The organism is Pseudomonas orientalis (assembly GCF_001439815.1).
Lineage (GTDB): Bacteria > Pseudomonadota > Gammaproteobacteria > Pseudomonadales > Pseudomonadaceae > Aquipseudomonas > Aquipseudomonas orientalis.
In genome coordinates this window covers 55,528-112,514 of sequence record NZ_JYLM01000008.1, presented here as the reverse complement: position 1 = coordinate 112,514, position 56,987 = coordinate 55,528, and the positions used below count along the sequence as shown (strand labels likewise).

The 56,987-nt window shown below is 60.6% G+C and carries 53 protein-coding genes and 1 pseudogene (2 of these 54 only partly in view); 31 read left to right on the top strand and 23 right to left on the bottom strand.

What is annotated here, in order from left to right; all coding sequences use genetic code 11:
* Together TU82_RS19645 and TU82_RS19640 are read right to left on the bottom strand one after the other, a co-directional pair.
* Positions 1-415: the 5' portion of an LrgB family protein gene (locus tag TU82_RS19645; RefSeq protein ID WP_057724890.1), read on the bottom strand. 302 nt of this gene lie to the left of the window's left edge; the window shows 415 of its 717 coding nt (coding positions 1-415); its start codon is at positions 413-415; its stop codon lies off the left edge, out of view.
* On the bottom strand, positions 412-765 hold the full coding sequence (locus tag TU82_RS19640) for a CidA/LrgA family protein (protein WP_057724889.1): 354 nt from the start codon (positions 763-765) through the stop codon (positions 412-414). Before TU82_RS19640 ends, TU82_RS19645 begins: the two co-directional genes overlap by 4 nt.
* Before the next feature lie 181 nt (positions 766-946).
* Here TU82_RS19640 and TU82_RS19635 point away from each other — a divergent pair, with 181 nt between their 5' ends.
* The 3 genes from TU82_RS19635 to TU82_RS19625 all read left to right on the top strand — a co-directional run bounded on the left by TU82_RS19635 (position 947) and on the right by TU82_RS19625 (position 3,897).
* Positions 947-1,402 (top strand): MaoC family dehydratase, encoded by a 456-nt coding sequence (locus TU82_RS19635; protein ID WP_057724888.1) that lies wholly within the window; start codon positions 947-949, stop codon positions 1,400-1,402.
* Positions 1,403-1,507: 105 nt separating this feature from the next.
* Complete coding sequence (locus tag TU82_RS19630) at positions 1,508-3,226, top strand: C13 family peptidase (protein ID WP_057724887.1); 1,719 nt, start codon at positions 1,508-1,510, stop codon at positions 3,224-3,226.
* A gap of 29 nt (positions 3,227-3,255) precedes the next feature.
* Entirely contained in the window at positions 3,256-3,897 is a 642-nt protein-coding gene (locus TU82_RS19625; RefSeq protein WP_057724886.1) for an oxidoreductase, read from the top strand.
* A 173-nt stretch (positions 3,898-4,070) separates the two neighbouring features.
* On the opposite strand, the gene TU82_RS19620 is transcribed toward TU82_RS19625, so the two are convergent.
* From TU82_RS19620 to TU82_RS19595, 6 genes are all read right to left on the bottom strand, one after another.
* The gene (locus TU82_RS19620; protein WP_057724885.1) at positions 4,071-4,355 is read right to left on the bottom strand and encodes a YceK/YidQ family lipoprotein; all 285 of its coding nucleotides are present in this window, start codon (positions 4,353-4,355) and stop codon (positions 4,071-4,073) included.
* Complete coding sequence (gene ubiX, locus TU82_RS19615; RefSeq protein ID WP_082632042.1) at positions 4,348-4,977, bottom strand: flavin prenyltransferase UbiX; 630 nt, start codon at positions 4,975-4,977, stop codon at positions 4,348-4,350. Before ubiX ends, TU82_RS19620 begins: the two co-directional genes overlap by 8 nt.
* Entirely contained in the window at positions 4,974-6,323 is a 1,350-nt protein-coding gene (gene mpl / locus TU82_RS19610; RefSeq protein WP_057724884.1) for a UDP-N-acetylmuramate:L-alanyl-gamma-D-glutamyl-meso-diaminopimelate ligase, read from the bottom strand. Before mpl ends, ubiX begins: the two co-directional genes overlap by 4 nt.
* Before the next feature lie 134 nt (positions 6,324-6,457).
* Positions 6,458-7,183 (bottom strand): hypothetical protein, encoded by a 726-nt coding sequence (locus TU82_RS19605; RefSeq protein ID WP_057724883.1) that lies wholly within the window; start codon positions 7,181-7,183, stop codon positions 6,458-6,460.
* A gap of 440 nt (positions 7,184-7,623) precedes the next feature.
* Positions 7,624-10,530: a hypothetical protein gene (locus tag TU82_RS19600; protein WP_156421674.1), complete on the bottom strand. Its 2,907-nt coding sequence runs from the start codon at positions 10,528-10,530 to the stop codon at positions 7,624-7,626.
* Between the two features lie 465 nt (positions 10,531-10,995).
* Entirely contained in the window at positions 10,996-12,915 is a 1,920-nt protein-coding gene (locus TU82_RS19595) for a sigma-54-dependent Fis family transcriptional regulator (protein ID WP_057724881.1), read from the bottom strand.
* Positions 12,916-13,185: 270 nt separating this feature from the next.
* Here TU82_RS19595 and exaC point away from each other — a divergent pair, with 270 nt between their 5' ends.
* The 11 genes from exaC to TU82_RS19540 all read left to right on the top strand — a co-directional run bounded on the left by exaC (position 13,186) and on the right by TU82_RS19540 (position 24,370).
* On the top strand, positions 13,186-14,706 hold the full coding sequence (gene exaC, locus TU82_RS19590; protein WP_057724880.1) for an acetaldehyde dehydrogenase ExaC: 1,521 nt from the start codon (positions 13,186-13,188) through the stop codon (positions 14,704-14,706).
* Positions 14,707-14,914: 208 nt separating this feature from the next.
* The gene (eat, locus tag TU82_RS19585) at positions 14,915-16,348 is read left to right on the top strand and encodes an ethanolamine permease (RefSeq protein ID WP_057724879.1); all 1,434 of its coding nucleotides are present in this window, start codon (positions 14,915-14,917) and stop codon (positions 16,346-16,348) included.
* 63 nt (positions 16,349-16,411) lie between these two features.
* Positions 16,412-17,806 (top strand): ethanolamine ammonia-lyase subunit EutB, encoded by a 1,395-nt coding sequence (locus TU82_RS19580; RefSeq protein WP_057724878.1) that lies wholly within the window; start codon positions 16,412-16,414, stop codon positions 17,804-17,806.
* Positions 17,803-18,636, top strand: a complete 834-nt coding sequence (eutC, locus tag TU82_RS19575) for an ethanolamine ammonia-lyase subunit EutC (protein WP_057724877.1) — start codon at positions 17,803-17,805, stop codon at positions 18,634-18,636. The genes TU82_RS19580 and eutC overlap by 4 nt, the downstream gene beginning before the upstream one ends.
* Before the next feature lie 92 nt (positions 18,637-18,728).
* Positions 18,729-19,187 (top strand): GNAT family N-acetyltransferase, encoded by a 459-nt coding sequence (locus TU82_RS19570; RefSeq protein WP_056846361.1) that lies wholly within the window; start codon positions 18,729-18,731, stop codon positions 19,185-19,187.
* A gap of 303 nt (positions 19,188-19,490) precedes the next feature.
* Positions 19,491-20,147, top strand: coding sequence for a DedA family protein (locus TU82_RS19565; protein ID WP_057724876.1), 657 nt, complete (start codon positions 19,491-19,493; stop codon positions 20,145-20,147).
* Between the two features lie 6 nt (positions 20,148-20,153).
* Complete coding sequence (locus TU82_RS19560) at positions 20,154-20,969, top strand: M90 family metallopeptidase (RefSeq protein ID WP_057724875.1); 816 nt, start codon at positions 20,154-20,156, stop codon at positions 20,967-20,969.
* Between the two features lie 109 nt (positions 20,970-21,078).
* Positions 21,079-21,606 (top strand): inorganic diphosphatase, encoded by a 528-nt coding sequence (gene ppa / locus TU82_RS19555; protein ID WP_049711351.1) that lies wholly within the window; start codon positions 21,079-21,081, stop codon positions 21,604-21,606.
* A 211-nt stretch (positions 21,607-21,817) separates the two neighbouring features.
* Positions 21,818-22,588: a LexA family transcriptional regulator gene (locus tag TU82_RS19550; protein ID WP_057725053.1), complete on the top strand. Its 771-nt coding sequence runs from the start codon at positions 21,818-21,820 to the stop codon at positions 22,586-22,588.
* A 442-nt stretch (positions 22,589-23,030) separates the two neighbouring features.
* The gene (locus TU82_RS19545; RefSeq protein ID WP_057724874.1) at positions 23,031-23,390 is read left to right on the top strand and encodes a nucleotide pyrophosphohydrolase; all 360 of its coding nucleotides are present in this window, start codon (positions 23,031-23,033) and stop codon (positions 23,388-23,390) included.
* A complete protein-coding gene (locus TU82_RS19540; RefSeq protein ID WP_057724873.1) occupies positions 23,387-24,370 on the top strand; it encodes a hypothetical protein in 984 nt (327 codons plus the stop codon). The genes TU82_RS19545 and TU82_RS19540 overlap by 4 nt, the downstream gene beginning before the upstream one ends.
* A 60-nt stretch (positions 24,371-24,430) precedes the next feature.
* Here the strand turns inward: TU82_RS19540 and TU82_RS19535 are convergent, their stop codons facing one another.
* Positions 24,431-24,667 (bottom strand): hypothetical protein, encoded by a 237-nt coding sequence (locus TU82_RS19535; RefSeq protein WP_057724872.1) that lies wholly within the window; start codon positions 24,665-24,667, stop codon positions 24,431-24,433.
* A 504-nt stretch (positions 24,668-25,171) separates the two neighbouring features.
* On the opposite strand from TU82_RS19535, the gene ycaC reads away from it, so the two are divergent.
* Positions 25,172-25,804, top strand: a complete 633-nt coding sequence (gene ycaC / locus TU82_RS19530) for an isochorismate family cysteine hydrolase YcaC (protein ID WP_057724871.1) — start codon at positions 25,172-25,174, stop codon at positions 25,802-25,804.
* A 65-nt stretch (positions 25,805-25,869) separates the two neighbouring features.
* Here the strand turns inward: ycaC and TU82_RS19525 are convergent, their stop codons facing one another.
* On the bottom strand, positions 25,870-26,430 hold the full coding sequence (locus TU82_RS19525; RefSeq protein ID WP_057724870.1) for a hypothetical protein: 561 nt from the start codon (positions 26,428-26,430) through the stop codon (positions 25,870-25,872).
* A gap of 636 nt (positions 26,431-27,066) precedes the next feature.
* Here TU82_RS19525 and TU82_RS19520 point away from each other — a divergent pair.
* The 7 genes and pseudogenes from TU82_RS19520 to TU82_RS28060 form a co-directional block, all read left to right on the top strand.
* Positions 27,067-31,701 (top strand): RHS repeat-associated core domain-containing protein, encoded by a 4,635-nt coding sequence (locus TU82_RS19520; RefSeq protein ID WP_057724869.1) that lies wholly within the window; start codon positions 27,067-27,069, stop codon positions 31,699-31,701.
* Positions 31,658-32,071, top strand: coding sequence for a hypothetical protein (locus TU82_RS19515; RefSeq protein WP_057724868.1), 414 nt, complete (start codon positions 31,658-31,660; stop codon positions 32,069-32,071). Before TU82_RS19520 ends, TU82_RS19515 begins: the two co-directional genes overlap by 44 nt.
* 136 nt (positions 32,072-32,207) lie before the next feature.
* The gene (locus tag TU82_RS19510; RefSeq protein WP_057724867.1) at positions 32,208-33,347 is read left to right on the top strand and encodes a Fic family protein; all 1,140 of its coding nucleotides are present in this window, start codon (positions 32,208-32,210) and stop codon (positions 33,345-33,347) included.
* Positions 33,348-33,422: 75 nt separating this feature from the next.
* Positions 33,423-33,665, top strand: coding sequence for an exodeoxyribonuclease VII small subunit (locus TU82_RS19505; protein WP_003176346.1), 243 nt, complete (start codon positions 33,423-33,425; stop codon positions 33,663-33,665).
* Positions 33,662-34,549 carry a polyprenyl synthetase family protein gene (locus TU82_RS19500; RefSeq protein WP_057724866.1) on the top strand — a complete coding sequence of 296 codons (888 nt, stop codon included), beginning with the start codon at positions 33,662-33,664 and terminating at the stop codon, positions 34,547-34,549. Before TU82_RS19505 ends, TU82_RS19500 begins: the two co-directional genes overlap by 4 nt.
* Before the next feature lie 110 nt (positions 34,550-34,659).
* Entirely contained in the window at positions 34,660-36,558 is a 1,899-nt protein-coding gene (dxs, locus tag TU82_RS19495) for a 1-deoxy-D-xylulose-5-phosphate synthase (RefSeq protein WP_057724865.1), read from the top strand.
* 267 nt (positions 36,559-36,825) lie between these two features.
* Positions 36,826-37,229 (top strand): annotated as a pseudogene (locus TU82_RS28060) (TonB-dependent receptor domain-containing protein); the annotation flags it as partial.
* A gap of 483 nt (positions 37,230-37,712) precedes the next feature.
* Here the strand turns inward: TU82_RS28060 and TU82_RS19485 are convergent.
* The 11 genes from TU82_RS19485 to nrdR all read right to left on the bottom strand — a co-directional run bounded on the left by TU82_RS19485 (position 37,713) and on the right by nrdR (position 45,978).
* Positions 37,713-38,498 carry a cobalamin-binding protein gene (locus TU82_RS19485; protein WP_057724863.1) on the bottom strand — a complete coding sequence of 262 codons (786 nt, stop codon included), beginning with the start codon at positions 38,496-38,498 and terminating at the stop codon, positions 37,713-37,715.
* Positions 38,495-38,914 carry a hypothetical protein gene (locus TU82_RS19480; RefSeq protein ID WP_057724862.1) on the bottom strand — a complete coding sequence of 140 codons (420 nt, stop codon included), beginning with the start codon at positions 38,912-38,914 and terminating at the stop codon, positions 38,495-38,497. The genes TU82_RS19485 and TU82_RS19480 overlap by 4 nt, the downstream gene beginning before the upstream one ends.
* Entirely contained in the window at positions 38,911-39,528 is a 618-nt protein-coding gene (gene ribA / locus TU82_RS19475; protein ID WP_057724861.1) for a GTP cyclohydrolase II, read from the bottom strand. The genes TU82_RS19480 and ribA overlap by 4 nt, the downstream gene beginning before the upstream one ends.
* A 217-nt stretch (positions 39,529-39,745) precedes the next feature.
* Positions 39,746-40,471, bottom strand: a complete 726-nt coding sequence (locus TU82_RS19470; RefSeq protein ID WP_057724860.1) for a substrate-binding periplasmic protein — start codon at positions 40,469-40,471, stop codon at positions 39,746-39,748.
* Positions 40,472-40,526: 55 nt separating this feature from the next.
* Positions 40,527-41,492, bottom strand: a complete 966-nt coding sequence (thiL, locus tag TU82_RS19465) for a thiamine-phosphate kinase (protein WP_057724859.1) — start codon at positions 41,490-41,492, stop codon at positions 40,527-40,529.
* Between the two features lie 18 nt (positions 41,493-41,510).
* On the bottom strand, positions 41,511-42,011 hold the full coding sequence (gene nusB / locus TU82_RS19460; RefSeq protein WP_057724858.1) for a transcription antitermination factor NusB: 501 nt from the start codon (positions 42,009-42,011) through the stop codon (positions 41,511-41,513).
* Positions 42,008-42,484, bottom strand: coding sequence for a 6,7-dimethyl-8-ribityllumazine synthase (gene ribH / locus TU82_RS19455; protein ID WP_003194576.1), 477 nt, complete (start codon positions 42,482-42,484; stop codon positions 42,008-42,010). Before ribH ends, nusB begins: the two co-directional genes overlap by 4 nt.
* Positions 42,485-42,572: 88 nt before the next feature.
* On the bottom strand, positions 42,573-43,664 hold the full coding sequence (ribBA, locus tag TU82_RS19450) for a bifunctional 3,4-dihydroxy-2-butanone-4-phosphate synthase/GTP cyclohydrolase II (RefSeq protein WP_057724857.1): 1,092 nt from the start codon (positions 43,662-43,664) through the stop codon (positions 42,573-42,575).
* Between the two features lie 15 nt (positions 43,665-43,679).
* Positions 43,680-44,342 (bottom strand): riboflavin synthase, encoded by a 663-nt coding sequence (locus tag TU82_RS19445; protein ID WP_057724856.1) that lies wholly within the window; start codon positions 44,340-44,342, stop codon positions 43,680-43,682.
* Between the two features lie 47 nt (positions 44,343-44,389).
* The gene (gene ribD / locus TU82_RS19440; protein ID WP_057724855.1) at positions 44,390-45,517 is read right to left on the bottom strand and encodes a bifunctional diaminohydroxyphosphoribosylaminopyrimidine deaminase/5-amino-6-(5-phosphoribosylamino)uracil reductase RibD; all 1,128 of its coding nucleotides are present in this window, start codon (positions 45,515-45,517) and stop codon (positions 44,390-44,392) included.
* The gene (gene nrdR / locus TU82_RS19435) at positions 45,514-45,978 is read right to left on the bottom strand and encodes a transcriptional regulator NrdR (RefSeq protein WP_057725052.1); all 465 of its coding nucleotides are present in this window, start codon (positions 45,976-45,978) and stop codon (positions 45,514-45,516) included. Before nrdR ends, ribD begins: the two co-directional genes overlap by 4 nt.
* A 141-nt stretch (positions 45,979-46,119) precedes the next feature.
* Between nrdR and TU82_RS19430 the strand changes: the two genes are divergently transcribed.
* From TU82_RS19430 to trxA, 3 genes are all read left to right on the top strand, one after another.
* On the top strand, positions 46,120-46,575 hold the full coding sequence (locus tag TU82_RS19430) for a YbaY family lipoprotein (protein WP_057724854.1): 456 nt from the start codon (positions 46,120-46,122) through the stop codon (positions 46,573-46,575).
* Positions 46,572-47,228: a class I SAM-dependent methyltransferase gene (locus TU82_RS19425; protein WP_057724853.1), complete on the top strand. Its 657-nt coding sequence runs from the start codon at positions 46,572-46,574 to the stop codon at positions 47,226-47,228. The genes TU82_RS19430 and TU82_RS19425 overlap by 4 nt, the downstream gene beginning before the upstream one ends.
* Before the next feature lie 150 nt (positions 47,229-47,378).
* Complete coding sequence (gene trxA / locus TU82_RS19420) at positions 47,379-48,251, top strand: thioredoxin (protein WP_057724852.1); 873 nt, start codon at positions 47,379-47,381, stop codon at positions 48,249-48,251.
* 104 nt (positions 48,252-48,355) lie between these two features.
* Here trxA and TU82_RS19415 read toward each other — a convergent pair whose 3' ends face one another.
* Positions 48,356-48,700 carry a hypothetical protein gene (locus TU82_RS19415; RefSeq protein ID WP_057724851.1) on the bottom strand — a complete coding sequence of 115 codons (345 nt, stop codon included), beginning with the start codon at positions 48,698-48,700 and terminating at the stop codon, positions 48,356-48,358.
* A 130-nt stretch (positions 48,701-48,830) separates the two neighbouring features.
* Between TU82_RS19415 and TU82_RS19410 the strand changes: the two genes are divergently transcribed.
* The 5 genes from TU82_RS19410 to TU82_RS19390 all read left to right on the top strand — a co-directional run bounded on the left by TU82_RS19410 (position 48,831) and on the right by TU82_RS19390 (position 52,888).
* Positions 48,831-49,448, top strand: coding sequence for a DUF2796 domain-containing protein (locus TU82_RS19410; protein WP_057724850.1), 618 nt, complete (start codon positions 48,831-48,833; stop codon positions 49,446-49,448).
* Positions 49,449-49,454: 6 nt separating this feature from the next.
* Positions 49,455-50,165 carry an ABC transporter ATP-binding protein gene (locus TU82_RS19405; protein WP_057724849.1) on the top strand — a complete coding sequence of 237 codons (711 nt, stop codon included), beginning with the start codon at positions 49,455-49,457 and terminating at the stop codon, positions 50,163-50,165.
* Position 50,166: 1 nt separating this feature from the next.
* A complete protein-coding gene (locus TU82_RS19400) occupies positions 50,167-51,432 on the top strand; it encodes an ABC transporter permease (RefSeq protein ID WP_057724848.1) in 1,266 nt (421 codons plus the stop codon).
* 11 nt (positions 51,433-51,443) lie between these two features.
* Positions 51,444-51,965, top strand: coding sequence for a DUF3299 domain-containing protein (locus TU82_RS19395; protein WP_057724847.1), 522 nt, complete (start codon positions 51,444-51,446; stop codon positions 51,963-51,965).
* A 224-nt stretch (positions 51,966-52,189) separates the two neighbouring features.
* Positions 52,190-52,888, top strand: coding sequence for an OmpW/AlkL family protein (locus tag TU82_RS19390; protein ID WP_057724846.1), 699 nt, complete (start codon positions 52,190-52,192; stop codon positions 52,886-52,888).
* Between the two features lie 124 nt (positions 52,889-53,012).
* Here the strand turns inward: TU82_RS19390 and TU82_RS19385 are convergent, their stop codons facing one another.
* Complete coding sequence (locus TU82_RS19385) at positions 53,013-53,897, bottom strand: sugar nucleotide-binding protein (protein ID WP_082632041.1); 885 nt, start codon at positions 53,895-53,897, stop codon at positions 53,013-53,015.
* Positions 53,898-54,064: 167 nt separating this feature from the next.
* Here TU82_RS19385 and TU82_RS19380 point away from each other — a divergent pair, with 167 nt between their 5' ends.
* Positions 54,065-56,987: the 5' portion of a DEAD/DEAH box helicase gene (locus TU82_RS19380; protein WP_057724844.1), read on the top strand. The gene runs 1,325 nt beyond the window's last position; 2,923 of the gene's 4,248 nt are visible here — the first part of the coding sequence; it begins with the start codon at positions 54,065-54,067; its stop codon lies beyond the right edge, outside the window.

Genomic DNA, 56,987 nt, shown 5'->3' with positions numbered 1-56,987 from the left:
CCGACTTGGGCGCCATGGTCATCAGCACCCGGTGTTCGGCGCCGAACCACCAGCCCAGCAATACGCACAGGCCGGTGGCCAGCACCCCGCCTATCACCAGCGTAGTAAAAATCGGCCAGAACAATTGGCGAATCCGTCGCAGGTTCAGATAAAGCGGCACCGCCAGGGCCACCGTTGCCGGCCCCAGCAGAATGCCCATGATCTCGGTACTCTTGCGGTATTCGGCGTAGCTCAGGCCGCAGATCAGCAACACGCCGATCACCAGCAACATGGAAACCAGCACCGGCTGCAGGAAGATCCAGCGGGTTTTCTCGAACGCCGCCAGTACCAGTTGATAAGCGCCCAGGGTGATACCGATACCGAACAACGGGTGATGAATGACGGCCGTCCAGGCGCCCTGCCAGTCGAACATCATTGCCCCCGCTCCTTGCGCTTGACCATCCGTTCCATCAGCACCCCGACAACCCCCATGGCGATGACCAGCGACAGCACCAGCGCGCCGACGATGGCCCAGAAGTCGACAACGATGTCCTTGGCGTACACCATCACGCCCACGGCCGGCGGCACCAGCAGCAACGGTAAATAGCGCAGCAGGCTGCTGGCCGCCAGGCTCAGAGGCTCGCTGACTTCGCCGCGCCAGATCAGAAAGCCGAGCATCAGCAGCAGGCCGATGATCGGCCCCGGCAAGACCGGCAACAGCAGATGATTGAGCGCAGTGCCGATCAATTGAAACAGCACCAGCCAGGTCAGGCCACGTAACAGCATCCTCTCTGCCCCCTCTAAGTTCGTGCGCATTATAAGCACGCCCGCCCTATGCGTCGGCATTCGCCAAAAGCATGTTGGGTTGACCGGGCCGATTGCCCATGATGATCTACATTGGTTCTCTGTAGCCCATAAAAAACCCCTCATCAGCGGGGATAAAAATCAAGAACTCAGGAGAAACGCAATGCCCTATGTACCCGTAGCGCAGCTCAAGGATTATGTCGGCAAGGAACTGGGACGTTCCGAATGGCTCACCATCGACCAGGCGCGCATCAACCTGTTCGCAGAGGCCACCGGTGATCATCAGTTCATTCACGTCGACCCGGTCAAGGCGGCGCAAACCCCGTTCGGCAGCACCATCGCCCATGGGTTCCTGTCGCTGTCGCTGATGCCCAAGTTGATGGAAGACATCCTGATCATGCCCGAGGGCCTGAAGATGGCGGTCAACTATGGCCTGGACAGCGTGCGCTTCATACAGCCGGTGAAGGTCGACTCCAAGGTGCGCCTGAACGTCACCCTCACCGACGTCCACGAGAAAAAACCTGGCCAGTGGCTGTTCAAGGCCACCGCCACTTTGGAAATCGAAGGTCAGGAAAAACCGGCCTACATCGCTGAGTCATTGTCACTCTGCTTCGTGTAGGACGCTGGCTGTGGCGAGGCAACAAACCTTGCCACAGTGTATGTAAATTTATGTACGAAACGCGCAGCTGCGGCATACTCGGCGCTCAATTATCCGGATCCCGCTATGCGCCCACTCGCTCCCCTTGCCCTTGCCCTGTTGCTCACCGCTTGCGGAGATGGCGAATCGCTGTTGCCGCCCGATGCGCGCCTGCCCGATGGCGGCCGCTACCGTGGCGATGTGGTCAACGGCTTGCTGCAAGGCCAGGGGCGCGTCGACTACCCCAACGGCAGCTGGTACGCCGGCGAGTTCGATAAGGGCCAGTGGCACGGGCAGGGCGAATGGCACGGCAGCAACGGCGAAGTCTACAAGGGCCAGTTCAAGCAAGGCCTGTTTGATGGCCAGGGCAGCCTGACCACGGCGGGCAGCAGCTATGTGGGCGGCTTCAAGAACGGTCGACGCAACGGCGAAGGCACCCTCAAAGAGGGGCAGATGACCTATCGCGGCGAATTCAAGGACGACCAGTATTCCGGCCTCGGGCGCCTGGAACTGCCCGACGGCAGCCAGTACCAGGGCCAGTTCGCCCACGGCAAACCCAATGGCGAAGGCCAGCGCAACGACGACAGCGGCAATCAGTTCAGCGGCCACTTTGTCGATGGCCAGCTCGAAGGCAACGGCACGTTCAACAGCGCCGATGGTGATATCTACGTCGGCCAATTCAAACAGAACCAGCTCAACGGCAAGGGGCGCTATGAAAACGCCGACGGCGACGTGTGGATCGGCCAGTTCAAGGAAGGCGCCCTCAGCGGCAAAGGCGAACTGATCGGCGTCGATGGCAGCCATTACGTCGGCCAGTTCAGCGATTGGCGCTTCAGCGGCGACGGTCGCCTGAATCTTACCGATGGCAGCTTCTATATTGGCGGTTTTGACAGCGACAGCTACCAGGGGCGCGGCACGCTGGTGCTGACCGACGGTACGGTACAGGCCGGCACCTGGGTCAACGGCATGCGCGTGCGCGACGCCGAGGGCAAGCTGCTGCCCGACCCCCTGGAAATCGGCGTATTGGCCCAAGGCCACTTGCTGGCCGAGGCCCTCGCCGCCGTCCCCGCGTCCACGCCTGCCGTCGAACTGTACACCTTGGCATTGGCCGGCGACGGCAAGCAAAGCGTGTTCCTGCGCGAAGCCGATTACGTCAGCAACATGCTCGCCACCCGCTTCGGTGCTCATGGGCAGATTCGCCTGGTCAACCACCGCGACCATATTGCCGACCGCCCCATGGCCACCCGCGAAAATCTGCGCCGCGCCGTGCAAACCCTGGCCGAGCGTAGCGGGCCGGAAGACCTGGTGTTCATTTATATGACCAGCCATGGCACCCATGAACACGAACTGGTGCTCGACCAGCCGCGCATGGAACTGGCCGACCTGCCGGCCGATGAACTGGCCGCCGTGCTCGCACCCCTGAAAAACCGCGACAAGATCATCGTGATTTCCGCCTGCTATTCCGGCGGCTTCATCCCCGCATTGAAGGACGAACGCACGCTGATCATGACCGCCTCGCGCGCCGACCGCGTGTCGTTCGGCTGCTCGGAAGAAGCGGACTTTACCTACTTCGGCGATGCACTTTTCGCACAGGCTTTCAATCAAACTGACGATTTGCAACAAGCCTTCAAACTGGCACAACTGCACGTGGCCGAACGCGAACAGGCGGACAACTTCGAGGCCTCCGAACCGCAGATCTGGGCCCCTAAGGGCGTGATCGCCCACTGGCAATTATTACGTAAACAGCAGGCACGAAAGGCGCTCGAAAGCGTCTCAATGAATAGCAAGGAAGCCAAAGGCAACTAAGCTGTAACGTGTAACAAGGGGGAAACACCATGTACCTGACACCGCAGCATATCTTGCTGGCCGGCGCCTCCGGCCTTACCGGCGAACACTTGCTGGACCGCCTGCTCAACGAACCCACCGTCACCCGCGTGCTGGCACCCAGCCGTAAACCACTGGCTGAACACCCACGCCTGGAAAACCCGGTAGGCGACCCGGCCGTGTTCCTGCCCCAACTGAGCGGCCAGGTGGATATCGCCTTCTGCTGCCTGGGTACCACGATCAAGAAAGCCGGTTCCGAAGCGGCGTTCCGGGCGGTCGACCTGGACATGGTGGTGGCCTTCGCCAGGCGCGCTCGGGAACTGGGCGCACGGCACCTGATCGTGATCAGTGCGATTGGCGCCGACCCGAAATCCTCGGTGTTCTACAACCGGGTCAAAGGGGAAATGGAACAGGCATTGAGAGCCCAGGACTGGCCGCAACTGACCATCGTGCGGCCCTCGTTGTTGCTGGGCGAACGACTGGAACCGCGCCTGGCCGAACAACTGGCCGGGCCGTTGTCTCGGTTGATTCCGGGCAAGTACCACGGTATCGAAGTGTGCGAACTGGCCCGCGCCATGTGGCGTCTGGCGCTGGAAGAGCAGGATGGCGTGCGGGTGGTGGAGTCCGATGAGCTGCGCAAGCTCGGTAAATAAATAAAGGCAAACACGGAACCCAATGTGGGAGGGGGCTTGCCTAATGCCAGTCTGTAGGAGCGAGCTTGCTCGCGAGAAACTCACAGGCACCGCGTTCATTCAGAAAGCACGCGTTATCGTTGACGTTTTTCGCGAGCAAGCTCGCTCCTACAGACTGGCACATTTCAGGTTTGCTATAGGCCGCCGGTGGCGTTGAAGCCGACGCCCAGCACGGTCAACAACGACAGTGGCAACAGCAGCGTATCGAGCAACGCGCTGGCGGGCAGGTCGATATGGGGATAGCTGGGGGCCTCGGCGCCGAACCTGTCCCTGGCGCAGCAGCCGCCGTTGATCGCGTACAGATCCAGCCGGGTACCCGCATACACCACCGGCGCGCCCGGTTGCGCCGCATCCAGCGTGCGCGCGGTGGCGCAGCCGGTCAGCTGCAGCGCCAGCACCATCCACAGCGCCTTATTCATCGCCACTCAAATGATGCTCGCCCCAACGCGGCAGCATGTCCTGGGGGATATTCAGCAGGTTGAGAATACGCGCCACCACAAAGTCCACCAGATCATCGATGGTCTGCGGCTGATGATAGAAGCCCGGCGATGCGGGCAATATGGTCACCCCCATGTTCGACAATTTGAGCATATGCTCCAGATGAATACTGGAATAAGGCGCTTCGCGTGGCACCAGAATCAACTGGCGCCGCTCCTTCAAGGTGACGTCCGCCGCGCGCTCGATCAAGTTATTGCACGCCCCGGTAGCAATCGCCGACAGGGTGCCGGTGGAGCATGGCACCACCACCATCGCCGCCGGCGCACCGGAGCCGGAAGCGACCGGCGACATCCAGTCCTCTTTGCCATACACCTTGATCTGCCCCGCCGCCGCGCCGGTGTATTCGGTGAGGAAGGCCTGCATCATCTGCACCTTGGCCGGCAGTTCCACTTCGGTTTCGGTGGCCATCACCAGTTGCGCGGCCTTGGAGATCAGAAAGTGCACCTCACGGTCTTCACGTACCAGGCAATCGAGCAGGCGCAGGCCATACGGCGCACCCGAGGCGCCGGTCATCGCCAGGGTCACGCGTTCCGGGCCGCTCACTGGAGTGCCTCGGCCAGCTTGCCGTGCAGGCCGCCGAAGCCGCCGTTGCTCATGATCACCACGTGGGTGCCCGGCTTGACCAGGTGTTTGACGTGCTCGATGATGCCTTCCAGTGAGTCGCATACCTTGGAAGGCACGGTGCACAGTGCGGCGATGGCCGGCAGGTCCCAGCCGAGGTTGGCGGGTGCGTACCACACCACCTGGTCGGCGTCATTCACGCTTTCGGGCAGGCCATCGCGGTGCGCGCCCAGCTTCATGGAATTGGAGCGCGGCTCGACGATCGCAATGATTTGCGCATCACCGACGCGCTTGCGCAGGCCATCCAGCGTGGTGGCAATCGCCGTGGGGTGGTGGGCAAAGTCGTCGTAGATGGTAATCCCGTTCACGTCGGCGACCTTTTCCATCCGCCGTTTCACACTCTTGAACGCGCTCAAAGCGGCGATGCCCATGGCCGGCGTCACGCCCACGTGCCGCGCGGCCGCCAGGGTTACCAGGGCGTTGGCGACGTTATGCTGGCCGGTCATGTCCCAATCGACGATGCCTTGGGCCACGCCTTCGAACAGCACTTCAAATCGGGAACCGTCGTCACTGAGCAACTTGACCTGCCACTGCCCGCCGACGCCGGTGGTTTGCACCGGAGTCCAGCAGCCCATGTCGATCACGCGCTGCAACGCGGGCTCAGTGGTGGGATGGATCACCAGGCCTTCGCTGGGGATGGTGCGCACCAGATGGTGGAATTGCCGTTCAATGGCCGGCAGATCAGCGAAGATGTCGGCGTGATCGAATTCCAGGTTGTTCAGGATCGCCGTACGCGGACGGTAGTGGACGAACTTGGAGCGTTTGTCGAAAAAGGCGCTGTCGTATTCATCGGCTTCAATCACGAAAAACGGCGTATCGCCCAGGCGCGCCGACACCGAGAAATTCTGCGGCACGCCGCCGATCAGAAAGCCCGGGCTCATGCCCGCGTGCTCCAGCACCCAGGCAAGCATGCTGCTGGTGGTGGTCTTGCCGTGGGTGCCGGCCACGGCCAATACCCAGCGCCCCTGCAGCACATGATCAGCCAGCCACTGGGGACCTGAAACGTAAGGCAAACCTTTATTCAGCACGTATTCGACCGCCGGGTTGCCGCGCGACATCGCGTTGCCAATCACCACCAGATCCGGCACCGGATTGAATTGCGAAGGATCGTAACCTTGAGTCAGTTCAATCCCTTGCGCCTGCAGTTGCGTGCTCATCGGTGGATAAACATTGGCATCGGAGCCAGTTACGTGATGGCCCAGCTCTTTGGCCAGAACCGCCATCGAACCCATGAACGTGCCGCAGATACCCAGAATATGAATGTGCATAGTTGACCTCGTAAACATCGAGGCAGGTTAGCGTAGGGTGGGAAAGTTCGCACGCTTTAGCTGAGGGCGAAACGCCCGCCGCAGGGATACGGCGGGCGCGTAGGCCGGATCAACACGGTGCCGGCCGTCAAGGCCTATTGGAGGGCCACCAGCAAGTCCGACGCTTTCTCTATAGGCAGCACAGGCGTATGGGTCTTGGGCACGGGTGAGATTTTAATGACCCCCAGCAAGGCAGAAAGAGCAGCCATCCGACTTTCCAGATCGATCACTCGCTCTTTGATGTCGTCTTTTTCAGGCCCCGTGGACGCCGGTTGGAAATCAATTTTCCGGGCCTTGGCCTCTTTACCCAGCTCCCTCTCGACATAGCCAATCATGGCCTCAAGCGAGTCGAGGCGCTCCTCTCTCGTTTGCATCACCCATTTCAGGTCAGGTCCGACAGACTGCTCCTCACGCAGTTTCGACAGGGTGTTGACCAACAGGAAAACGCTGTTCTGCGCGTAATCGACCAGCCGCCCCTCTTCGATGCTTTGTTGTGTCACAGGCGCAGGCGTCGGATTGATAAGTGGCTTGAGTGCTTCGTTGACACTTCCAACCACGACCATGCCAATCGACGTGACAGGTACGCTGATCGCCGTCGTGATCGCTGCGGTCTTGAGCAGGGTCGTGTTAGTCGGCGGAAGCGCGGTCTCCTTGGCCTTGACCGCCGCCTTGGCATTTTCCTCAAGGGTTCGCGCAGAAAAAGGTTCTACATCCTTACCATTGACTCGGCCCGGGCTGGGCTGACCGAACAGCTGGTCACGGATTTGCGCATCCCTGGCGGCTTGCCAGGCCTTTCGCTGTTTTTCTACATACGCGGTCATTTCCGGCGCTTGCCCGGCACCTGAGGGAGACGCGTCTCCCGGCTGCCGAGTACCACTGGCGTGGCCTGGGCCGTCGAAGCCGTTCACCTTGGAGTCCACGAACCCTTGATCGAACCTTTGGTGGCCTGTATCCACGCTATTACGTGTGATACCCCCGACGCTGGGCGCGTCAACCCGTGTCGGGCTCGGCAAACTCTCTCTGGAACCGCCCCTCAGAAGGCCGCCAATGACCTCACCTATTTTTGAACACGTTATAGTTCGATAGGCTTTTTTGTGATTGATACGCCCTTTGAATACAAGCGCAGTGCGGACAGGAAGTAATGCCGTTGTTATTGTTATTGAACGCTTCATCTTCATTCACCTTATTCGGGATAAATAAAACCATTCACATTCCCTGTCGAATGAATATTAATCTTTAGTCACCTGAACACGTCCCTGTATCAACTGTGCAATGAACTCACAGCACCAAACTGTGCCAACTGAACACCAAACGGTGTTTTAGTGACAATGTTGTAGGCATACCAGGCACCGTTCTTGAAGACGGCCACGGCAGGTCGCCATACATTATCCTCAGCCGCGTGAAAAAAACCTTTTACAATATCGCCCTCCTTATAAGTTTTAGTGACATCATAACTTCCATAACGCCCTCTCAAACGTGACAGCACGTCATGACCGTGTTCAGCCAGGTACTTCACATCTTTATAACCGGCACGCGCGCCTTTATTTAAGTTCTTCGCAATATCGACTGAGTCGGTATAGCCCACGGACGCACCGATACCCGCCACGACACCCGTTTTAATTATATTCAACGCACCTTTGCCAGCCTTGGCGGCTTTGCGCGCAGCATTCGCGCCGGGAATCACAAAGCCGAGAATGTCGAACCCGAGATTGAATACCGCCCCGCCTATGTCACCTTTGATCGCGTCTTGGACACCGTCGTAAAAAGGCACGAGACTCAGAAAAAAACCCTTCAGCTTTTCGTCGTAGGCACGTCCTTTTTCAATCTCGGTGACGCCCGCCGCCTCTTTTTGCAGGGCACCGTAGTCCTTGGTGAAATAACCACCCGCCGCGTGTGCGAGCGCACCCGATTTAACGGAAAAGTAGTCACCTTGTTTTTCCCCGTCCGGCGCAGGCGGATCGCGGGTTTTATCCGTTACCCCGTATTGCGCGTAGGCATGCGGCAAACCTGGAATATAACCTTCGCTTTCCCCTCCAAAATAGGAACGATCATCCAGGTCGATCCGTCCGCCCGGAAAGCCGTCTTCCTTGACGATCCTGCCTTCGGCTGGAAAGTAACTGTAGGCGCTGACGTTTCCGTCAGGCTCCACCACTTTCATCAGCAACCCGTGCCTGCCCTTCAGCGCTTCAAGCTCCTGCGCATTGGGCGTTGGAGGCAGGCATTCCCTGGGTGTGAACAACCCTGAGGTGCAAGGCCCGTTCTTGGTATAGGCGCGGGACACCTCAAAAAAACTGACGTCCGATTGGCTGATACGCACCCTGTCTGCCATGGGCAGCAGTGACAGCTGATATTTGAACTGGATAGCCCAGGCACTTTGCTGAACCTTGCGATATTCCTGAAACTTCGTTGCAAACACTTTATTAATGTCAGGTGTCAGTTCAGACAGGCGCGACTTCAAACGCTCATAAGGAAAACGCCGCTCATCCGTGGATTCCCAATAGTCCGGCCGGATCGGCCCCGTCATGTAAATATCCAACAGCGAAAGCGGCTTATGCCTTATGGATGTCTGCTCCATCACCTCAAGCGTCGGGTCTATCTCTGGAAATACCCGCCTCAACTCTGCCAGCGCCAGTTCCCTGCGCGTCGTCGGTGGTGTCTTCATGGCATTACTTGCCCAGCGCAGCTCCTTTTGCTGCCTGTTGAGTATCCGTTGGGCCTGCTCGGCCTGCGCATCCGGATAAGTCTGAGTCGGGCTGGTGTCGATGACGCGGTTGGCAATGCCCCAGGCAATGATCGGTTCACGCGCGGCGAAGCCCAGTTGGTCATCACCCTCGATCGAAACGGGCGGCGTATTACCGAACGCCATCACCTGGCTGAAGGTCATGTTTGCCGCTGCGCCAGGCACTTGCTGCTCTATGCGCGACACTTCTATACAAAAATTCGTCCAGGTGTGGGAGCCATACACAAGATTGGGCGGGATGTTTGTTACCAGGAACTCAGGGGCCGCCGCCGATAACAAAAGGTGTGCGGCGACGGCTGCGCCCTCGTTGCCGATTCTGCCGGCAAGGTGTGTCGTAAAGCGTTTGACGATTTCTGCCGAAGAAGCGCCCGCGTTATCAGCGCCATACAAGTTGTAGCCCGCCAGGTTGAACCGCGACTTGGCCAGGCCGGGATCGACTTCCTGGATCAGGGCTGCGCCAAGACTTTCAATCGCGCTTGTGGGGGTGTCGATCACCTTGAGCACCTCCTGGATCAAGCTGCCCAGCCGCTGCGCCTCGGGCGTGCGCAGGAGCTGGTCGAGGGCGATTGCCGGATAATCCGCCATGGCCTTTCTGAGATTGTCTGGAAGATGACTGATCAACCGACTCAAGAGGCTGCCCGCTCCAGGCGCGCTTGTCGTATCTGGCCCGGTCTGCGCCTTGACGAGCTTTGCCATCTTGCGCAGTGACGTAGACGACAGCCCCTGCCCAATGTGCCTTACGCCGCCTTCGTCCACGCCCGGCGCCCTGTGCGCCAGGTCAAAGGACAGTGCCGAGGCCAACGCATGAGCCTGAGCACTGTTCGCGGGCATTTTGTAGCCTTCCAGCTTGAGCAGGTGGGCAAGGCTCGCCGTATTATTCGGCTCTCGATCAAACAGCGCGGAGCGAGGATCGATGGGCACGTTGATCCGCTCCAGATCAACACGCCCGCCAGCGTCGTCGACCAAGCCGTTCAATGCGCTCATCAGCCTGTACCGATTGGCGTCATCGCCCAGCGCTTGCCGATGCGCCGCCAGCGCGGCGTCGGAGTGGGTCGAGAGGTGACGCTCGTCCAGATTGAAGCCGGGATGATCCTTGAACTGTTTGAGGCGAACGCTGGCTTGGGCGCCGTCAAAAAGATCGGGCTCCTTGTAGAATTGCGCAACCAGGGTCATCGACACGCCGTCCTGCCCGCTCCCTGGGTATTGCACCGCTTGACCGTACTCAGGAGCAAATACCCTGCCAATGGCCAGGAGCGTGCGGGAAACATCAGACCATCCTGAATCATCTGACAGATAAAAGGTTTTGGGCCGGCCGTCCACATAGCCTTTTATTTCCCCGCGAGCGGGAATCAGCGTCAGATAGCGCGTATCAAGCCCCTGCTTTTTAGCCCAAGCTGAAAACTCTTCGCTTTTAAATGCGCTGTCCAATTGGGCGTACCAGAGCGCTACGGTCGAGTGCGGCGGGACCTGCACAGCGGGTGGCCGGATTGAAGTTCTATAACTACCGTCTAACAATAATGAGGCGTATGAGCTAGCGACTTCAGCATCAGCCTCGGCGCGACTCGTTGAATGAGCCTTAGTTGTTTCAATCGTAACGCGGCTTTTATCTATTGCGACGCAACCCGTGTGACTTACATGGACTTCACCTCGCACAGCAAGTGATCTGAAGGACGCTGTCATTGGGGGCGCAGACACTGTTGGAATACTCATAATCCACCCTGAATACAGTAACGAAGCTTCTAAACAACCGGCGCTTCAATGTACTCAATGTGTGGAGCAAACATGCAAAATACGCGACATTTAAAATCGACATAATATTGCTGAAACCAACAAGTTACACGCCTCAGTTATTTATTAACCCAGACATAAATAAAAGTGCAATACCGTTGTAGGCTAAACGACCAAACCTCGTGAAATTTCATACTTTCTCAACTTGCGGTACAACGTGTTGCGGCTAACGCCCAAATGCGTTGCCGCCTGGCTCATATGCCAGCGCTGTTGTTCCAGAGCGGCCAGCAGGGTTGACCGCTCGGCCTCTTCAAAGGGGGACAGAGAAGAAACACTTGATTGAGCATCAGGGGCTCGCGCGTGACGAATCATCGGCGGTAAGTTTTCCAGACCGACACTACCGTCTTCGCACAACGCGACCAGCGTGCGTAATACCGTACGCAACTGTCGGACATTGCCCGGCCAGGCAAACGTCAACAACGCGTCGCGCGCAGCCGGCTGCAGATAGACCGCTTGCTCACCGGCTTCTTGCGCCAGCAGCAGGGCCAGCAACTGCGATTTGTCAGTGCGCTGACGCAACGCCGGCAGCGCAACTTCCAGGCCGTTGAGCCGATAATACAAATCCTCGCGAAAGCCGCCGTCCTCTACCCGCGCCAGCAGATTGCGGTGGGTAGCACTGATAATCCTGACGTCTACGGCTTGGGGCTCACCCCCGATAGGCACCACCAGGCGATCTTCCAGCACCCTGAGCAACCGCGTCTGCAAGGCCAGGGGCATGTCGCCGATCTCGTCGAGGAACAGGGTGCCGCCATCGGCTTGCTGCAGCTTGCCCTGCATGCCCTCCTTGCGTGCGCCGGTAAAACTGCCGCCGCGATAGCCGAACAATTCACTTTCGATCAGGTTTTCCGGGATGGCGGCGCAGTTGAGGGCGACGAAAGGTTTGTCGGCACGCTGGCTGGCCAGGTGTACCGCCTTGGCAAACGCTTCCTTGCCCGAACCGGTTTCGCCATTGACCAGCAACGGCACATCACGCTCGAAAACCCGCACGGACTGGCTGAAAGCCTGCCGCAGCGCAGGGTCATCCAGGCAGACGCCGGGCGAGCGCGAACGGCCGGGAACAGCCGGTTTAGCGCTGGGAGCCGGGGTCGGGCGCCCCTGCCCGCGCAACGCCGCGAACAGCCGGCGGCCATCACGGGTGCGCAACGGCCAGCCAGCCGTGGCGTTGGCGCTGGCACGCCCCAGCAACTGATCCAGGGAACAGTCGAAAACCGCTTCCACCGGCTGGCCCAACAAGGCGCCACGAAGCTGCCCCAACAGGTTCAGTGCGCTCTGGTTGAGCGCACAGATGCGCCCTTCCCCGTCAAAGGCCAGCAGCCCCTCACTGAACAACCCGACCGACTCCGCCTGCAGGTGAAAGCGCAACAACCAGTGCTGTTCGAAGTGGCGCAAAAAGTAGCAGCTTTCAATCATCTTGGCCGACAGGTTGACCAGCGCCATGGTGTGGAACTGACTCTGGCGCGACACGGCTTCGCGGGCCGACGACACGTCCAGTACCGCCAGCAACTCACCGTGCGGGTCGAACACCGGGCTCGCCGAACAAGTCAGCCCGGTGTGACGACCACGAAAATGCTCGTCACGGTGGATAGTCAGTGATTGGCGCTCGACCAGGCAGGTGCCGATGCCATTGGTGCCCTCGCAGGCCTCGCTCCAGTCGGCGCCCAGCCACAGCCCGGCCCGCTCGAAAATCCTGCGCTCGGACGGCGCGGTGACGCAGTTGAGGATCACCCCGCGTGCATCGGTGAGCAGCACCGCATGGCCCGCGCCCGAGAGCTGCTGGTGCAGGCTGTTCATTTCGGTGCCTGCGATGTGCAAGACCTGGCGCAAGCGTTCGCGGCTTTCCAGCAAGCGGTCATGCTCCAGCACGGTGGGGGCGACGGTCAGCGCAGGGTCGAGGTGGTAGTCCTCCAGGCAACGCAACCAGGAGCGGGCAATCGACGGGTCGCTGCCCGGCCCGTGAGGCGACTCTTGCCCACGGGTGACGGTGAGCACCTGCTGGGCATGGCGACTGAAATGATCGTTGTGCATGTTCTTATTATTCTCCCTGCGTGAGAACGTCCAGCATCCCCCAGGCACTCGGCCATTGCAATCCCGCGCCGACCCGCCGGTCACAGGCTGTACCGTTTATGGCACACACTGTCACCCGTCTGTATCGACCCGGCCACAGTCATGCCTGGTAAACAAAACCTGCCCCTTGATTTACCGGGACCACACGCAGTGGCCCGACCTTTGCTCTACGCTTAATAACGCGCTTGCCGCGCTGTACTCCGATAAACATAAAAGCAGGAGATGCCCACCATGCGTTATGCACACCCCGGTACTGAAGGCGCCATCGTTTCGTTCAAGGCCAAGTACGGCAACTACATCGGTGGCGAATTCGTTGCGCCGGTCGATGGCAATTACTTCACCAACACTTCGCCGGTCAACGGCAAGCCCATCGCCGAGTTCCCGCGTTCCACCGCCAAAGACATCGACAAGGCGCTGGACGCCGCACATGCCGCCGCTGACGCCTGGGGCAAAACCAGCGCCCAGGACCGCTCGCTGGTCCTGCTGAAAATCGCCGATCGCATCGAACAGAACCTTGAACTGCTGGCCATTACCGAGACCTGGGACAACGGCAAGGCCGTGCGCGAAACCCTCAACGCCGACATCCCGCTGGCCGCCGACCACTTCCGCTATTTCGCCGGCTGCATCCGCGCCCAGGAAGGCAGCAGCGCCGAGATCAACGAACTCACCGCGGCCTATCACTTCCACGAACCGCTGGGCGTGGTCGGCCAGATCATCCCGTGGAACTTCCCCCTGCTGATGGCCGCCTGGAAACTCGCCCCGGCCCTGGCCGCTGGTAACTGTGTGGTGCTCAAGCCGGCCGAGCAGACGCCCTTGGGCATCAACGTGCTGATGGAACTGATCGGCGACCTGCTGCCGCCCGGCGTACTCAACGTCGTACACGGTTTCGGTAAAGAAGCCGGCGAAGCCCTGGCCACCAGCAAACGCATCGCCAAGATCGCCTTCACCGGCTCCACCCCGGTGGGTTCGCACATCATGCATGCGGCGGCCGAGAACATCATTCCGTCCACCGTCGAGTTGGGCGGCAAGTCGCCGAACATCTTCTTCGCCGACATCATGAAAGCCGAACCGCAATTTATCGAAAAGGCTGCCGAAGGCCTGGTGCTGGCGTTCTTCAACCAGGGCGAAGTGTGCACCTGCCCATCGCGTGCGCTGGTGGAAGAGTCGATCTATGACGACTTCATGAAAGTGGTGATGAAGAAAGTCGAGTCGATCAAGCGTGGCGACCCGCTGGACACCGACACCATGGTCGGCGCCCAGGCATCCGAGCAGCAGTTCGACAAGATCCTGTCGTACCTGGAAATCGCCAAGGGCGAAGGCGCGCAACTGCTCACCGGCGGTAAGGTCGAGAAGCTCAGCGGTGACCTGGCTACCGGCTATTACATCCAGCCGACCCTGCTCAAGGGCACCAACGAAATGCGCGTGTTCCAGGAAGAAATCTTCGGCCCGGTGGTGAGCATCACCACCTTCAAGGACGAAGCCGAAGCCCTGGCGATTGCCAACGACACCGAGTTCGGCCTGGGCGCCGGCCTGTGGACCCGCGACATCAACCGCGCCTACCGCATGGGCCGTGCGATCAAGGCCGGCCGCGTGTGGACCAACTGCTACCACCTGTACCCGGCCCATGCCGCGTTTGGCGGTTACAAGAAGTCCGGCGTAGGGCGCGAAACCCACAAGATGATGCTGGACCATTACCAGCAGACCAAAAACTTGCTGGTGAGCTACGACATTAATCCGCTGGGCTTTTTCTAATCCCACAACCCCTGCCCACTTTTGCAATGCGATCAAAGGTGGGAGGGGGCTTGCCCCCGATTGCAGTGGATCAGCCAACACTGAATTGATTGACACGCCGCCATCGGGGGCAAGCCCCCTCCCACATTTGGATCCGCATAAGTATTTGCGATGCGCATTCGGCACACAGAGGCCGAGTTAAAAACAATAAGAATGGAAGGTACTTCCCATGCCCAGCGAACCCACAAGTTCTTCCGTCGACTTCGAAAAAGTCGGTACCGATTATTTCCAACAACGCGAACTTAAAAAAGGCGCCGCCGGTTGGGTGCTGCTGGTCGGCCTCGGCGTCGCCTACGTCATCTCCGGCGACTACGCCGGCTGGAACTTTGGCCTGGCTCAGGGCGGTTGGGGCGGGATGTTCCTCGCCACGCTGCTGATGGCCACCATGTACCTGTGCATGTGCTTTTCCCTGGCCGAACTGTCCTCAATGATCCCCACCGCCGGCGGTGGCTACGGCTTTGCCCGCAGCGCGTTCGGCCCCTGGGGCGGGTTCCTGACGGGCACGGCGATCCTGATCGAATACGCCATCGCGCCCGCCGCCATCGCGGTGTTTATCGGCGCGTATTGCGAGTCGCTGTTCGGTATCGGCGGCTGGATGATCTATTTGGCGTTCTACGTCATCTTTATCGGCATCCACATCTTTGGCGTCGGTGAAGCGTTGAAGTTGATGTTCGTTATTACCGCCATCGCGGCCATCGCGCTGGGTGTGTTCCTGGTATCGATGGTGCCGCACTTCAACGTCGCCAATCTGCTGGATATCCCACTGAGCGACGCCAAGGGCGCCAGCAGCTTCCTGCCATTCGGCTACGTCGGCGTGTGGGCGGCGATCCCCTATGCGATCTGGTTTTTCCTCGCGGTAGAGGGTGTGCCCCTGGCTGCGGAAGAAACCAAGAACCCCAAGCGCGACCTGCCACGCGGGCTGATCGGCGCGATTGTGGTGCTGACCAGTTTTGCCCTGTTGATTCTGGTGATCGCGCCGGGCGGTGCGGGCACTTACGCGCTGGTCAAATCCGGCAACCCACTGGTGGAAGCCCTGGCATTGGCCTACGGCGGCTCGACCTGGATGGGCGGTTTCGTCAACCTGGTGGGCCTGGCCGGCTTGATCGCGAGCTTTTTCTCGATCATCTACGCCTATTCGCGGCAGATTTTCGCCTTGTCCCGCGCCGGCTACCTGCCGCGCAAACTGTCCGAGACCAACAAGAGCAAGGCGCCGGTATTGGCGTTGGTGATTCCGGGGATTATAGGGTTTGGCCTCTCATTGACCGGTCAGGGCGATCTGCTGATTCTGGTGGCGGTGTTCGGCGCGACCATTTCCTACGTGTTGATGATGGCCGCCCACATCACCCTGCGCATTCGTCGCCCCAAAATGGACCGTCCGTACCGCACGCCGGGCGGCATCTTCACCTCGGGCGTGGCGCTGGTACTGGCCTGCGTGGCCGTGGTGGCGGGCTTTCTGGTGGATCCACGGGTGGTGATTGGCGCGGCGATCATCTATGGAGTATTAATTGCTTACTTTGCTTTCTACAGCCGGCATCACTTGGTAGCAGGCACGCCGGAAGAAGAGTTTGCGGCGATCCAGGCCGCAGAGGCCGCCTTGCACTGATTGCCGAAAACCTCGACGCGGGCGGCTTTTCCAGGTTCGCCCGCGTCACTCAGGAGACACTGTATGGCAAGCTTTTCCCACGCGGTGGGTGCTCAAACCTACCGCTTCGACAGCCTCAAGGATCTGATGGCCAAGGCCAGCCCGGCGCGTTCCGGCGACTTTCTGGCCGGCGTGGCTGCGCAAAACGATGGCGAACGGGTCGCGGCCCAGATGGCGCTGGCGAATACGCCGTTGAAACACTTCCTGGAAGAAGTGCTGATCCCCTATGAAACCGACGAAGTCACCCGGCTGATCATCGACACCCACGACAGACAGGCGTTTGCGCCGGTCAGCCACCTCACCGTCGGCGGCCTGCGCGACTGGCTGCTCAGCGACGCGGCTGACGAACAGTCCCTACGTTTATTGGCACCGGGGCTGACACCGGAAATGGCCGCCGCCGTGTCCAAGATCATGCGCGTGCAGGACCTGGTGCTGGTAGCGCAAAAGATCCGCGTGGTCACCCAGTTTCGCGGCACCCTGGGCTTGCGCGGGCGTCTGTCCACGCGCCTGCAACCCAACCACCCCACCGACGAACCGGCGGGCATCGCCGCGAGCATTCTCGACGGCCTGCTCTACGGCAACGGCGACGCCATGATCGGCATCAACCCGGCCACCGACAGCATCGCCTCGATCTGCGCCATGCTGGAGATGCTCGACGCCATCATCCAGCGCTACGAAATCCCCACCCAGGCCTGTGTGCTGACTCACGTCACCACCTCCATTGAGGCGATCAATCGCGGCGTGCCGCTGGACCTGGTGTTCCAGTCGATTGCCGGCACCGAAGCGGCCAACGCCAGCTTCGGCATCAGCCTGAGCCTGCTGCAGGAAGGTTACGACGCCGGCCTGAGCCTCAATCGCGGCACGCTGGGCCAGAACCTGATGTATTTCGAAACCGGCCAGGGCAGCGCCTTGTCGGCCAATGCGCACTTTGGCGTCGACCAGCAAACCTGTGAAACCCGCGCCTATGCGGTGGCCCGGCATTTCAAACCGTTTCTGGTCAACACCGTGGTCGGCTTTATCGGCCCCGAGTACCTGTACAACGGCAAACAGATCATCCGCGCCGGTCTCGAAGACCACTTCTGCGGCAAGTTGCTCGGCGTGCCGATGGGTTGCGACATCTGCTACACCAACCACGCCGAAGCCGACCAGGACGACATGGACACCCTGCTGACCCTGCTCGGCGTGGCCGGGATCAATTTCATCATGGGCATCCCCGGCTCCGACGACATCATGCTCAATTACCAGACCACCTCCTTCCACGATGCGCTGTACGCCCGCCAGACACTGGGGTTGAAACCGGCGCCGGAGTTCGAGCAATGGCTGGCGAAAATGGGCATCTTTACCCAGGAAGACGGCAAGGTGCGCTTCGGCAACAGCCTGCCTCCGGCGTTTCGCCACGCGTTGGCGCATTTAGGATGAAGGAGCCGCCTGTGCAACTCGACCTGCCTGACAATCCATGGCTGCAACTGCGCCGACTGACCCCGGCGCGCATTGCCCTGGGCCGCACCGGCACCAGCATTCCGACCAGCGCTCAACTGGACTTCCAGTTCGCTCATGCCCAGGCGCGGGACGCAGTGCACCTGCCCTTCGATCATGAAGAGCTCAGCCGTCAGTTCGCCGAACGCGGCCGTAATAGCCTGTTGCTGCACAGCGCCGCACCCGACCGGCATACCTACCTGCAACGCCCGGATCTTGGACGCCGGCTGAGTGATGAATCGGCCCAGACCCTGCGCGACTTTGCGGCGGCGCATCCAGATGGGATGGACCTGGCAATCGTAGTGGCCGATGGCCTGTCGGCGCTGGCCGTGCATAAACACACCGCGCCCTTTCTGACACGCCTGGAGGAACAGACCCACGCTGAAGGCTGGTCCTTGTCACCGGTCATCCTGGTAGAACAGGGCCGCGTGGCAGTGGCCGACGAGATCGGGCAACTGCTCGGCGCCAAAATGGTGGTGATCCTGATCGGCGAACGGCCGGGGCTCAGTTCGCCGGACAGCCTGGGGCTGTATTTCACCTACAACCCCAAGGTCGGCCTCACCGACGCCTACCGCAACTGCATCTCCAATGTGCGCCTGGAAGGCCTGAGTTACGGCATGGCGGCCCATCGCCTGCTGTACCTGATGCGCGAGGCCTGCCGCCGGCAGCTGTCGGGGGTCAATCTCAAGGATGAGGCGCAACTGCAGACCCTTGAATCGGATGACCCGGACCTGATGAAAGGCAATTTCCTGCTCAGCCCACCTACAGACTGATCGCCGCACGATTGCGCTTTTTCGCGGCGTTAGGCAGCATCGCGTCACGGCCGCGCGCGTGGTCATACCCCATTTGGAAGTTGAGGCCTGGCATGCGGATCACTCAAGCGACCCTGGAACACCTGGACCTGCTCACCCCGCTGTTCGTCAAATACCGCGAATTCTATGGGGCCTTGCCGTTCCCGGACTCGTCGCGGGCCTTCCTGGAAAAGCGCCTGCGCCGCAAGGAATCGGTGATCTACCTGGCGCTGGCCGATGATGATGACAAGCGCCTGCTGGGGTTCTGCCAGCTGTATCCAAGCTTCTCTTCGCTGTCGCTCAAACGGGTGTGGATCCTCAACGACATCTACGTGGCCGAGGACGCACGCCGGCAACTGGTGGCCGACAACCTGATGCGCACCGCCAAGAAGATGGCCAAGGAAACCCACGCGGTGCGGCTGCGGGTATCGACCAGCAGCGACAATGACGTGGCACAGAAGACCTATGAGTCCATCGGCTTTCGCGAAGACACCGAATTCAAGAACTACGTGCTGCCGATCAACGAGGACTGACCTCCAACCACCGCAAATCCCCTGTGGGAGGGGGCTTGCCCCCGATAGCGCAGTGTCAGTCAACAAATCTATCCCTGACCCACCGCCATCGGAAGCAAGCCCCCTCCCACACTTTTAAACCGGGCCCCACCGCTTCACACTTTCACGACACTCCCCGCTACAAAAGCCACACGCTTTTCACCATTCAATCCGTATAATGCGCACCTCTCAGGGTTGTAAGAATCTCGACATACACGTGTAGCCTTATTACCCGCCGTTCCCGCACTGGCCTGCTGAGCCGGGCCATTCACACAGGTGCCATCCATGGACTTCAACCCGCTTGACCTTATCCTGCATCTCGACGTTTACCTCGACATGCTGGTAACCAACTACGGTCCGTGGATCTACGCCATTCTGTTCCTGGTGATTTTCTGCGAGACCGGCCTGGTGGTCATGCCATTCCTGCCGGGCGACTCATTGCTGTTCATCGCCGGTGCCGTTGCCGCAGGCGGCGGCATGGACCCGGTGTTGCTCGCCGGCCTGCTGATGCTGGCGGCCATCCTCGGCGACAGCACCAACTACGTGATAGGGCGAACGGTGGGCGAACGCTTGTTCAGCAACCCGAACTCGAAAATCTTCCGACGCGACTACCTGCAAAAAACCCACGACTTCTACGACAAGCACGGCGGCAAAACTGTGACCCTGGCGCGCTTCCTGCCGATCCTGCGCACGTTCGCGCCGTTCGTCGCCGGCATCGCCAAGATGCCCTACCCGCGCTTCTTCGGTTTCAGCGTACTGGGCACCATCCTCTGGGTCGGCGGCCTGGTGACCCTGGGCTACTTCTTCGGCAACGTGCCGTTCATCAAGAAGAACCTGTCGTTGCTGGTGGTGTTCATCATCCTGCTGTCCCTGGTGCCGATGATCATCGGCGTGGTGCGCAGCCGCTTTGGCCGCACCTCCTCCGAAGCCAAGCCGCACTGATTGCCCATGTGGTCCTTAAGCGCCTGGCGTCGCCGGCGCCTGCTGGCCAAGCACCCGATTGCCGATGACACCTGGCAGCGAGTGCGGCACCACCTGACCTTCCTCGACGGCATCACGGCCGAGCAAGACCAGTGGCTGCGCGAAGCCTGTGTGCTGTTCCTCGCCGAAAAACACCTCACCGCCCTGCCCGGCGTCGAACTGCACCAGGAACAACGGCTGCTGCTCGCCGCCCAGGCGCAACTGCCGCTGATGAACCTCGGCGACCTCGACTGGTATCAGGGTTTCCATGAAATCGTGTTGTACCCCGACGACTTCCTCAGCCCGCAGCGCCATCGCGATGCCAGCGGCGTGGAGCACGAGTGGGACGGCGAACACAGCGGCGAAGCCTGGCAGCAGGGCCCGGTGATCCTCGCTTGGCCCGGGGTGCTGGCCAGTGGCCAATGGGAAGGCTACAACCTGGTCATCCACGAGCTGGCGCACAAACTGGACATGCTCAACGGCGACGCCAACGGCCTGCCACCGCTGCACCACGACATGCGCGTGCAGGACTGGGCCAGCGTGATGCAAGGCGCTTTTGACGACCTCAATCGTCAACTGGACGCCAACCCGGACGCTGAAACCGAGATCGACCCCTACGCCGCGGAAAACCCGGCGGAATTCTTTGCCGTCACCAGCGAATATTTCTTCAGTGCCCCGGACTTGCTGGTCAATAGTTATCCACAGGTGTACACCCAACTCAGCCGCTTTTATCGCCAGGATCCCCTGGCCCGCCTGAACCAACTCCAAGCCGGCGACCCGCGTTACCAGCCGCAGGGCGAATGACCGTACGACGCTTGGCGCATGGCATCGGCGTCAGAATATGCCTATAATCGCCGCCACTTTTAGGCCAATCCGGCCATGTCCTATGGCCAACTAACGGGGGCAACGCCCAATGAGCTACAGCAAGATTCCGGCTGGCAAAGACCTGCCGAACGACATCTACGTCGCCATCGAAATTCCGGCCAACCATGCGCCGATCAAATACGAAATCGACAAAGACAGCGACTGCCTGTTCGTTGACCGTTTCATGGCCACCCCGATGTTCTACCCGGCCAACTACGGTTTCATCCCCAACACCCTGGCTGACGACGGCGACCCCCTCGACGTGCTGGTCGTGACCCCTTACCCGGTCACCCCAGGTTCGGTCATCCGCGCCCGTCCGGTCGGTATCCTGAACATGACTGACGACGGCGGCGGCGATGCCAAAGTCATCGCCGTGCCACACGACAAGCTGTCCCAGCTGTACGTCGACGTGAAGGAATACACCGACCTGCCGCCCCTGCTGCTGGAACAGATCAAGCACTTCTTCGAGAACTACAAAGACCTCGAAAAAGGCAAATGGGTGAAGATCGACGGTTGGGGCGATGCAGAAGCCGCCCGCGCCGAGATCATGAAGTCGGTTGCCGCCTACAAAGGCTGATACCCGCGCCTCATTGCCACGGCAAGCAAAAAGCCCCGATTATTCGGGGCTTTTTTGTGGGGAAATTAAACATCAAGTTCAGCGTTTAAGTTCAGGCGTTCAACTAACCAGTACTACTGAAGAATCAGGCTACAACTAAGCAAAAACCTACACGCGCAAATCAACGCATGGTTTATTTGAATGGTTTTCCCGGCCAGTAAACTCTATGTTCATGAATACATCAGGTGATCGTTTAAAAGCGCTACTCCGGGAAGTTCATCTTTCCGCCTCCGACTTCGCCAAGAACCGCGGCGTCACGCCTCAGCACGTGAACAACTGGTTCAAACGCGGCGTCCCCATGGGCCGACTCAACGAGATCGCAGAACTGCTGTGCGTCTCCAGTCGCTGGTTAAGCGACGGCAAAGGCCCCAAACACCCGCCCGCCAACTACCTGTTGGAGGGTCCTACCGCAAGGATCGCACCCACCCGCGAAGACATCGGCAAATACCTCACAGGCCCCGCCTGCCGTCCGGAAACAAACGACGTGGAAATCCCCCTCCACCCCACATTCACCTCAACCGAACGCATCCGCGTCACCCAACACACCCTCCAGACCCTCAACGTAAAACCCGACCGCGCCGTGGGCGCCTACATGGTCGACAACAGCATGATCGACATCATCCAGCAAGGCGCCACCCTCGCCATCGACCGAGGCCGCACCCAAATCATCGACGGCGAAATCTACGCCGTCGAACACGACGGCATGCTGCGCATCAAATACCTCTACAACCGCCCCGGCGGAGGCCTGCGCATGCGCAGCCACAACGCCAGCGAACACCCGGACGAATACCTCACCTACGACGAACGCTTCGAGCAGAACTTCCAGATTGTCGGCTGGGTATTCTGGTGGTCCACCCTCAACAACCGCCGCCCACCCGTCCCGCTGGATGACCACCTGCTGGGCTGGGAAGGCGCTGAACCGGAACCGGAGGTGGGCAACTGAGGTGAATGTGGGTATCATACGCCGCACATTTGGCAGGGGGTGGTTTTGAGCTATTGCCCTGCCAGGCGATGCGGAGGAGTTCCCGCGGATGCCCTACCATTCAGCCCGACGCAATGTGGGCTGAGCGATTTGAAGGCTGGTGAGGTTTGTCAAAAACAAGCTGAGGCAGTCACAGAGAAGCCGGCCATAAGCCGGCTTTTTAATGTCTGAAATTCCGTTAAAGCAGGGTTTCAGACTTCATCTTCCGTCTTAAAACTTCTGGCATCTCAGTTCCTCTGAGAGAAGTGAAGCTGCCTCGCAGTCCCTACGGCAACCACATTCTTTAGGGCGCGTTCAGTGCGCCTACGTCTAACGGTACTTGTTCGGACTATTCGCCCTAGACAGGAATTTACCTACAAGATAACGTCCACGATCCTACAGCCATAAGTGCGATCTCATCATCATGGACGCTTTGAAAGCTCTTCAGAAAGAGCTGGCCGCCTTTGCCGCCGATCGAGACTGGGACAAATTTCATACGCCAAAAAATCTAGCAATGGCCCTCTCTGGTGAAGCTGGCGAACTGCTTGAACGCTTCCAATGGCTAACCCCGGAACAGAGTGAGTTAGGCGCATTGCCCAGCGAAGCGCTTCAAGAGATTGAGGAAGAGATGGCGGACGTACTGCTTTATCTACTTCGCCTTGCTGACCGTCTTAACGTCAACCTTACAGCCGCAGCGAACTCTAAGCTTCAACAGAACGCAGTGAAATATCCTGTGGATAAATCTAAAGGCAATGCCGTCAAATATTCGAGGAGAAGCGAATGACGGCCCGAGTGATCTATCAGCCTTGCTCGGACAAAATAGCTCGTAAAAATCTGCAAACCACAGTACTCAATCCTGTGCAATTCAGTGATATTCAGGATTTGCTGGATCCGGAATTACGCTCGCAGCTAAGTCGTGCATATCCGGATGGGAAACTAACAATTTGGGGACTTGCATCTCCCAAGACCAGAAATGCTTGGTTGGCTATGGAAACTGGCGACACGGTTATATTCAATACAAATACGGTCATCACTGTCAGCGCCTGCTTCACTCACCGGACACACAATCGGGATTTAGCCCTGAAACTTTGGGGGCTGGCAGATGCAGTCACCGGAAGCACGTGGGAAAACATCTACTTCGTCACCGATGTGCGCCACCATGCGATCCGCTTCAAAGCCATACAGACATGTATCGGCAGCGCACATGACCGCTCATTCTACAGATACGATGAGGCACAAAGCACAGCCATCATCGATCACTTTCCAAATCTGGACCATGATTTCATGCCGGCCGAAGTGACTCTGGAAGAGGCCCGTCAAGAGATTAAAACCCAGCTTACGGACGGAACCGCAACACGGCCTACTCGTCTGGAGCACAAATACATTGTCCGCCATTTGTTCCAAAACAAACTAACCAGCCATTGCTGTATTTGCCAAAATGAATATCCGCGACATTTGCTGGTAGCAGCACATATCAAAAAGCGCGCGGCTTGTAGCAACCAAGAAAAGCTAGACATAGAAAACATTGCTATTGCTATGTGTCGGCTAGGATGTGACCCACTATTTGAGCATGGCTATTTGTCGGTGAGAGACGGCACGGTCGTCAAACACCCCTCCCGCGAAATGACATTAGCTACCGCGAACTATGTTGAAACAGTACTAGGAAAAAAGGTAGCCGGGTGGGGCCGCAAGAATCGCAAGTATTTTGCTTGGCATCTAGATGCACATGGTTTTGAACCTGGACGGCTAGCAGGTTTAGCTTGATAACGAACTAGGGCTCGCCGATACGGCATATGGTCATTTGCTGACCATATGCCAATGTCATTACCTCGGCTGCAAACACGCCACAGCCCGATCGGCCACCATCCTGGCCATCTCCACCAAATGCATCACCGCCCTCTGCGGGGCAGCCACTGGCTCGCCGAGCACCTGCGACGTGGCCAGCGCACAATGCAGCAGCTCAGCCACCTGCACCCAGGCGTCCTCGAAGCTCAGTTCTTCGTTGACGGAAAATGGTTTGGTCACACCTGATGACGGCGAATCCGAACAAACGTTATCCATAGCAAAACTCCAATCGATAATTTGGTGCTGCCACTTTCCGCGACTAAACAAAAGGCGGCAGCTGTACGCAGGTTAGTCGACCGGTCGATTGGGAACCCGGCGCACCCGGAGGTGCCCTGCGCACAGCCACCATAAGATGCAGGCGATGGGATGCCTGACTCATGAATTGCTTATGCGCCAATCGAATCCGGGCGACTAAACCCGATCACTGAATGTGCAGTGACAATCCGCAGCCTAGTCACCCATTCCCGCTGGCGCAATGCGGTTGGGATTCTCTCGGAAACGTCCTGCAAATGAAAGGGATAGGGCCTGCTGGCCCTTCAAAGTCAAATTCCCCGTAGATCTTCACATTGATTTTTTGCAACAGGCTGCCGCACTAACATCGTCCCGTTTAAGTTGACAGTTAGACTCTTTCCGCCCGATTTATCCCTCGCTGCCCACCCATTAATCTATGCCCATGTTGAACACAACGCCCAACCAACCTAAACAAAAAAGGATTCAACCATGAGCACTCCAACCTACAACCGCCTCAACAAAGACGACGCCATCGTGCTGCTGGTCGACCACCAGACTGGCCTGATCTCTCTGGTGCAGGACTTCTCCCCCAACGAGTTCAAAAACAACGTACTGGCCCTCGCCGACCTGGCCAAGTTCTTCAACCTGCCGACCATCCTCACCACCAGTTTCGAACAAGGCCCCAACGGCCCGCTGGTGCCGGAGCTGAAAGAGATGTTTCCGGACGCGCCGTATATCGCTCGCCCTGGTCAGATCAACGCCTGGGACAACGAAGACTTCGTCAAGGCGATCAAGGCCACCGGGCGCAAGCAGATCATCATTGCCGGTGTGGTGACGGATGTGTGCGTGGCGTTCCCGACCTTGTCGGCGCTGGCGGAAGGGTTCGAGGTGTTTGTGGTGACGGATGCGTCGGGCACGTTCAATACCACGGTGCAGCAGGCGGCGTGGAGCCGGATGACCCAGGCCGGTGCGCAGTTGATGAACTGGTTTTCGGTGGCATGTGAGTTACACCGCGACTGGCGTAACGATATCGAAGGCTTAGGGAATCTGTTGTCCCAGCGCATTCCCAACTATCGCAATTTGATGAATGGGTATGCGGCGCTGACGGCGCAGCAGAAGTAAGAGAACCGAGTGTGACGATAAGCCTGCCCTGAAAAGCAGGCTTTCGTGCCATGGCCGGAACGGCCTTAGACCTTGAATTCTTCCAACATGGTTCGCTGGTAAACGTCATACATCGGAGAGCTTTTCATGGGTTTAACAGCCCAATGGAAGCGGGTTCCACTGCCAATCATGATGGCTTTGCGAATCTCATTGATCGGTCCGTACGTATGCTTGGCTTTCTGGAACTCCATTTGTTTGTTCCGTAGCGGCGCCGCCCCATACGTATCTCGAAATTCATGTATCAGATTGGCCTCGAAATCCGAGTAAACCTGCGATGCGTTTCTGGCCCTGGGAAAGCAATACGCAATAAGAAATTGGTAATTGCCTTGCAGGTCGGCAAGCTCAAGCAGCCAGTTTTTATGCTGCGTGATCCGTTGTTCAAAGTTGCCCTCTCCAATGTAGAGGGTCGGAGAAATACCTTTCGGGTACTCAATGGCAATAAAACCATCCAGTCTGATCACATACACGCAGCGCTCCAGATCCTGCAGTTTAACGCCCCTGCTTTGCAGCTCTGGCCAGACATCCTTTCCCCACGTTTGCTCACAGGTCCAGTGCAACCAGTTCCATTTGATACTTACGTTTGCCACCTAGGCGATTCCCTTTACGAAGTTTTATTAACCCCAGCTGTTGCCTCAGCATGCGCTGCAACGGGTAGCTACAGAATTTAATTCATGTTCATTGGCGGAGCTTCAGACGTGATCGATACCGAACGTCTGTTTGGCCAATATCGGAGAAAGCCAGGCACCTTCTCGGCGAATTAGCATCAAACTTCAGCCATCATAGCCAATAGCCACCCGCCAACCAAACGGGCAATTGTGCAAGCCCTGCTTGCACAAACTCATAACCATTGAATCTCCCCTACACGCCAGCCCCCACCCGTCACCACGGTTATATACAGGTCCAAGCGCTGGAGCCTGACCTGCTCAGGGCTCAGTCCCACATTCTCTGGGCCACTCACCTGATGTTGAAGTGCGCGTTAGCCGCGCAAATCGCCGAGTTGCAGCGGATGTAAGCCGGTTTGAATGCGTTTGAAACCCAGCTGAAAGGCGCTCAAGGCACTGTTCGTCAATCAGCAGCGTCGCTATCTGAAGTGATCCGGGGCACACGTCGACATCGAAAATTACCCGCCTTTTGTAAGCGCAATCTGATTTTTCAAACCGCTCATCCAGCCGCCTTTCGCTGCGGCAGACTCCGACGTCTTGCCTTCTGCCGAGACGTCATGGATGACCCACGCTGCCCACATCACCTCGATCGAATATGAGCTGGATACTTTCCATCAGAGCCTGACGATTTATCGCCAGCAAATGGGTGCCTGGTATTCCCGAGCACTGAATTCGGTGAGCCATGCTGCGGATATGCCGTCGTTGCTGGGGATGGACCGGGTGTTGCGGGCCGGGGATTCGCAGCAGTCGGTGAGCCATACCGACGCGGATTTTTCTACCGTGGCTCGTTGCCCGGTGGGTGGCGTGCTTAAGATCCAGAGCAGGTTCGAGTCGCTGTATGACGTACAGATTGGCGACATCCCCGTTGAGGTGACCCGCCTGGATGACGGCAGTTCAGCAGTGATCATGCTCGATGAACACGGCGAGGGTTCGCACTATTGCTCCGCCGGCGGGCGCTATCAAGTTCGGGTTCAAGGTGGTGTTTCAGCGCAGCAAGTGGATGCCTTGTTCGCCTCTTATGCCGGACTGACAGCGGATCTGGAGCAATGGCTGCGCGATCAGTGGAAGGACTTCAAGCCGCATTGGCAGCAATCCACGGCCAGTGCAATTGGCAGCGGCGTACTGGCGGGCAGTTGGGCGGCGATCCGTGAGGTGTGGGACAGCATAAAGCTGGTGCAGTCGATCCTTGAGGATCCGTTGCAGTACGTAGAGCACTTGGGAGCCCAAGCAGCCAAGTTGGCGCAAATCGCCAGCGATGCACCCAAAATCATGGAACACGCGATGTTGCTGGCCAGTGATGAGGCGGCACTGTTCCTTCTGGTGCGCACCGCGTTGGTCTGGTTGGACGCATTGCCGCCGGGCCAGATCGCGCAAGTGGCTGCAGGGTTGATCGTGTCGCTGCTGATTGATCTGGTGATTGGCGCGGTACTGACCATCGCCTTACCGGCGGCGGGTGTGGCGTATTTAAGCTTGCGGCTGGGCAAGTATGGCGCTCGGATTGTTGAGGCTGCGGTTGGCTTCATACAGAGCATGCTGGTGATTCTGACCAAGTTCATGCAGGCGGTGGATCGCTATAAAGCGGTGGCGGTTCGAGGAGTGGTCGGTGGGCTGAAGCAGGGCACCCTGCAGATGCGCTGGAAGGCTCGACAGAACGCGGTGCTGCGGCAGAAAGAGCATGTAGATGATGTGCCTGCCGTGGCTTCGAATCCGAAGGGCGATGCGGCGGCTTCTGCGGACAAGACCGTTACTCACGGCTGCCCGGTGTCGATGGTCACCGGCGAGGAACTGCTGACTCTCACCGATGGTGCGCTGGACGGCATCTTGCCGTTCGAGTGGACGCGGTTGTACCGCACCAGTGCGGTTGAGGTGGACTGCGGGCTGGGGTTTGGCTGGAGTCATGCGCTGGCGCACAGGCTTTCTGTGTCGGGCGATTCGGTGGTGTGGACCGACCATGAGAATCGCTCGACCACCCTGCCCTTGCCGACGGCTGCTCGGCCGGCGATTACCAACAGCCTGGCGGAGGCGGCGATCTACTTGGGGTCTGCGCCTGATGAACTGGTGCTGGCCCAGTCTTCTCGGTTTTATCACTTTTTCGACGGTGTACTGACGGCGATCAGCGATGCGTATGACAACCGATTGCGCATTTTCCGGGACCGGTTGGGGCGTATTGAGCGGCTGGATAACGGTGCGGGCCGTTCGCTTTTTTTGCGGTATGAATTCGACCGCATCGTGGCGGTGGACTACCAGGTTCATCGCGCCACAGGCCATGAACCCTTCGTTTGGGTGACCGAGCAAACCGTCGTTTCCTACGCCTATGACGACGCCGGACGACTAGTATCGGCGACCAATGCCGTCGGTGAACGCGAGGTTTATCGGTACGACGAACAGCACGTCATTCTTGAGCGACAACTTGCCGGTGGGGCGAGTTTCTTTTGGGAATGGGAACGCGCCGGCAAGGCGGCACGCTGTGTCCGGCACTGGGCCAGTTTCTCGCAGATGGACACGCGCTATGCCTGGGGCGATGACGGCAGCGTCAGCGTGCATAACGCCGATGGCAGCCAGGAAGTGTATGTCCACGACGACCGCGCGCGACTGGTACAGCGCATCGATCCGGACGGCGCGCAGCATTTCAGATCCTACGATGCCAAGGGCCGACTGACCGTCGAGCAGGACCCGCTGGGTGCGGTGACGGCGTATCAATACGACGACGCCGGACGCTTGGTCGCGTTGTTTCCGGGAGATGACGAGCCGACGTCCTACGAGCATGACAACGGCTTCGTACGGGTGGTGCGGCGCGGTGAAGCGGTCTGGAAATACGAGCGCAATGAGCAAGGCGATGTCATCCGCAGGATTGATCCAGACGGCAACGCAACGGACTACAGCTACGACAAGCGGGGGCAACTGACTGGGGTCTGGTATCCCGACAATAGCTGTCATCGATTGGTATGGAACGAGCGCGGGCAATTGCTTGAGGAGCAATTACCGAATGGCGGCATTAAGCGCTATCGCTATGACGACCTAGGCCGGCAGGTTGCGCGTGAGGATGAGCATGGCGCGCTGACTCAGTATCAATGGGATGCCGTAGGACGCCTGCTGAAACTGACCCAGTTCGACGGTACCTATCGGGAATTCAGCTACAACCCCTACGGCAAAATAATCACCGAACGCGATGAACTCGGCCACGTCACCCGCTACGAATACGCCGACGGCCTGCACCTGATCAGCCGCCGCATCAATGCCGATGGCACCCAGGTCAAGTACCGCTACGACAACGTCCGCCTTTTGCTGACCGCCATCGAAAACGAAGTCGGTGAAACCTATCAACTGGACTACCACCCCAACGGCCTGATCCGACAGGAAACCGGCTTCGACGGCCAACGCACCGCCTACGCCTACGACCTCAACGGCAACCTGCTGGAAAAAACCGAACACGGCGACGATGGCAGTCAGCTGGTTACCCGCTACGAGCGCGACCACGCCAGTCGCCTCGTACGAAAAACCCTGCCCGATGGCAACACGGTCGACTACACCTACGACCGCCAGGGCAACCTCCTCAGCGTCGAAGACGGCCACTGGGCGCTGGCCTACGAGTACGACAAACAAAACCGACTCATTGCCGAACACCAGGGCTGGGGCACCTTGCGCTACGGCTACAACGCCTGCGGGCAACTTCAGCATTTGCGCCTGCCGGACAACAACCGCATCACCTTCAATCACGACAAAGGCGGCCATCTCGCCACCGTCGAGCTGAATGGCTCACTGCTGACCTCCCACCTGTTCCAAGCCGGTCGCGAACACCAACGCCAACAAGGCCAACTGCTCAGCCACTACCACTACGACGACCAAAACCGCCTGCACGCCCACGCCGTCACCCAACAACAAAACCACCTCTACCAACGCCAATACGACTACGACAAAGCCGGCAACCTCACCCGCCTGCTCGACACCCGCAAAGGCGAACACCGTTACCGCTACGACCCGCTTCAGCGCCTGACTCGCGCCGATCACTCCCAGGACGTCCAGGAGCGCTTCGCCCACAACCCCGCCGGCAATTTACTCATGCAGGACAGGCCGGGGCCGGACATCGTGGCGGGCAATCGCCTGATGATCCAGGGCGACCATCATTACGACTATGACGCCTTTGGAAATCTAATAAGAGAACGGCGTGGCAAGGGCCATTCACTCGTCACCGAGTACCGCTACGACTGCCAGCACCGACTGATCGGCGTCACCAAACCTAACGGCCAGACCGCCAGCTATCGCTATGACCCGTTTGGTCGGCGCATCAGCAAAACCATCGAAGAGAAAACCACAGAGTTCTTCTGGCAAGGCGACAAGCTGATCGCCGAACACCATGCCGATCGCCATCGCAGCTACCTCTACGAACCCGACAGTTTCCGTCCGCTGGCCTTGCTGGAAGGCTTCGGTCCAGAAGACGTGAAGTCCTACCACTACCAACTCGACCACCTCGGCACCCCGCAGGAACTCACCACTCCCGAAGGCGAAATCGTCTGGTCCGCCCACTACCGCGCCTACGGCGAAATCAGCCGCCTCGACGTCGGCAAAATCGACAACCCGCTGCGCTTCCAAGGCCAGTACTTCGACCAGGAAAGCGGCCTGCACTACAATCGCCATCGCTACTACCATCCGGATATTGGTCGTTACCTGACGCCTGATCCGGTGAAGCTGGCGGGTGGGATCAATGCGTACCAGTACGTGCCCAATCCGACGGGATGGGTAGACCCGTTAGGCTTGAGTAATTGCCCGGAGGGAAAAGGATGCAACGCTAAAAAAGAGCCTAAGGAGCCCGCGATTGATGTCCAAGTCGATGCAGGCGAACCAAATAGTCCATCTGCAACACAACGTCCGTCAGCATTTGCCAGCAAGCAAAAACTCAATGAGCATTACGAGAAGCACGGTTCTGAATTCGGCGCCGACTCTAGTCACGAATACTTACTCACCGCACGACATGTGATAAATGAAGGCACACAGGTTCAATATTCGTACAGAAACGCTCCAACAACCGGATATGTTTTACTAATGGGAACAAATAGGACAGGGCAAGCAAAATTCGCGTTTGCAGGAATAAATACAAGCGGCCATATTACGACTTTGCATACGAAAAGCGGAAAAGACTTCTGGAGGATGATAAATGGCGACCCCTCAGATAAAACCATTAGACCACACAGAAAATAGCTATATAAAAGCACAGGTGGTAGCGCTCAACGAGCATATAGAGGAAGACATAACTCTGCTCATTGAGGGCAGCATCATAAATTGCTTCGTCAGCTATTCCCCACACGACATAGAAGTCGGAAAAATCTATGACGTCGAGCTGACAATGAATCTATCTGATGACTACGAGATTGAGAGGGTTGAACCCAGAACACCACTGATTGAAAAGATAACTCCCGGCTACGCCTACCTACTTTACGGAAACCTAAACGACACACAATTTCAGAGCTTCGTCTCATTAAATGATGAGGACATTCACTACGATCATCCTGAATGTAACGAGCGTTTCATAAAACTAAAGGTCGACAGAATCGATGTCAGCTTCCGTTGATATTAAACGCTCCCCCCAGAAAACGCACTCGGTGGCCCAATGCAGCCTAGACGATGAGCCGAATAGCAAGCACAATCGGCTCACTAAATGAGCTGAATATCCCCTCTATTCGACTCACACACCCAGGCGTTCCCCTATGAATCAACCGCACTGGATCTGGCAACACCTCGACTGGCCCCATTTCCACTGGCAGCCCGGACGCTTGGCTGCTTTGCTGCGCGAATGCAGTCACTCCCAGGGCAAACTCCTGGGCATGCTCGGCTCCGCTGGTCAGGTAGCCAGCGCGCAGAACGAACTGGACGCGCTGCTGCAAAACATCCTGACCTCCTCCGCTATTGAAGGCGAGCAACTGAATGTCGGCTCGGTGCGGTCCTCTCTGGCGCGACGGTTAGGCCTGGAGGCCACGAAAGCCGGTCAGGTAAGCCGCCGTAGTGAAGGCCTCGCTGATCTGATGATGGATGCCACCGAGCAATTCGCCAAACCGTTCACCTATTCGCGTCTGATGCATTGGCACCATTTGCTGTTTCCAACTTCGCAAGCGAGCGTTTTCACGCGAGAGATAACTGTCGGGGGGCTGCGGGGGGATGAGCAGATGCAGGTAGTATCGGGCCGTCTTGACCGGCCTACCGTGCATTTTGAGGCGCCGCCACGCGCGGGGCTGAAGCAAGCGCTCGATGACTTTCTTGAGTGGTTCGAACTGAGCCGCAGTCAAGCGGAACTGGACCCCTTCATCCGTGCCGGCGTTGCGCATTTCTGGTTTATCACGCTTCACCCGTTCGATGACGGCAATGGTCGCCTGACACGCGCCATCACTGACTTGGCCTTGGCCCAGGGCGACCATCACGCGATACGCTTTTATGCGATGTCAGCCAGTATCCTTGAGGACCGCCAGGGCTATTACAACGCATTGGAGTCCAGCCAAAAGGCCACGCTCGATATCACGGATTGGCTCGAGTGGTTTCTGAGAACGTTGTTGCGCAGCCTGCAAGAGGCAATGGCGCGGATAGATCGTGTATTGAGCAAGACGCGATTCTGGGACCACCACCGCGGCGCTGCTTTGTCTGCCGAACAGACCAAGATGCTCAACCGTCTGCTCGACGGCGGTGAAAGAGGCTTCGAACAGGGCATCAGCGCCGCGCAGTACCAGGCGGTGGCCAAGGTGTCCAAGGCAACGGCCACGCGGCACCTGGCTGATTTGCTGGAAAAAAACTGCCTGATCCGTCTCCCCGCAGGCGGCCGCAGCACGCGTTATCAGATCAATCCCACCTACGAGTAGCAGCCCCGCTCATTTGCCCCAATCCCCCATGTCTGCTAGTGTCGCGCCGGTTTACCGTCTACCGGAATTGCCGCCATGGCCCGCAAAAAAGTTGCACTCGATTTCGAACAATCCCTCGCCGACCTGCAAACCCTGGTCGAGCGTCTGGAGAACGGCGAGTTGTCGCTGGAAGACTCGTTGACGGCGTTTGAGCAAGGCATCGGCCTGACCCGTGATTGCCAGAGCGCGTTGGCGCAGGCTGAGCAGAAAGTGCAGGTGTTGCTCGAGCGCGACGGGGAGTTGGCCGAAGAACCTTTCGATGCGGAACAACCCGAATGATCGATGCGTATCAGGCCAGTAGCCAAGCCCGGGTAAATGCGGCGCTGGAGCCCTTGTTTGTTGCGCCGAGCCCGGAAATGAAGCGGCTTTACGAAGCCATGCGCTACAGCGTGATGAATGGCGGCAAGCGCGTGCGCCCGTTGCTGGCGTACGCGGCCTGTGAAGCGCTGGGTGCGCCAGCCGAGCAAGCCAATGGCGCGGCCTGTGCGGTAGAACTGATTCACGCCTATTCCCTGGTACACGACGATCTGCCGGCGATGGACGACGACGATCTGCGTCGCGGCCAGCCGACCACCCATAAAGCCTTTGATGAAGCCTATGCGATCCTGGCCGGTGATGGCTTGCAGAGCTTGGCGTTCAGCGCATTGCTGGACCCGGCGCTGAGCAGTGTCAACGCCGAGATCCGCCTGCGCATGGTCACCGCCCTGGCCCTGGCCGCAGGCCCGGCCGGGATGGTCGGCGGGCAGGCGATCGACATGGGTTCGGTCAGCCTCAAGTTGGATCAACACGCCCTGGAACACATGCATCGTCACAAGACCGGCGCGTTGATCGAGGCCGCCGTGCAACTGGGCGCCCTGGCCAGCGGCCGGGCTGAAGCCGCGCAATTGGCGGCGCTGCACACCTATTCACGGGCTATCGGCCTGGCCTTCCAGGTGCAGGACGATATTCTCGACGTGGAAAGCGACACCGCCACCCTCGGCAAACGCCAGGGTGCCGATATCGCACGGGACAAGCCGACCTATCCTGCGCTGCTCGGGCTTGCGGCCGCCAAGGGCTACGCCCTGGAGCTGCGCGATCAGGCCCTGGACGCCCTGCGACCTTTCGACGCGGCGGCTGAGCCGTTGCGTGAGCTGGCGCGGTATATCGTCGAACGTCGCCACTGACACCTGCGGCCATAAGCGCCGCATATCGGCCAAGTTCGCCCCTCTGCGTGGGCAGTTTGCGATGCTTGAGGTAAACTGCCGCCTCTTCTATACCTATAACGATTCGCCTGATGCCCACGACGTTCCAAGAGATTCCCCGCAAGCGCCCGTCCACGCCTCTGCTCGACCGTGCTGCCACGCCGGACGGCCTGCGTCGACTGGGTGAAGCCGAGCTGGAAACCCTGGCCGATGAACTGCGCCTGGAATTGCTCTACACGGTCGGCCAGACCGGTGGGCATTTCGGTGCCGGGCTGGGCGTGATCGAGCTGACCATCGCCTTGCACTACGTATTCGACACCCCGGACGACCGGCTGGTGTGGGACGTGGGCCATCAGGCGTATCCGCATAAAATCCTTACCGGCCGTCGCGAACGCATGGCCAGCCTGCGTCAGAAGGACGGTATCGCCGCCTTTCCACGGCGCTCGGAGAGTGAGTACGACACCTTTGGCGTCGGCCACTCCAGCACCTCCATCAGTGCGGCGCTGGGCATGGCGATTGCCGCCCGCCTGCAAGGCAGTGAGCGCAAGGCGATTGCGGTAATCGGTGATGGCGCGCTGACTGCGGGCATGGCCTTCGAAGCGCTGAACCATGCGCCGGAAGTGGATGCCAACATGTTGGTGATCCTCAACGACAACGACATGTCGATTTCGCGCAATGTCGGTGGTTTGTCCAATTACCTGGCCAAGATCCTCTCCAGCCGCACCTACGCCAGCATGCGTGAAGGCAGCAAGAAAGTGCTGTCGCGTCTGCCCGGCGCGTGGGAAATTGCCCGTCGCACTGAAGAATATGCCAAGGGCATGCTGGTGCCCGGCACGCTGTTCGAGGAATTGGGCTGGAATTACATCGGCCCGATCGACGGCCACGACCTGCCCACCCTGATTGCCACGCTGCGCAATATGCGTGACCTCAAGGGCCCGCAGTTCCTGCATATCGTCACCAAGAAAGGCAAAGGCTTCGCGCCGGCGGAAGTCGACCCGATCGGTTATCACGCGATCACCAAGCTCGAACCCCTGGACGCCCCCGCCGCTGCGCCGAAAAAGGTCAGCGGACCGAAGTATTCGGGTGTGTTTGGCGAATGGCTGTGCGACATGGCCGCCGCCGACCCGCGCCTGGTAGGCATTACTCCGGCAATGAAGGAAGGCTCCGACCTGGTGGCCTTCAGCGAGCGTTTCCCGCTGCGCTATTTCGACGTGGCGATTGCCGAGCAGCACGCGGTGACGTTCGCCGCGGGCATGGCGTGTGAAGGCGCCAAGCCGGTGGTCGCGATTTACTCGACCTTCCTGCAACGCGGTTATGACCAGTTGGTGCATGACGTGGCGGTGCAGAACCTCGACGTACTGTTCGCCATCGACCGCGCCGGACTGGTGGGCGAAGACGGCCCGACCCACGCGGGCAGTTTCGACCTGTCCTACCTGCGCTGCATCCCCGGCATGCTGGTGATGACGCCGAGCGACGAGAACGAATTGCGCAAGATGCTCAGCACTGGCCACCAGTACAACGGCCCCGCCGCCGTGCGCTATCCGCGCGGCAATGGCCCGAATGCGGTGATCGAGAAAGACCTGGAGCCGATTGAAATCGGCAAGGGTATCGTGCGTCGCCAGGGCAGCAAGACGGCCTTCCTGGTGTTCGGCGTGCAACTGGCCGAAGTCCTGAAAGTCGCGGAGAAACTCGATGCCACCGTGGTCGACATGCGCTTCGTCAAACCACTGGATGAAGCCCTGGTGCGCGAGATTGCCGGTAGTCACAAACTGCTGGTGACGGTCGAAGAAAACGCCATCATGGGCGGCGCCGGTGCGGCGGTCAGTGAATTCCTGGCACGGGAGAATATCCTCAAGTCGGTGCTGCACCTGGGCTTGCCGGATGTGTACGTCGAACACGCCAAGCCGGCGCAGATGCTGGCCGAATGCGGGTTGGACGAAGCCGGTATCGAAGCCTCGGTGCGCCAGCGTCTGGCGCTCTTGAATCCGTAACTGGATCCATATGTGGGAGGGGGCTTGCTCCCGATAGCGGTGTATCAGTCCCAGATGTTCTGACTGACACACCGCAATCGGGGGCAAGCCCCCTCCCACATTTGATTTGTGCAGCCTTCAAACGCTATGGACAGCCCAAGAAACGCCTGAGGCTTGCCCTGCTGCTGCTACCCTGCACCGATCTGCTCGCCGACACCCGCGACCAGGCCTTGAAGCTCTCCGAAGTGGTCATCAGTGCCAACCGCCAGATGCAGGCGCGTAACGACAGCGGCGCTCAAGCAGAAATTGTTCGGCTGGCAAGGCAACCTCGGCGTGTCGCTGATCGACCCGCGCGACCGCGACAGCGGCCATACCCTGGCGCGGCGCGCACGGCGCACGTTGAACCTGGACCTGGATCGGCAGTTCGACAAGCTCGGTGTGGGCGCGAGCTGGCAGGGATCAGCAGCAGTTACGATGACGAAGCCAATCGTCATCGCCTGGGCGGGTATGCCTTGCTGGGGCTGCGCAGCAGTTGGGCATTGAACCACGAAGTTTTGTTGTCGCTGAAGGTCGATAACGTGCTGGACAAGTCTTATGCGCGGGCGAAATACAACTACCTCGAGGGGTATCAGAATTATCGCGAAGAAGGCCGGACGTGGATGCTCGGGGTGACCTGGACACCCGGGATTTGAGTTGTCTGAACCGGCGTCATCGCAGCAAGGGTGCCTACACAATTCCAGTAGCGCCCAACCGTAACCACGATACAAAGCGAGCCGCCCTTGATCTTGATCTGCTTTTGATCTTAAGCGCCCCGTTAAACCACGCTGGCCGAACGCAGGCTTGAATCCGTGGGCAACCCGGCAGGACGCCGGGTTAGCCGCACTGGGCCAGGGATGGCCCATTGCGGCGGCCCACGGATTCAAGCCGGAGAGAGGGCACACCGAGCCTAAGCGAGGTGCCGAGTGGTGGGGCAAGAGCGTTTTGCTTACTTTTGCGCTTTTCAAAAGTGAGCCGCCGTAAGGGCGGAACCCTAAGTGGCCGTTACCGCAGAAACGGATATGTACTCAACCCAATCCAACATCCTGGTCGGCCCAGAGGCCGCCATCGGGGGCAAGCCCCCTCCCACATTTGAAATGCATTCCCCTGTGGGAACTGGCTTGCCTGCGATAGCGATGTCACAGGTTCGGCGCAATCACCTGACACAACCGCGCCACCGCTTCCAGCATCTGCCCGCTGGGCCGCTCCAGGCCCTTGTCCGGCACCAGCCGCACGCGCTCAAACATAGTCGGCCAGACCTTCCAGGCCTCCCGCTGCGCCTGATCGCCTACCAGGATCAGCTGCGGATCACGCTGCAACACTGACTCGATACTGACCTGCGGCGCCGGCAGCTTGAGGTCGTCGAATACATTGCGCGCACCGCACACGTTCAACGCATCACTGATGATCTGCTCACCGCCCACGGTGTACAGCGGCTGATTCCAGACCTGGTAAAACACGCGCAGCGGCTCGGCGCGCCGATAGCGCTGGCGCAGTTCGGCGAGGCGCTGGCGTAGCTGTGCGGCGAGTTTTCGACCTGCATCAGCGCGATCCAATTGCTCGGCAATCGCCTGGACCTGTGTGGTCAATTGTTCAAGATTATGAGGTTCGGCGACGTACACCGGGATATTCAGGCGCTGCAACTGCTCGCGCTGGGCCGAACCGACGCTGCCGGGCCAGAGCAGGATCAGGTCGGGCTTGAGGCTGAGCAGGCGCTCCATGTCCAGCTGACCATAGCGCCCCACCGATGGCACGCTGACCAGCGCCGCCGGACGTTCGCCGCCATCGAGCACACCGACCAATACATCAGCGGCCCCCAATTCCACCACGATTTCAGAGAGCGACGGCGCCAGGCTCACCACGCGCTCGACCGCCCAGGCCTGAGCGCTGAACACCAGCAGCAGCGCCAGCCAGTAGGGTTTCATCCCAACTGACGCGGAATGCGATAGAGGTAGAACAGCACCGTCGTCGACAGCGCCAGCAAGAACAGCGGCACCGCTTCCAGGCCGACGAACACCGCCAACGCGCCGATCCAGGCCGGTAACGCAGCGACCAGCAAGGCCGTGCGCCGACGCGCAGCGAGGGAGATCCAGGCGGCGGGCTCTTCAGCGGTGTCGAGGGCTTTGGAGGTGGCGATCAGCGCGTGTTTATAAGCGTGGAAATAACGCAGGCTGATAAACATCGAGGCCACGCCGGCAATAAAGAACGGCATGGCCAGTACGGGAAGCAAAGACTCGGCGCGGCCGAATACCAGGTTGATCACAAACAGAGGAAGCAACGCCAGGGCCAGGTACTGCCACCAACTGAAGGACAGACGCCGTTTCACCTGGCCGCGGGTCACGCGCGGTCGACCTCGCCCTGATGCTCGTTGCCCATCATGTGGTCGAGCTTGCTCGCCTTGGTGGCCAGGTACAGTTTGTTGTGCGGGTTGTGCCCGGTGTGCAGCGGCACGCGCTCGGCCACGGTGATGCCCATTTCGGTCAAGGCTTTTACTTTTCGCGGGTTGTTGGTCATCAGGCGCAGCGACTTCACGCCCAGATGCTCGAGCATCGGCAGGCAGATGGCATAGTCACGCTGGTCGGCGGCGAAGCCCAGGCGCTCGTTGGCTTCCACGGTGTCGGCGCCGCCATCTTGCAATTCGTAGGCGCGGATCTTGTTCAACAGGCCGATGCCACGGCCTTCCTGACGCAAGTACAGCAGCACGCCACGACCTTCACGGGCGATGGCCTGCAACGCGGCTTCCAATTGCGAACCGCAGTCGCAACGCTGGCTGAACAGCGCATCGCCGGTCAGGCATTCGGAATGCACGCGGCCCAGCACCGGCGCACCATCAGCGATATCGCCCAGGCTGAGCACAACGTGCTCGCGCCCGGTGGCTTCTTCGAGAAAGCCATGCATGGTGAACGTGGCAAAGGGGGTAGGCAGCTTGGAAGCGGCGACGAAAACGACGGGCACCGTGTGCTCCTGATTTCAGATTTCACAGAGGCAGGCATTGTAACAGCCTGTTCCTACAGACGCTTAAGCTGAATGATCGCTGATAAAGATCAATAGGTTCGATTGGCCTTCGGCTTGGTTCTATGTAGGAGCGAGCTTGCTCGCGAAAGTCGTAACGTTAACGCAGGTATTCTGAATCAACGCGAGGTTTATGGGTTTTTCGCGAGCAAGCTCGCTCCTACAAGGGGTAGGGCTGTTTCCAGTGGTCGAAAATCGCTTTCAGTTCACCAGTCTTGACCAGGCTGGCCAGACGCTGGTCATACACGGCCATCAATGCCCTGCCACGCTCGGTGTCGGCAAAGCCTACGTAGAGCGGTAGTTCAGCGATATGAGTGAGTTTGAATAGCGCAGGGTCTTGAGCCTGACTGAGCACGTATTTAGCTTCGGTGAGGGCCTCGATGTAGAAGTCCGCATGGCCGTATTGGAGCATCGACAAAATACCGCTGCGCCGCTGAACCTGATTGAACCGGCGCACATTCGGCAAATATTGCTCGTATTTGTAACCCCGCACCCAGGCCAGGCGGTAATCACCGAGCGTCGCCAGGTTAGGCGTAGGCAGCGTTGCCAGCCCGAGGGCATAGATATGATCGGCGTCGAATGGCCACTGCGGGTATAGCACATGCTCGGCTTCATCGCGGTAGGAACCCACCCAACCATCCACCTCGCCGCGCTGGGCCAGGCCAATCGAGCGGGTATAGGGCACGCTGCGGATCTGCAGGGTGACGCCTGCCGGTTCGAACACCCGGCGCAACACGTCCCAGGCCAGGCCGCTGCCGTCATTGTTGGTGTAGTCGTTCCACTCCTCGCTGGCCAGGACGACCTTGTCGGGCACCCGGGCTTCATCCGCCTCAAGCACAGAGGTCAGGGCGCACAGCATGATCAGCAGCCAGCAGCGCACACTCATCGTGAGGGCTTCCTACGTGAAGATAGTCATATGAAAGGTTAGCGCAGGACGTCGGCTACGGCAGTTCGTGAAAATGCTGATAGCCGTGCACGGCAGGGGTGACGTCTTGTCCATGGGTGTCGAGCAGTGTGACGCCCTGCCCCGCTTCGACCCGACCGATCACATGAATCGGCCATCCACCCGCCTGCAAGGCTGCCAGTTCGGCCTGCGGTAACGTGAATACCAGCACATAGTCGTCGCCACCACTCAACGCCGCCACACGGGCCTCATCGTCACCGACAAATGCCCGCAACGCAGCAGACAAAGGCAAGGTATCGCGCTCGATCACCAGGCTGACAGCCGATGCCCTGGCGATATGCCCGCAATCGGCCAGTAGCCCGTCGGAGATATCCATGGCCGACGTCGCTTTACCCCGCAGGGCCAGGCCCAACCCCAGTTGCGGTTGCGGCGACCAATAGTGGGCGAGCAGCGGTTCGGCGATGGCGGCCTGCGCGCTGCGCTGACCCAATACCAGCGGTAAGGCACCGGCCGCATTGCCCAATTCACCACCGACACACAGCAGATCACCTGGCCGCGCACCGCTGCGCGTCAAGGCCCGCCCGGCCGGCACGCGACCGAACACGGTCAAGGTCAGGCTCAGCGGCCCGCGCGTGGTATCGCCGCCCACCAGGCCCACACCACAGCGTTGCGCCATGGCGTTCAAACCTTGGGCATAGCGTTGCAGCCAGTCGGCATCGACGGTCGGGGTAGTGAGGGCAAGGGTAAACGCGAGGGGGTGGGCGCCCATGGCGGCCAGGTCGCTCACCGCTACGGCCAGCGAGCGCTGGCCGAGCAGGAACGGGTCGCAGGGGTCGGCAAAATGCACGCTGGCCACTAATGTGTCAGTAGAAACCGCCAGTTGCTCCCCGGCGGGGAGCGCCAGCAAGGCGCAGTCGTCGCCGATCCCCAGGGCAATGCCTTCGCCGCCTTGCGCACAGGGCGCGGCGGCGAAATAGTTGCGGATCAGCTCGAACTCGCCCATTCAGGTCTCAAGCGCGGTTCAGCGCTTGTACGCCTTCACTTCAGCTTCACGCAGGCGCGGAGCCAGCTTGTCGAGCACGCCGTTGACGAATTTGTGGCCGTCGGTCGAACCGTAGACTTTCGCCAGTTCGATGCCTTCGTTGATCACCACGCGATACGGCACGTCGACGCGCTTGAGCAGTTCCCAGGTGGACAGGCGCAGCACGGCCAGTTCAACCGGGTCCAGCTCTTCGAGGGTCAGGTCCAGGCAGGGCGTCAGAGCAGCGTCGATCTCGTCCAGGTTGGCCGGAACACCGTGCAGGATGTCGTGGAAGTAGCTCTGGTCGGCGAAGGTGAAATCGTTATCCACGCGAAATTGCGCTTCGATTTCGTTCAGCGAGGTGCCGGCCATGTGGCGCTGGTACAGCGCTTGGGTCGCCAACTGGCGCGCAGCACGGCGCTTTTCGCTTTTCGAAGGCTTGCCGGCGTCGGCTGGACGCTCGTCGCGTGGGTTGAAACGATCGCTCTCGTCGGAAATCACTTGGCCTCCAACTGCGACAGCAGGCTGACCATTTCCAGGGCGGACAGGGCAGCTTCAGCGCCTTTGTTACCGGCCTTGGTGCCGGAGCGCTCGATGGCTTGCTCGATGGAATCAACGGTCAGCACGCCGAAAGCGACGGGCACGCCGAACTCCATGGACACCTGGGCCAGGCCCTTGGTGCATTCGCCGGCCACGTATTCGAAGTGCGGGGTGCCGCCACGAATGACCGCGCCCAGGGCGATGATCGCCGCGTATTCACCCTGTTGGGCAACCTTTTGCGCAACCAGTGGAATTTCGAAGGCGCCAGGGGCACGGATAAGGGTGATGTCGCTCTCGCTCACACCGTGGCGAACCAGGGCGTCAACGGCACCGCTTACCAGGCTTTCAACCACGAAGCTGTTGAAGCGGCCAACCACCAGGGCATAGCGGCCTTTGGGGGCGATGAAGGTACCTTCGATGGTCTTCAGGGTCATTCGACAAATCTCTTAAAGAGCCGGGACGCGAAAAGTGCGTCCCTCAGTGATGATTTAACCGCGAACAAGGGGCAAAAATCGCCAGCCTTTATTCGGAGGGCACGTATTCTACAACTTCCAGGTCGAATCCGGATATCGCATTAAATTTCATCGGTGCGCTCATCAGGCGCATTTTGCGCACACCGAGGTCGCGCAGGATCTGCGAACCGGCACCGACGATGCTGTAGGTGGTCGGCTTTTTCACCGGCACGTGGTCGGCCGTTTCGCGGATATGCGCCAGCAACGCATCGCCATCCACCGGGTGACCAAGCAACAGCACCACGCCACTGCCGGCCTCGGACACCGCCGCCATGGCGGCACGCAGGCTCCAGCGGCCGGGTTGCTTGACCATCAGCAGGTCGCGCAGCGGGTCCATGTTGTGCACGCGCACCAGGGTCGGCTCGTCGGCGCAAATGCTGCCCAGGGTCAGGGCCATGTGCACGTCGCCTTCCACTGAATCACGGTAGGTCACCAGATTGAATTGGCCCAGCTCGCTGTCCAGCGGCTGCTCGGCAATCCGCTGAACGGTTCGCTCGTGGATCATGCGGTAGTGAATCAGGTCGGCAATGGTGCCGATCTTGAGGTTGTGTTCGGCGGCAAAGGCTTCGAGTTCACTGCGACGGGCCATGGTGCCGTCGTCGTTCATCACCTCGCAGATCACCCCGCTCGGCTCGAACCCGGCCATGCGCGCCAGGTCGCAGGCGGCTTCGGTGTGACCGGCGCGCGCCAGGGTGCCGCCCGGCTGGGCCATCAGCGGGAAGATGTGGCCCGGGCTGACGATGTCTTCGGCCTTGGCGTCTTTCGCGGCGGCGGCTTGCACAGTGCGCGCACGGTCAGCGGCGGAGATGCCGGTGGTGACGCCGGTGGTCGCTTCAATCGATACGGTGAACTTGGTGCCGAACCCCGAGCCATTGCGCGGTGCCATCAGCGGCAGTTTGAGCAATTCGCAGCGGTCACGGCTCATGGGCATGCAGATCAGCCCACGGGCGTGCTTGGCCATGAAGTTGATGTGCTCGGGTTTGCACGCCTCGGCGGCCATGATGATATCGCCTTCGTTCTCGCGATCTTCGTCATCCATCAGGATGACCATCTTGCCTTGGCGGATGTCTTCAACCAGTTCTTCGATGCTATTGAGCGCCACGCGGCACCCCCTTGGTCAGGATTTCAGGTAGCCGTTAGCGGCCAGAAAACTTTCGGTGATGTTGCCTGATGCAGGCTCTGCGGCCTTTTCGCCCAGCAACAGGCGCTCCAGGTAACGGGCAAGCAAGTCCACTTCCAGGTTCACCCGCCGGCCTGGCTGGTAGGAGGCCATGATGGTTTCGCTGAGGGTGTGGGGAATGATGGTCAGTTCGAATTCGGCGCCATTGACGGCGTTCACGGTCAGGCTGGTGCCGTCGACGGTGATCGAGCCTTTGTGGGCGATGTACTTGGCCAGCTCTTTCGGCGCACGGATACGAAATTCCACGGCGCGCGCGTTTTCGCTGCGGGCCACGACTTCGCCGACGCCGTCGACATGACCGCTGACCAGGTGGCCGCCCAGGCGCGTGGTCGGCGTCAGGGCTTTTTCCAGGTTGACCGGGCTGCCAGCCTTGAGGTCGTTCATCGCGGTGCAGTCCAGGGTTTCGCGGCTGACATCGGCGGCAAAACCGTTGCCCGGCAGCTCGACGACCGTCAGGCACACACCGCTGACGGCGATGCTGTCGCCCAGCTTGACGTCGCCCAGATCGAGCTTGCCGGTTTCAACCAGCAAGCGAATGTCGCCGCCTTTGGGGGTCATTGCACGGATGCTGCCGATGGACTCGATAATACCGGTGAACATGTCGTTCTCCTGAAAACGGGGGCTGACGCTCAAGCGCAGGCCGGGAATTATACGCTGGCCGCAGGGACGGGAATGGCAGTGACTCGCCAGTCGTCGCCCACGGCACGCATGTCAGTGATCTTGAGTTGGGGCGCGTCGGCCAGCTTCTCAAGCGGCCAGTCCAGCAAAGGTCGGGCAGCGGAGCCGAGGAACTTGCCGGCGACAAAAATCACGTATTCGTCGACCAGGCCCTGCTGGGCAAACGCGCCCGCCAGGCTTGGGCCGGCTTCCACCAGCACGTCGTTGACGCCACGGGCGGCGAGTGCCACCAGCGCTGAACGCAGGTCGACCTGGCCCTCCACACCCGGTACCACCAGGCACTCGGGGCCACGGGGGAACTGGTTTTCCGGGGTCACGCAGGTGATGACCAATGCCGGGCCCGCCTTGAAGAACGGCGCATTGAGCGGCACCCGCAGGCGGCCGTCGATCAACACGCGCAGCGGCGGGCGCGACATGACCAGGGCGGTGGTTTCTTCATCCAGCCCCAGCTCGGCGGCGCGCACGGTCAGGCGCGCGCCGTCGGCCAGCACCGTATCGGCGCCGGTCAGCACCACGCTCGCTTCGGCGCGCAGGCGCTGCACGGCGGCACGTGCGGCAGGGCCGGTGATCCATTGGCTTTCGCCGCTGGCCATGGCGGTGCGCCCGTCCAGGCTCATCGCCAGCTTGACCCGCACAAACGGCAGGCCGTGTTCCATGCGTTTGAGAAAGCCAGGGTTCAGCGCACGCGCTTGGGACTCGAGCACGCCGCTACGAATGTCGATCCCGGCCTGGGCCAGACGCTGCATGCCGCGCCCCGCCACTTCCGGGTTGGGGTCCTGCATCCCGGCCACTACCCGCGCCACACCGGCGCTCACCAGCGCATCGGCGCACGGCGGCGTGCGGCCATGGTGGCTGCAGGGTTCGAGGGTCACGTACACCGTCGCGCCACGGGCCTTCTCACCGGCGGCGCGCAAGGCATTCGGTTCGGCATGGGGCTCGCCGGTGCGCTCATGCCAGCCTTCGCCGACAATCTGCCCGTCACGCACGATCACGCAGCCCACCCGTGGGTTGGGATGGGTGGTGTACAGGCCCTTGCGCGCCAATTCGAGGGCGCGTGCCATGTAATGGGCGTCGAGGACCGCCTGTTCGGCCGTCATTGTTTGGAGGGCTCACGGGCCAGGCGGTCGATCTCTTCGCGGAACTCATTGAGGTCCTGGAAGCGTCGGTATACCGAGGCGAAACGGATATAGGCGACTTCGTCGAGCTTTTGCAGCTCGCCCATCACCAACTCGCCCACCACCAGGCTCTTGACCTCGCGCTCGCCGGTCGCGCGCAGCTTGTGCTTGATATGCACCAGCGCCGCCTCCAGGCGCTCGACACTCACCGGGCGTTTTTCCAGGGCGCGCTGCATACCGGCGCGCAGTTTGTCTTCGTCGAAAGGCTGGCGGCTGCCGTCGGACTTGATCAGGCGCGGCAGCACCAGTTCGGCGGTTTCGAAGGTGGTGAAACGCTCACCGCAGGCCAGGCATTCGCGCCGGCGACGCACTTGGTCGCCCTCGGCGACCAGACGCGAGTCAATGACCTTGGTGTCGTTGGCACCGCAGAAGGGACAGTGCATGGTTGGCAGGCAACAAATAAAGGGAGGGCCATGGTAGCGCATCCCCGTCGCAAGACAAGCCATAGCCTTTACGGTATATAGGCAGGCCTATATGTTTCTATTTTTTTAAGCCACGGATTTTGCCCTTTTCTGGAGCCGTACATGCAGTTACGACCACTTGCCCTCCTCGCCCTGTTCAGTTTCCTGGTCGCCTGCAGCAGCGAAGCCCCCAAGCCGGCCGCACCTCAGCCAACACCCGCACAAGAGAAAAAAGTCCCCGGCATCGAAGACTTGGGCCCCCTGCCCGCCTACCAGCGTGAAATCAGCGGTAACCTGACCAATGTGCCCGCCGGCGCCGAAGTCGAGCTTGCCCTGCTGGTGATCGACGAGCGTTCGCGCCCGCAACAACTGCTCGCCAGCAGCGTATTGACCGGCAACGGCAAGCCCCTGGCCTTTCGCCTGCGCTTCAATCCCGAAGCCTTCCCGGCCGGTGCGCGGGTCGAATTGCGCGGCCGCGCCAGCCAGTCCGGCCAGTTGATCCTGCACCTGCCCGCCGTGCGCGTCACCCAGGCGATCACCCAGACCACCGGCTCCCTGCAACTCGTCAAGGCGCCATGACGCCACCGTTGCACCTGCAACGCGCCCTGAGCGAGTTGATCGGCGACGCACACCTGGTGCCCTGCCCGCTGCCGGGCACCGAGCTGTCGTTGTGGTTGCTCGATGCCGACAACATGGACCGCGCCTTCAGCCAGGAAGAAACCCGGCGCATCCTGCACGAGCCGCCCTACTGGAGTTTCTGCTGGGCCAGCGGCCTGGCGCTGGCGCGCTACCTGGCGGCGAACCCCGCGTGGGTGGCGGGCAAGCGTGTGCTGGATTTCGGCACCGGCTCCGGCGTGGCCGCGATTGCGGCCGCCAAGGCCGGGGCATTGGAGGTGGTGGCATGCGATCTCGATCCGCTGGCGCTGGCCGCTTGCCGGGCGAATGCCGAACTCAATGAGGTGCAGATGAGTTATTCGACCGATTTCTTTGCCGAAGCCAATCGTTTCGACCTGATCCTGGTGGCCGACGTGCTTTACGACCGCGCCAACCTGCCACTGCTGGACCAGTTCCTGACCCGTGGCCGTGAAGCGCTGGTGGCGGACTCGCGGGTGCGTGACTTCCGGCATCCGGATTATCAGCGGCTTGAAGTCCTCGAGGCGATGACTCTGCCGGACCTGGCCGAGCCGTGGGAGTTTCGCAAGGTGAGCCTGTACCATTCGCGGCGTATTTGAGTCCATCGCGGGCAAGCCCACTCCCACAGGGAATGCATTTCAACTAGGAGAGCGGGTTCGTCTGCGACAAGGTCTTGAGTCCACGATGCTTTCAGCCAACCGCGCCAGCCCTTATAGTTGCCCCCATTCCCGCTTTATTCGAGACGCCTCATGAGTGAGCCCACGCCGTACATCTTCGACGTCACCACCGCCAACTTCGAGCAGGCGGTGATTCAGAACTCTTTCGAAAAACCGGTGCTGGTGGATTTCTGGGCCGAGTGGTGCGCGCCGTGCAAGGCGCTGATGCCGATGCTGGCGCAGATTGCCGAGAGTTATCGCGGTGAGTTGCTGCTGGCCAAGGTTGATTGCGAAGCCGAACAGGATATCGTGGCGCGTTTCGGTATCCAGAGCCTGCCGACGGTGGTGCTGTTCAAGGACGGTCAGCCGGTGGATGGGTTTGCCGGGGCGCAGCCGGAGTCGGCGGTGCGGGCGATGCTTGAGCCCCATGTGCAGATGCCGCCACCGGCTGCAGCCGATCCGCTGGAGCAGGCCCAGGCATTGTTTGCCGAGGGCCGCATCAGCGATGCCGAAGCCATGCTGGTTGCGCTGCTGGGCGAAGACAACACCAACGCCGCCGCGCTGATCCTGTACGCGCGTTGCCTGGCCGAGCGCGGCGAGTTGGATGAAGCGCAAACCGTGCTCGACGCCGTAAAAGGCGATGACCACAAGGCCGCACTCGCCGGCGCCAAGGCGCAAATCACCTTCCTGCGCCAGGCTGCCGACCTGCCGGACGCCGCCGACCTGAAAAGCCGCCTGGCACAGAATCCACAGGATGACGAAGCGGCCTATCAGTTGAGCATTCAACAACTGGCGCGCCAGCAATACGACGCCGCGCTGGAAGGCCTGCTCAAGCTGTTTATCCGCAACCGCAGCTACAGCGAAGGCCTGCCGCACAAGACCTTGCTGCAGGTGTTCGAACTGCTGGGCAACGATCACCCGCTGGTCACGGTGTACCGCCGCAAATTGTTTGCCGCGTTGTATTAAACCTCGCCCTGTAGGAGCGAGCTTGCTCGCGAAGGCCGTCAACGTTAACGCGGTCATCCTGAATGAACGCGGTGCCTGTGCGTTTTTCGCGAGCGAGCTCGCTCCTACGAAGCATCGATCCAGGTGTACAGCGGCGTGTCGGCGCCGCTGGTCACTTTCACTTTGGCGCTGTGGCGCAGGCGCACCAGCAGGCGCTTGCCCGCGGCAGCATCGCCGGCCAACCCTTCCAGTTGATCGAGCAGCTCCAGGCCGCTGAGCTGCCCGGCGTTGCGCAACAGGTCCTGGGCGTTCTGCCATAGATCCTCACTTTGCCTGACCGGTACCGCAGTCGACGCCGTCGGCACCGGGGCGGCCTGCAATTGCGCGCCCAGCCTCGCCCAATCGCTGTCGTCCAGCTCCAGGGTCAAGTCCACCGGCAGGTCGCCGACGGTTCCACGAATTCGCAACATCGTCCTTACTCCTGCATTTTTCTGACGGGCATGCTCCCACGCAGCTTGCGCAACGCCAAGCGGACGGTCAAACTCTCGTCGTCATTGTTATAAGATTACATAACAAAACTTTCATCTGTGGAGTCCTGTCATGCGCCGTCTGCTGCTTGCTTTGCCGTTTGCCCTGCTGCCTCTGGCTGTCGCCCATGCCCATGAAGATCACGACCATGAGCATGGCAGCCTCGGTGCTCACGAACACGGCGTCGGCCGCCTCAATGCGGTGCTGGACGGCCAGAGCCTGGAGTTTGAGCTGGACAGCCCGGCAATGAACCTGGTGGGGTTCGAACACGTGGCGACCAGTGCCGCCGACAAAGCCAAAGTCGCCGCCGCGCGCAAACAGCTGGAAAATCCGCTGGCGCTGTTCAACCTGCCCACGGCCGCCGGTTGCGTCGTCAGCTCACAGGAACTCAACAGCCCGCTGTTCGGTGACAAGCCGCAAGCCGATCACGATGATGACGACGATGGCGATGGCATTGACCATGCAACCGACGGCAAAGGCGCCGCCGCCCATGAGCATCATCATGACCACAGCGAAATCCACGCCCATTACCAGTTCACCTGCGCCAAGCCAGAGGCACTGAGCAACCTGGACCTGAGCCAGGTGTTCAAGACCTTCCCCGCCACCCGGAAAATTCAGGTACAACTGATCGGCCCGAGCGGCCAGCAAGGTATCGACGCGACCGCTACTGCAGCCACCCTGAAGTTCTGAGTTCACATGACCGATGCATTGATCGAACTGTCCGACCTGGGCTTCAACTGGCCCGGTCACCCGCAGTTGCTGGACATCCCCGCGTTCCGCCTGGAGCCGGGGGAAACCCTGTTCCTCAAGGGCCCCAGCGGCAGTGGCAAAACCACCCTGCTCGGCTTGCTTGGCGGTGTGCAGAAACCCAGCCGAGGCAGCATTCGCCTGCTCGGCCAGGAGCTGACCGAACTGTCTGCCGGTGCCCGTGACCGCTTCCGCGTGGACCACACCGGCTACATCTTCCAGCAGTTCAACCTGCTGCCGTTTCTGTCGGTGCGCGAAAACGTCGAGCTGCCTTGCCACTTCTCCAAACTGCGCGCACAGCGAGCGGCCCAGCGCCACGGCAGCGTGGACCAGGCCGCAGCCACTTTGCTTGCGCATCTGGGTTTGAAAGACCCGGACTTGCTCGAGCGCCGCGCCGATTCACTGTCCATCGGCCAGCAACAACGGGTGGCCGCTGCCCGTGCGCTGATCGGCCAACCGGAACTGGTGATCGCCGACGAGCCAACGTCGGCCCTGGACTACGACGCCCGTGAGGCATTCATCCAACTGCTGTTCGCCGAATGCCGCGAAGCGGGCGCCAGCCTGTTGTTTGTCAGCCACGACCAAAGCCTGGCTCCGCTGTTCGACCGCAACCTGTCGCTGGCCGAACTCAATCGCGCCGCCATGCCCGCAGAGGTTTGAGATGTATCTGTTTCGTCTGGCCATGGCCAGCCTCGCCAACCGCCGCTTTACCGCCATCCTGACCGCCTTCGCCATCGCGCTTTCCGTATGCTTGTTGCTGGCGGTGGAGCGCGTGCGCGTCGAAGCGCGCAACAGCTTCGCCAGCACTATCAGCGGCACGGACCTGATCGTCGGGGCACGCTCGGGCTCGGTGAACCTGCTGCTGTACTCGGTGTTTCGCATCGGCAACGCCACCAATAACATCCGCTGGGACAGCTACGAGCACTTCGCGGCCAACCCCCAGGTGAAATGGGCGATCCCGATTTCGCTCGGCGATTCCCATCGCGGTTACCGAGTGATGGGCACCAACGCATCCTACTTCGAGCATTACCAGTACGGTCGCAAACAAAACCTTGAGCTGGCCAGCGGCCGCGCCTTTGCCACCGACCCGTTCGAGGTGGTGCTCGGTGCCGAGGTGGCCGACGCCCTGCATTACAAGCTTGGCGACAAGCTGGTGCTGGCCCATGGCGTGGCGGTGGTCAGCCTGGTCAAGCACGATGACAAGCCCTTCACCGTGGTCGGCATCCTCAAGCGCACCGGCACGCCGGTGGACCGCACGCTGCATATCAGCCTGGGCGGCATGGAGGCGATCCACATCGACTGGCACAACGGCGTACCGGCCCAGGGCAAAGGCCGTATCAGCGCCGATCAGGCGCGCAATATGGACCTGACCCCGCAGGCCATCACTGCGTTCATGCTCGGGTTGAACAACAAGATTTCCACCTTCGCCCTGCAACGGGAAATCAATGAATTCCGTGGCGAGCCGATGCTGGCCATCCTGCCGGGCGTGGCGCTGCAGGAACTGTGGAGCATGATGGGCACGGCCGAAAAAGCCTTGTTCGTGATCTCGTTGTTCGTGGTGCTGACCGGGTTGATCGGCATGCTCACGGCGATCCTCACCAGCCTCAACGAACGCCGCCGCGAGATGGCGATCCTGCGTTCGGTGGGCGCGCGGCCGTGGCATATCGCAACGCTGCTGATCTTCGAGGCCTTCGCGCTGGCCCTGTCCGGCGTGGTGGCCGGCTTGGGTTTGCTGTACCTGTGCATCGCCGCATCGCGGGGCTATTTGCAGGCCAACTACGGCCTGGACCTGCCGATGGCATGGCCGAGCGAATATGAATGGACGCTGCTCGCCGGTATCCTGGCGGCGGCGCTGTTGATGGGCAGCGTGCCCGCCTGGCGGGCCTATCGCCAGTCGTTGGCCGATGGCTTGTCCATTCGTTTATGAGGAAGCTGTCGATGCGTCGTGCCCTGTTTGCCCTGTTGTTGCTGGTGGCCGTACCCGCCTGGGCCGAGGAGCAGCCCCGGGATTTGTCGTGGCAGGAAATGATCCCACCGGATGCGCCACCGGAAGTGCCCAATATGAAACCGCTGCACGACCTGTCGAACATGGCCGATTCCCTGTCCGTCGAGGCCGCGCCCGCCGCCAAACAGGACTTGCCCAACGCGCCGGTGGTGCAGAGCCTTGACGGCCGGCACATTCGCCTGCCGGGGTACATCGTGCCGCTGGAGGTGAGCGAAGAAGGCCGCACCACCGAGTTCCTGCTGGTGCCGTATTTCGGCGCGTGCATCCACGTGCCGCCACCGCCGTCGAACCAGATCGTGCACGTGAAAAGCGAAGTCGGGGTGAAACTCGATGAGCTGTACCAGCCGTACTGGATCGAGGGCGCGATGCAGGTCAAGCCGTCGTCCAGTGAGTTGGCCGATGCCGGTTACCAGATGGATGCCGAAAAGATCTACATGTACGAGCTCGAAGAATAATCACCGCCTGCGAACACACCGAAGATCAAATGTGGGAGGGGGGCTTGCCCCCGATAGCGGTGGACCAGTCAATAAATCTTTGCCTGACACTCTGCTATCGGGAGCAAGCCCCCTCCCACAATTTTTGCGGTGTGGTTTAACCTTTCATTGAGCTGAATCAAAAGATCGTACGGAACGATCTTTACCATTGGACGTACAACTTTTAACGTCCTTTTGGAGCTCCCATGAACAAGTCTCTGCTCGGCGCGTCCCTCTTCGCGCTCGCCCTCGTCGCCCCTGTCGCCCACGCCCACCAGGCGGGCGACATTCTGGTTCGCGCCGGTGCAATCACCGTGAACCCGAAGGCCGACAGCAGCAGCGTCAAGGTTGACCAGGGCCCATTGGCCGGCGCCAACCTGGGCGGCAAGGCGACCATGAGCAGCGACACCCAACTGGGCTTGAACTTCGCCTACATGATCACCGATCACGTCGGTATCGAACTGCTGGCCGCCACGCCGTTCGAGCATGATGTAAAGATCAAGAACACCGCCCTCGGCGCCGCCAACGGCAAGCTCGGCACACTCAAACACCTGCCGCCGACCCTGAGCGTCGTGTACTACCCGCTGGACCACCAGTCGGCGTTCCAACCCTATGTGGGCGCCGGTATCAACTACACCTGGATCTACGACGAGCACGTCGGCAGCCGCGCCGAGCAAGCCGGCTTCAGCAACTTCAAGGCCGAGAACTCCTGGGGCTGGGCCGCGCAGATCGGCGCCGACTACATGATCAACGACAAGTGGATGATCAACGCCCAGGCGCGTTATATCGACATCAGCACCAAGGCGACTGTGGATAACAACGCCCTGGGCCAGGGCACCCGGGCCAAGGTCAATGTGGATGTCGACCCGATGGTCTACATGGTGGGTATTGGCTACAAGTTCTAAACAACACTACAAAACCAAATGTGGGAGGGGGCTTGCCCCCGATGGCGGTGGACCAGTCAATAAATCTTTGACTGACACTCTGCTATCGGGGCAAGCCCCCTCCCACATTGGTTCTGTGTTGTTTTCAAGTGTGGCGGTAGAACCGGTCGAGCAACGCCGGCAGCCCTGCGCGCCACGCCCGTGGCTTGATGCCAAAGGTATGCAGGATTTTCTTGCAGGCCAGCACCGCATGCTGCGGTTCGTCCGCTGCATCCGGCCGCGCCGCGTGGGCCTGGGCCGTCGGCGACTCAATGGCCAGGGGGTGGAAGTTGCGCGCTTCGGTGAGGATCGCCTGGCCCAGCGCCAGCGGCGTGGTCGCCTCGTGACCGGCGTAGTGGTAGGTGCCCCACAGCGGCGCGGCGCAATCGAGTTGCTTGAGCACGGAAATGATCACTCGCGCCGCATCGTCCACCGGCGTCGGGTTGCCACGACGGTCGTCGGCCATCAACAACTCATCCGGCTGTTCGGCCCGGGCCAGGAAGCGCCCGAGGGTGCCGTCGACGCTGTCATCGAGCAGCCAGCCGAACCGCAGCAGCACATGCTGCGGGCAGGTGGCGCGTACGCTCTGCTCGATACGCCACAACGCCTGGCCGCGCAGGCCCAGAGGCACCGGCTCGTCTTTTTCGCTGTAGGCGGTGGCGCGGGAACCATCGAATACGCGGTAGCTGGACGGCTGCACCAGGGTAATGCTGTGGTGCTGGCACAGTTCGGCCAGGCGCTCGATGGCGAATTCCTGGGAAGCCAGGCGAGTTTCGCTGACGGTCTCGGCCTGGAACCAGTCGAAATAATAGGCGAGATTGATCAATGCATCGGGACGGGTGTCGTCGAGCAATTGGGTGAGGCTCGCGGCATCCCAGCCGTCTTGGGGCGGTTTGGGGGCGAGGAAACCGATGTCTTCCTCTGCACCGAGGCGAATCAGCGCCTGCCCGAGGGCATTCCCGCCGCCCAGTAACATAAGGCGCATTCGCATAGATTGAGCAGGCCCGGTCTGTTTGGAACGATGGTGGTTGTCGGCAGGCGCGTGAGCCTTGCCGTAGGTTTATTCCAGAATCGTTGCATTTTGCGGGTTTGTAGCGCAACCGTCACGGACAAAGTAGGTGTTTGCAACTTGTTGGAGCCGCCGGCATCAATCACTACATGAACCTTCCCGAATCGACGGACAGCGCACTGGACGGCTTCCACCCCGCCGTCAGCACCTGGTTTCGCAGCACCTTCCCCGCGGTGACCGCCGCGCAGGCCCGGGCGTGGCCGCTGATCCGTCAGCGCCGTTCAACGTTGATCGCCGCGCCGACCGGTTCGGGCAAGACCCTGACCGCCTTTCTCGCGGTGCTGGACGATCTGGTCCATCAGGGCCTGGCCAACGGCGGCCAACTGCCCGATGAAACCCTGGTGGTCTATGTTTCGCCGCTCAAGGCGCTGTCCAACGATATTCAGATCAACCTGCAAAACCCGCTGGCCGGCATCACCGAGCATCTTGAAAAACAAGGCCTGCCGCCGCTGGTGATCCGCACCGCGGTACGCACCGGTGACACGCCACAAAAAGACCGCGCGCAGATGCGCAAGCGCGCGCCGCATATCCTGGTGACCACCCCGGAATCGCTGTATGTGCTGCTCGGCTCTGACTCGGGCAGGCAGATGCTCGCCAGCACGCGCACGGTAATCGTCGATGAAATCCACGCGATTGCCGCCGGCAAACGCGGCAGTCACCTGGCGTTGAGCCTGGAGCGCCTGCAAGCCCTGTGCGCCGAGCCGCTGACGCGCATCGGCCTGTCGGCTACGCAAAAGCCCATCGACGCGGTGTCGCGGTTTTTGGTCGGCACGGGCCGCGAGTGCGCCATTGTCGACATAGGCCACGCCCGCCCGCGCGACATGGCTATCGAAGTGCCGCCGGTGCCGCTCTCGGCGGTGATGGCCAATGACGTCTGGGAACTGGTCTACAACCGCCTCGCCGAGCTGGCCAGTGAGCACCGCACCACGCTGATATTCGTGAACACCCGACGTCTGGCCGAACGCCTGGCGCGGCATCTGAGCGAGCGCCTGGGCAAGACGGCGGTAGCCGCCCACCACGGCAGCCTGGCCAAGGAAATGCGCCTGGAGGCCGAGCAACGCCTCAAGGCCGGTGAGCTGCAAGTGCTGATCGCCACCGCGTCGCTGGAGCTGGGGATTGATATCGGCGATGTGGACCTGGTCTGCCAGATCAGTTCGCCCGGCTCGATCAACGGGTTTCTGCAAAGGGTTGGCCGCTCCGGGCACCAGGTCGGCGGCACGCCCAAGGGCCGCTTGTTTGCCACCACCCGCGACGACCTGATCGAATGCGCCGCCCTCCTCGACTGCGTGCGCCGGGGCGAGCTCGACACCTTGCACATCCCGGTGGCGCCGCTGGACGTGCTGGCCCAGCAGATCATCGCCGAAGTCAGCGCGCGCGAATGGTCCGAAGCTGCCCTGCTGACGCTTATCCGCCGCGCCGCGCCCTATGCCGAGCTGGACGAGCGCCATTACCAGGCGCTGTTGCACATGCTCGCCGACGGCTACAACGGTCGCCAGGGTATCCGCAGCGCTTATCTGCACCGCGATGCGGTCACCCATACCCTGCGCGGTCGCCGTGGCGCCCGACTCACCGCCGTAACCAGCGGCGGCACCATCCCCGACAACGCCGACTACAGCGTGCTGCTCGAGCCCCAGAGCCTGAACATCGGCAGCGTCAACGAAGACTTCGCGGTGGAGAGCATCGCCGGCGATATTTTCCAGCTGGGCAATACGTCCTACCGCATCCTGCGGGTGGAGGCCGGCAAGGTGCGCGTCGAGGACGCCCACGGTCAGCCGCCGACCATCCCGTTCTGGCTGGGCGAAGCGCCGGGGCGCAGCAACGAGTTGTCGGCGGCGGTGGCCCGTTTGCAGGGGCAGTTGGACCAGTTGCTCAGCGCCAGCCCGGGCGATCTGCAACCGGCGCAGACATGGCTCACCGAGACGCTCGGTCTGAACCGCGCCAGCGCCGAACAACTGCTGGATTACCTGGCCCGCGCCCGCCTGGCCCTCAGCGCCTTGCCGTCCCGGGACACCTTGATCATGGAGCGTTTTTTCGACGCGTCCGGCGGCACCCAGTTGATCATCCACACGCCCTTTGGCAGCCGCATCAACCGCGCCTGGGGCCTGGCCCTGCGCAAGCGCTTTTGCCGCACCTTCAACTTCGAGCTGCAAGCGGCGGCCAGCGAAAATGCGATCGTGCTGTCGCTGTCCACCAGCCATAGCTTCGCGCTGGATGAGGTGTGGCGCTACCTCAACAGCAACAGCGCCGAACACCTGCTGATCCAGGCCGTGCTGGATGCGCCGCTGTTCGGCGTGCGCTGGCGCTGGAACGCCGGCGTGGCCCTGGCATTGCCGCGCTACACCGGCGGGCGCAAGGTGGCGCCGCAGGTCCAGCGCATGAAAAGCGAAGACCTGATCGCCAGTGTGTTTCCCGACCAGATTGCCTGCCTGGAAAACCTCGCCGGCGAACGCGAAGTGCCCGACCATCCGCTGGTGGAACAAACCCTCGATGACTGCCTGCACGAAGCCATGGACAGCGAGGGCTGGCTGGCCCTGTTGCGGCGCATGGAAGCGGGCGACGTGCGCATGGTCAGCCGTGACCTGCCGGCGCCCTCGCCAATGGCCGCCGAGATTCTCAGCGCGCGCCCCTACACCTTTCTCGATGACGCGCCGCTGGAAGAACGCCGCACCCAGGCGGTACTCAACCGCCGCTGGAGCGACCCGCAAAGTACCGACGACCTCGGCGCGCTGGATGCCGAGGCGATTGCCGGCGTAAGCGAGGAGGCTTGGCCCGCGCCCCAGGGGCCGGATGAAATGCACGAAGCGCTGATGAGCCTGGCCTGCATTGCAGAGCAGGAGGTCACACCTGAATGGGCGGAGTGGTTGCGGGGTTTGAACGAGGCCGGACGCGCTTATCCGTTGCCCAACGGCCTGTGGGTAGCCGTGGAACGCTTGAGCTGTCTGCAGGCTATCTACCCGCACGACATGGCGCTGCTGCCCGGTTTCGACGCGCCGTGGACATTCGATGAGGCCT

What these genes read in the sequence shown, in the direction of transcription:
- TU82_RS19505 (WP_003176346.1), top strand. Translation starts at nt 33,423, where the DNA reads ATGGCCCGCAAAAAAGTTGCACTCGATTTCGAACAATCCCTCGCCGAC.
- ppa (WP_049711351.1), top strand. Translation starts at nt 21,079, where the DNA reads ATGAGCTACAGCAAGATTCCGGCTGGCAAAGACCTGCCGAACGACATC.
- TU82_RS19385 (WP_082632041.1), bottom strand. Translation starts at nt 53,897, where the DNA reads ATGCGAATGCGCCTTATGTTACTGGGCGGCGGGAATGCCCTCGGGCAG.
- exaC (WP_057724880.1), top strand. Translation starts at nt 13,186, where the DNA reads ATGCGTTATGCACACCCCGGTACTGAAGGCGCCATCGTTTCGTTCAAG.
- TU82_RS19520 (WP_057724869.1), top strand. Translation starts at nt 27,067, where the DNA reads ATGACCCACGCTGCCCACATCACCTCGATCGAATATGAGCTGGATACT.
- TU82_RS19570 (WP_056846361.1), top strand. Translation starts at nt 18,729, where the DNA reads ATGCGGATCACTCAAGCGACCCTGGAACACCTGGACCTGCTCACCCCG.
- TU82_RS19515 (WP_057724868.1), top strand. Translation starts at nt 31,658, where the DNA reads ATGGCGACCCCTCAGATAAAACCATTAGACCACACAGAAAATAGCTAT.
- TU82_RS19535 (WP_057724872.1), bottom strand. Translation starts at nt 24,667, where the DNA reads ATGGATAACGTTTGTTCGGATTCGCCGTCATCAGGTGTGACCAAACCA.
- TU82_RS19470 (WP_057724860.1), bottom strand. Translation starts at nt 40,471, where the DNA reads ATGAGTGTGCGCTGCTGGCTGCTGATCATGCTGTGCGCCCTGACCTCT.
- TU82_RS19580 (WP_057724878.1), top strand. Translation starts at nt 16,412, where the DNA reads ATGGCAAGCTTTTCCCACGCGGTGGGTGCTCAAACCTACCGCTTCGAC.
- TU82_RS19400 (WP_057724848.1), top strand. Translation starts at nt 50,167, where the DNA reads ATGTATCTGTTTCGTCTGGCCATGGCCAGCCTCGCCAACCGCCGCTTT.
- TU82_RS19595 (WP_057724881.1), bottom strand. Translation starts at nt 12,915, where the DNA reads ATGCACAACGATCATTTCAGTCGCCATGCCCAGCAGGTGCTCACCGTC.
- TU82_RS19605 (WP_057724883.1), bottom strand. Translation starts at nt 7,183, where the DNA reads ATGACCGCGTATGTAGAAAAACAGCGAAAGGCCTGGCAAGCCGCCAGG.
- TU82_RS19510 (WP_057724867.1), top strand. Translation starts at nt 32,208, where the DNA reads ATGAATCAACCGCACTGGATCTGGCAACACCTCGACTGGCCCCATTTC.
- mpl (WP_057724884.1), bottom strand. Translation starts at nt 6,323, where the DNA reads ATGCACATTCATATTCTGGGTATCTGCGGCACGTTCATGGGTTCGATG.
- TU82_RS19565 (WP_057724876.1), top strand. Translation starts at nt 19,491, where the DNA reads ATGGACTTCAACCCGCTTGACCTTATCCTGCATCTCGACGTTTACCTC.
- eutC (WP_057724877.1), top strand. Translation starts at nt 17,803, where the DNA reads ATGAAGGAGCCGCCTGTGCAACTCGACCTGCCTGACAATCCATGGCTG.
- TU82_RS19500 (WP_057724866.1), top strand. Translation starts at nt 33,662, where the DNA reads ATGATCGATGCGTATCAGGCCAGTAGCCAAGCCCGGGTAAATGCGGCG.
- TU82_RS19545 (WP_057724874.1), top strand. Translation starts at nt 23,031, where the DNA reads ATGGACGCTTTGAAAGCTCTTCAGAAAGAGCTGGCCGCCTTTGCCGCC.
- TU82_RS19395 (WP_057724847.1), top strand. Translation starts at nt 51,444, where the DNA reads ATGCGTCGTGCCCTGTTTGCCCTGTTGTTGCTGGTGGCCGTACCCGCC.
- ycaC (WP_057724871.1), top strand. Translation starts at nt 25,172, where the DNA reads ATGAGCACTCCAACCTACAACCGCCTCAACAAAGACGACGCCATCGTG.
- ribD (WP_057724855.1), bottom strand. Translation starts at nt 45,517, where the DNA reads ATGACGGCCGAACAGGCGGTCCTCGACGCCCATTACATGGCACGCGCC.
- TU82_RS19405 (WP_057724849.1), top strand. Translation starts at nt 49,455, where the DNA reads ATGACCGATGCATTGATCGAACTGTCCGACCTGGGCTTCAACTGGCCC.
- eat (WP_057724879.1), top strand. Translation starts at nt 14,915, where the DNA reads ATGCCCAGCGAACCCACAAGTTCTTCCGTCGACTTCGAAAAAGTCGGT.
- TU82_RS19425 (WP_057724853.1), top strand. Translation starts at nt 46,572, where the DNA reads ATGACGCCACCGTTGCACCTGCAACGCGCCCTGAGCGAGTTGATCGGC.
- TU82_RS19635 (WP_057724888.1), top strand. Translation starts at nt 947, where the DNA reads ATGCCCTATGTACCCGTAGCGCAGCTCAAGGATTATGTCGGCAAGGAA.
- TU82_RS19560 (WP_057724875.1), top strand. Translation starts at nt 20,154, where the DNA reads ATGTGGTCCTTAAGCGCCTGGCGTCGCCGGCGCCTGCTGGCCAAGCAC.
- trxA (WP_057724852.1), top strand. Translation starts at nt 47,379, where the DNA reads ATGAGTGAGCCCACGCCGTACATCTTCGACGTCACCACCGCCAACTTC.
- TU82_RS19630 (WP_057724887.1), top strand. Translation starts at nt 1,508, where the DNA reads ATGCGCCCACTCGCTCCCCTTGCCCTTGCCCTGTTGCTCACCGCTTGC.
- ribH (WP_003194576.1), bottom strand. Translation starts at nt 42,484, where the DNA reads ATGACCCTGAAGACCATCGAAGGTACCTTCATCGCCCCCAAAGGCCGC.
- TU82_RS19390 (WP_057724846.1), top strand. Translation starts at nt 52,190, where the DNA reads ATGAACAAGTCTCTGCTCGGCGCGTCCCTCTTCGCGCTCGCCCTCGTC.
- TU82_RS19410 (WP_057724850.1), top strand. Translation starts at nt 48,831, where the DNA reads ATGCGCCGTCTGCTGCTTGCTTTGCCGTTTGCCCTGCTGCCTCTGGCT.
- TU82_RS19640 (WP_057724889.1), bottom strand. Translation starts at nt 765, where the DNA reads ATGCTGTTACGTGGCCTGACCTGGCTGGTGCTGTTTCAATTGATCGGC.
- nrdR (WP_057725052.1), bottom strand. Translation starts at nt 45,978, where the DNA reads ATGCACTGTCCCTTCTGCGGTGCCAACGACACCAAGGTCATTGACTCG.
- TU82_RS19550 (WP_057725053.1), top strand. Translation starts at nt 21,818, where the DNA reads ATGAATACATCAGGTGATCGTTTAAAAGCGCTACTCCGGGAAGTTCAT.
- dxs (WP_057724865.1), top strand. Translation starts at nt 34,660, where the DNA reads ATGCCCACGACGTTCCAAGAGATTCCCCGCAAGCGCCCGTCCACGCCT.
- TU82_RS19620 (WP_057724885.1), bottom strand. Translation starts at nt 4,355, where the DNA reads ATGAATAAGGCGCTGTGGATGGTGCTGGCGCTGCAGCTGACCGGCTGC.
- TU82_RS19415 (WP_057724851.1), bottom strand. Translation starts at nt 48,700, where the DNA reads ATGTTGCGAATTCGTGGAACCGTCGGCGACCTGCCGGTGGACTTGACC.
- TU82_RS19485 (WP_057724863.1), bottom strand. Translation starts at nt 38,498, where the DNA reads ATGAAACCCTACTGGCTGGCGCTGCTGCTGGTGTTCAGCGCTCAGGCC.
- TU82_RS19540 (WP_057724873.1), top strand. Translation starts at nt 23,387, where the DNA reads ATGACGGCCCGAGTGATCTATCAGCCTTGCTCGGACAAAATAGCTCGT.
- thiL (WP_057724859.1), bottom strand. Translation starts at nt 41,492, where the DNA reads ATGGGCGAGTTCGAGCTGATCCGCAACTATTTCGCCGCCGCGCCCTGT.
- TU82_RS19430 (WP_057724854.1), top strand. Translation starts at nt 46,120, where the DNA reads ATGCAGTTACGACCACTTGCCCTCCTCGCCCTGTTCAGTTTCCTGGTC.
- TU82_RS19625 (WP_057724886.1), top strand. Translation starts at nt 3,256, where the DNA reads ATGTACCTGACACCGCAGCATATCTTGCTGGCCGGCGCCTCCGGCCTT.
- TU82_RS19445 (WP_057724856.1), bottom strand. Translation starts at nt 44,342, where the DNA reads ATGTTCACCGGTATTATCGAGTCCATCGGCAGCATCCGTGCAATGACC.